The sequence below is a fragment of the Tabrizicola flagellatus genome (assembly GCF_008271465.1).
Taxonomy (GTDB): Bacteria; Pseudomonadota; Alphaproteobacteria; order Rhodobacterales; family Rhodobacteraceae; genus Tabrizicola; species Tabrizicola flagellata.
In genome coordinates, this window is sequence record NZ_VMDU01000008.1 from 55,296 (window position 1) to 109,087 (window position 53,792).

Here is a 53,792-nt window from a genome sequence, read left to right on the forward strand (position 1 = left end):
CGCCGGTTTCAGCGGAGCATCCGCCCGGCCCATGTCGCGGGCATCACGTTCCTTCACCTCGGCCAGGACGCGCGCCTCGTCGCCCCCGACCTCGAGCCAGCGGCGATGCGCGCGGACCTCCGGGCTGGCGGTGACGTAGAGTTTCACCTCGGCCTCGGGGCAGATCACCGTGCCGATGTCACGGCCGTCGAGGACCGCCCCGCCCTCGGCCCTTGCGAAGCGGCGCTGGAAGTCGAGCAGCGCCGCGCGCACCTCGGGAATTGCAGCGACCCGGCTGGCGGCCTGCCCGGCCTGAAGCGTGCGCAGGTCGTCGCGGGCAAGGTCCTCGGGACGCAGCGCGCGCGCGGCGGCGACGGGATCGCCGCCGATGACGCCGACCGCGCGATAGAGGAGGCCCGTGTCGAGGTGCCGGAATCCGAAGCGGTCCGCCACGGCACGGCCGATCGTGCCCTTGCCGGCCGCCGCCGGCCCGTCGATTGCCACCGTGAAGATCATCTTTCCCGTCCCTGCGCCCCTGTCCGGCGGCGGATGCCTCCGGCGGGAGTATTTCGAAAAGGGCAAGCCGAAAAGAGGTTTCGCACGCAGCAGGCGGCAAGACAGGCCCGACGGTTTTCAAGCCGTTGATATCATTATCCGGAATCGGACGCCCGGCGGGGTTATCCGCAGTTTGCCGCTTGGAATCGAAGGCGGTTTCGCCTATGTTCGGCCTGCGACGTTATCTTTTCGACCACTGTCTCCGACCATCGGCCACAGCAATCGACTACAGCTGACGGGGCCAAGCCGCCGCACTTCCGCGGGCGGGCATACTAGACAGGAGACTTCACGATGGCCAAGGGCACCGTGAAATGGTTCAATGAAACCAAAGGCTACGGCTTCATTGCCCCGGAAGGCGGCAAGAAGGACGTGTTCGTGCACATCACCGCGCTGGAACGCGCCGGGCTGCGCAGCCTGAAGGACGGCCAGCCGGTCACCTTCGATATCGAAGCCGGCCGCGACGGGCGCGAATCCGCGACCAACCTGGCTCTCGCCTGAGCCGATCGTTCGGGGGCGGTCCGCCGCCCCCGGCACCCCGTCAGTTCATGGTGACGGCCGCCCGGTCCCGCAGGACATGGTCGAAGCCGATGCGGAAACTCGCATCCGAGACGTCGTCGGGCAGGCAGACCGCGGTGCGGCGCCCCAAGGGATAGACCGGCACGTCGAAATCCCGGCTGACGAGCATCACCCGCATCTTCGCATCGCCCGCGATCAGCGCCGAGATCGCCTGTTCGGCCCCGGCAATCCCGCCGAATCCGTCGCAGTCCATCACGAAGAGATCGTAGCCGAACCGATCGTTCAGGATCCCGGCCACCGCATCCTCCAGCACGTTCGCGACATCGACCTGGCTGCCATAGCCGGCTAGGCGCTGCGCTGTGGGGCTGTCGCTCTGATCCGTCAGCAGCATCACCCTGACACCCAGGGTGTGCGAGGCGATGTTCTGGCGGTTGGTCTGGATGAAAGTCTGCACGCGCACTCCTCCAATATCCCTTGCCAGTGACATCAACAATGCGGAGAGCTTTTGCCGGAATAAAGGAAAGTTGCAGGAAAATCCCCGTTAACCTGCCACATTCAAGCCAGAGTTGCCCTCCGCGGCCCTCTGCTGCACTTCCTGGTTGAGAACCGGGTCCGTCCAGTAGCTGTGATCCGGACACTCAGTCTGTTAACCTATTTCGCGGGGAAAAGCAGCCCTTTGTCTGCTGAAGGTCCGATTCGCGGCGAGGGGACGTCATGAACCGTCACATCAACCTGACACATATCGATCTGCGGCAGGATCTGGCGGCCGCGTTCCGCTGGGCGGTGCGGCTGAACCTGCACGAGGCGGTGGCCAATCATTTCTCGCTGGCGGTGAACCCGGAGGGCACGCGGTTCCTGATCAATCCGAACGGGCGGCATTTCAGTCGGATCACCGCCTCGTCCCTGGTCGAGATCGACGCGAACGACCCCGCGACCATGCGTCGCCCTGACGCCCCCGACCCGACCGCCTGGGGCCTGCACGGCGCGATCCACCGTGCCTGCCCCCACGCGGTCTGCGTGATGCATGTCCATTCCGCCCATGCCACGGTCCTGGCCAGCCTCGCCGATTCGCGCTTGCCGGCGATCGACCAGAACACCGCGATGTTCCACAACCGGCATGTGGTGGATGACCATTACGGCGGCATGGCCTTCGAGGCCGAGGGCGAACGCTGCGCGCGGCTTCTGGCAGACCCGAAGATCACCGCCATGGTGATGGGCAACCACGGCGTCCTGGTGATCGGGCGGACCGTGGCCGAGGCCTTCAACCGGCTCTACTATTTCGAGCGTGCGGCCGAGACCTACATCCGGGCGCTGCAGACGGGGCGCCCCCTGCGCATCCTGCCCGAGGAGATCGCCGAGAAGACCGCCCGGGAATGGGAGGACTATCCGGGCTTCGCCGCGGCGCATCTGCGCGAGCTGCGGGCGATCCTCGACGCCGAGGATCCCGGCTACGCCGACTAGCGGGGCGGGGAAGCCCAAGATTTTTCGCCGAAAAATCTTGGGCCGGGCGACGGCGGAATTTTCGGCTTCGCTTTTGGGTCTCGCTGGCCTAGATCACCGCAAAAGGGAGTGCGCCCATGCTGTCCGATCCGCTGTTCATCTTCGCCGCCGTGGCCTGTTTCGTGGTGCTCGGCATCCTGTTGTTCGGGATCGGCACCTTCGCCCGGGGCGGCGAGTTCAACAAGCGCAACGCCAACCGCATCATGCGCTGGCGGCTGGGGGTGCAGTTCGTGGCGGTGGTGGCCATCGTCGCCTTCGCCTGGCTCCGCGCGAGGGCCTGAGCATGGTCGTCCTGTCGAAGATCTACACCAAGACCGGCGATGCCGGCGAAACCGCCCTGGGCAACGGCGCACGGGTCGCCAAGCATTCGCTGCGCGTCTCGGCCTATGGCACGGTGGACGAGACCAATGCCACGGTGGGCCTCGCGCGGCTGCATGCCAGCGGCGAGATGGCCGAGGCGCTGACGCGGATCTCGAACGATCTTTTCGACCTTGGCGCCGATCTCTGCACGCCCGACCGGCATCTGGACGCGACCCTGTCCTACACGCCCCTGCGGATGATCGAGGGACAGGTCACCCGGCTGGAACGCGAGATCGACGCGATGAACGACCGCCTGACGCCGTTGCGCAGCTTCATCCTGCCGGGCGGATCGGTGCTGGCGGCGCAGCTGCACCTGTGCCGCACCGTCTGCCGCCGGGCCGAGCGCCTGGTGGTCGAACTCGCCACGATGGAGGACGTGAACCCCGAAGCGGTGCGCTATCTCAACCGCCTGTCGGATTGGTTCTTCGTCGCCGGGCGCATCGCCAACGACGACGGCAAGGCCGATGTGCTCTGGGTACCGGGCCTGACCCGCTGATCCGCCGGGCGCGGGCCAAAATTCTTCGGCGAAGAATTTTGGCGGTCGGCGCGGCGCTGATCGCCCCGGACGATCAAAACGCGGCGTCGCGTCGCGCCAACCTGTCGCATTTGCTCTGTTGCGAAGCCCGTCCTTCCGGTAACAGGCGGGCAGCGGCTTGCGCGCCCCAGGGGCGCGCATCGGATAGGGAGTGCGGCCATGAAGGTATTGGTCCCGGTCAAGCGGGTGATCGACTACAACGTCAAGGTGCGGGTCAAGGCGGACGGCTCGGGGGTTGACCTCGCCAACGTCAAGATGAGCATGAACCCCTTCGACGAGATCGCGGTGGAAGAGGCGATCCGCCTGAAGGAGAAGGGCGTGGCGACCGAGGTCGTCGTCGTCTCGATCGGCGTCAAGCAGGCGCAGGAAACGCTGCGCAACGCGCTGGCCATGGGGGCGGACCGCGCCATCCTGATCGAGGCCGCAACGGATGTGCATACCGACATCGAGCCCCTGGCCGTGGCCAAGCTCCTGGCCGCCGTGGTGAAGGAAGAGGCGCCGGGTCTGGTGCTTTGCGGCAAGCAGGCCATCGACAACGACATGAACGCCACCGGCCAGATGCTGGCCGCTCTGCTGGGCTGGAGCCAGGCGACCTTCGCCAGCGAGATCGCCATCGAGGGCGACAGCGCCAAGGTCACCCGGGAAGTGGACGGCGGTCTGCAGACCATCGCGGTGAAGATGCCGACGATCATCACCGTCGACCTGCGCCTGAACGAGCCGCGCTATGCGAGCCTGCCGAACATCATGAAGGCCAAGGCCAAGCCGCTGGCCACCAAGACCCCGGCCGATTACGGCGTGGATGTCTCGCCGCGGCTGTCGGTGGTCAAGACCGTGGAGCCTGCGGGTCGCAAGGCGGGCGTGAAGGTCGGTTCGGTGGCCGAACTGATCCAGAAACTGAAAGACGAAGCGGGGGTGATCTGAGATGGCCGTTCTTCTTCTTGCCGATGTGGTCGATGGCAAACTGGCGACCGATCAGGTGGCCAAGGCACTGACCGCGGTGAAATCGCTGGGCCCGGTGACGGTGCTGGTTGCCGGCCCCGATGCCGGTGCGGCAGCGACCGAGGCCGCGACGCTGGACGGCGTGGCCAAGGTGCTCCTGGCCGAGGACGGGGCCTATGCGCATGGCCTGTCGGAGCCGACCGCAGCGCTGATCGTGTCGCTGGCGGGCGATTACGAGCATATCGTCGCTGCCTCGGGTGCCCTGTCGAAATCGGTGCTGCCGCGCGTGGCGGCGCTCCTCGACGTGATGGTGATCTCGGAAGTGCTGGCCGTGCATGACGCCGCGACCTTCGACCGTCCGATCTATGCCGGCAACGCGATCCAGACGGTCAGGACCTCGGACGCGAAGAAGGTCATGACCATCCGCACTGCGACCTTCGATGCCGCAGGCAAGGGCGGCAACGCACCGGTCGAGAAGGTCTCGGCCAGCGTGGACGGCAGCCTCTCGGCCTGGGTCGAGGACAAGGTGGCCTCGTCGGACCGCCCCGAGCTGACCTCGGCCGGGATCGTGGTCTCGGGCGGGCGCGGCGTGGGGTCGAAGGAAAGCTTCGACCTGATCGAGAAGCTGGCCGACAAGCTGAACGCCGCGGTCGGCGCCTCACGCGCTGCCGTTGACAGCGGCTATGCGCCGAACGACTGGCAGGTCGGCCAGACCGGCAAGGTCGTGGCGCCGGATCTTTACGTCGCGGTCGGCATCTCGGGTGCGATCCAGCACCTTGCCGGGATGAAGGATTCCAAGGTCATCGTCGCGATCAACAAGGACGAAGAGGCGCCGATCTTCCAGGTCGCCGACTACGGCCTGGTCGCCGACCTGTTCACCGCCGTGCCGGAGATGATCGAAAAGCTCTGACGCCGTGCGACGGCTGTCGCCTGGCAAAGGGCCGCCCGCCCGGGCGGCCCTTTCTACATCAGTTCCGCGACCTTTGGCACCAGCCGCGCCGCCACCTCCGCATGGACTGCCGCGCCCGGCAGGCAGGCGGCCTGGGCGGCCTCGGTCTCGGGGTAGATCATGTCCAGCCGGGCCATCGTGCGCGCCTGCGGGCTGGAGACAAGCTCGACGATCCCCGATACCTCGCCGGCCAGCACCTCGACCAGGGCCCGGTCGATCGAAACGGGGGCCCGGTCCGGCCAGCCGGCGCGGGACGGCAGCGCGGGTTCGGTCAGCCAGAGCAGGAGTCGCCGCTCGGGCAACCGGGCCAGCAGCAGGCGCATCCGGTCGACCCAGGTCCGGCGCAGCGCCTCGCTCACCACGGAACAGCGCATAGGGTCGGCGCGGTGCAGTACCGACAGCAGATGGCGGGTGAAATGGATCTCGGCGAAATCCACCTCGGGGAACAGGGCACGAAGCGCAGGCGTCGCGGCCACGAACCGGTCATTGCGCCGGGCATGGACAGTGTAGAAGGGGTTCGACAGCGCCTCGGCCCCCGTCACCTGGACCACCGCCACCCGGGCGCGCGCAGCCACGTCGAGCGCGGCGGGGTCCGACAGGTAGAAATCCGGCCCGGCATTCTGCCCTGCCAGGTTGACGACCGCCCGCCCCAGCCCGGCTTCGACCAGCGCCGGCCAGGGCTGCGCAACATATTTGCCAAAGCTTTCCGATCCGCCCAGCACCGCCACATAGGGCTGCGACAGATCGCGCGCCGGTCCCCGGAACAGCGCACGCGACGCGCCATAGCGGCACGGAGAATAGTCGAGCGCCCGCGCGCCCGCATCGAGATGCAGCATCACACCACCCATTTGCAGTCACCCGGAAGGCACTGTGGCGGAGGCTGGTTGCCGAATGGCTAAAATCGGGCGATTGCGTAAAAGCCGGTGCATTTTCCCCCGGCTTGCGCGGGCCGGACGGGGCGGGCATAAGCGGGACGTCAGACGGAGGTTGCGGCGATGGAGATCAAGCGGGTGGGCGTCGTGGGCGCCGGGCAGATGGGCAACGGGATCGCCCATGTCTTCGCGCTTGCAGGCTACGACGTGCTTCTGACCGACGTCTCCGAGGACAGCCTGACCAAGGCGCTCGCCACCATCGAGAAGAACATCGACCGCCAGGTCGCGCGCGGCAAGGTGCTGCCTGCCGACAAGCGCGCCGCGCTGGAGCGGATCAAGACCACGCTGAAGCTGGCCGACCTTGGCCAGTGCGACCTGATCATCGAGGCCGCGACGGAACGCGAGACGGTGAAGCAGGCAATCTTCGAGGACCTTGTGCCGCATCTGAAGCCCACCACGATCCTGACCTCGAACACCTCGTCCATTTCCATCACGCGGCTGGCCAGCCGCACCGACCGGCCGGAAAGGTTCATGGGCTTCCACTTCATGAACCCCGTGCCGGTGATGCAGCTGGTGGAGCTGATCCGGGGGATCGCCACCGACCAGGAGACCTGGGAGACGCTGCACGAGGTGGTGAGGAAGCTCGGCAAGACCGCTTCCAGTTCCGAGGATTTCCCGGGCTTCATCGTCAACCGCATCCTGATGCCGATGATCAACGAGGCGGTCTATACGCTGTACGAAGGCGTGGGCTCGGTGCAGTCGATCGACCAGTCGCTGAAGCTGGGCGCCAATCACCCGATGGGGCCGCTGGAGCTGGCGGATTTCATCGGGCTGGACACCTGCCTGTCGATCATGAACGTGCTGCACGAGGGGCTGGCGGATACGAAGTACCGGCCTTGCCCGCTGCTGACGAAATACGTCGAGGCCGGGTGGCTGGGCCGGAAGACGCAGCGGGGGTTCTACGACTACCGGGGCGAAGTGCCGGTGCCGACGCGGTGACGGTCCTTGGGTGAAGGCAGCGCCTCGGGAGTCCGGCGGCCTTGCTTAGCAGGCATGGTCATGCGAATGCCCGGCTACATTGCCGTTCTTTGCCTTGCCACGACAGCGTATCTGATCCTGACCAGGGCAACAGTGGTGTATCGTGTCGATGGCTGGTGCCTTTCCTACCAGCGTGATGCCGTCACCCTTGCTACCGAGAACTCAGCGTCCAACCGCCCGATGCCGTTCTTCCTGGTGCCTTCAGACGTTCCGAGATCCAGCATTCTTGATGGGCCGGATGCAACCGGATGGACCGTCCGCTATTGGAAGCGGAACATGTCAGGCTTTCCTAGAAATCGGGATGAGAGCTGTGGAACGCCAGATCCCGGAATCGGTGTTGTTCGATTTCCTCCAAGGACTTCCGGCGAAGACGGCAGACCGGCGATCTGCCCCGGGGTTGACAGCCGCCGAACTCCTGTTGCCCGATGCGTCAGACCCGCTTGCGTCCCGTGTCCGGATCACCTGCTCCGTCAATCCGAGGGTGCCGAACTGCCTGATGGTAGACCTCATGCCGAATGGGTGGCAGGCCAACATCAGCTTGCCAAAGACCCATGTGGCCCGTTGGCGGGATGCAAGCGCGGACGCGCGTGCCTTTCTTGATAGCCACCTGACCGACTGTTCAACGAGCAATTAGCTGTTGCGAGGGCGATCCAGACAGTGTGATCGTCAAGCCCGGTCCTTCAACGCCAGCGTATGCTCCCGCAGCCAGGCCAGGAACCCGCGCGGGTTGCCTTCCCACTTCTTCAGCTCTTCCGCCGGGATCGGCGCGCCGATCACCGGGCGCGTGGGCTTGAAGAGGCAGCGCTTGATCTCGTAGAGCAAAAGCCCCTGCCGCAGGGTGTCCGACAGCTGGTTGGCGATCTGGAACCAGCGGCTGTTCTGGCCGGGGAAGTAGATCGGCAGGATCGTCGCCCCGGTGGACTTGACGATCTTGTGGGTGAAGACGTTCCATTCGCCTTCCACCGCGGGGCCCCACCAGCCTTCGGACATCGCCACCTTTCCGGCCGGGAAGAGGATGATGGCCCCGCCGGCTTTCAGGTGCTTCATCGTCTCGTCCCGCATCTGCAGGCCCAGTTCCCGGGCATTGTCCTCGTGCGGGAAGGGCACGGGGATCATGAATTCCTCGACCTCGGGGATGCCGGTCAGCAGGCTGCGGGTCAGGATCTTGAAGTCGGACCGCACGCGGTTGACCATCTCGGCCAGCACCATTCCATCCACCAGGCCCGAGGGGTGGTTCGATACCACGACCAGAGGGCCGGTCGGCGGTATCAGGGCGATCTCCTCGGGCGGGGTCTCGATGCGGATGCCCATGTGGCGGATCGCCTTGGGCCAGAACGGAGCGCCGAAGGGGGCGCCGGACTTCTCGAAACTGCGGATCAGGCGCAGAAGCTGGACCTTGGCGGTCAGCCATTCGATGGTGCGGATCGTGCCGGCCTTGAACGGGTTCTTGAAGGTGCCCGCATAGGACAGCCGGCGCATGTCGTATTGCCGGGCCACAGGGGACACGGCTGGGAGCGGCGCCTCGACGGCGATGTGGCTATGTTCGGTCACGAAGCGACGTTCCCCGGAACTGCCCGGAACGAGTCAGGGCATCCGCCTCAATAATCCTCTCCGAAGCGCGCCGCAACAAGGGCCTCCAGCGCATCGGCGAGTTTCTCCGCTTCCTCGCCCTGGCAGGTCACCTCGATCGAGGTTCCCCGCGACGCGCCCAGCATCAGGAGCCCCATGATCGAATCGCCCGAAACCTCCATCCCGTCCTTGGCGACGGTGGCGCAAGCGTCATGTGCCTCGACCACCTCGACGAACTTGGCGCTGGCGCGCGCGTGCAGGCCCTTTTCGTTGACGATGCGCAGGGTGCGACGGGTCATTTACGTCCCTCAGGCTCCGCTGCCAAGGTCGAGGCTGTTGATATACTTGCGTCCCGCGTCCAGCGCGGCGGCCACGGCCTCGGGCACGGGCAAGTCGCGCGACTTGGCCAGCTTGATCAGCATTGGCAGGTTCGCGCCATAGAGGATCCGGCGCCCCGAGGCTGCACAGGCGGGCAGCGACAGGTTCGAGGGCGAGCCGCCGAACATGTCGGTCACCAGCACCACGCCCTGACCCTTGTCGACATCGTCGGCGGCTGCGCAGATTTCCGCCTGCTTGGCGCTGCGGTCGTGGTCATCCTCGATCGAAATGGCGCGGACGCCGTCCTGCCGGCCGACGACATGTTCCACCGCCGAAAGATATTCGCGCGCCAGACCGCCATGAGCCACGATCACGATTCCGATCAAGCGCCCGCCACCTTCATTCCGTCCGGCTGCATCGCCGCAGCCTTGCGTTCCAGTTCCCGGTGTCGTTTTGACACCGGCCAGCCCGCCTCTGCAAGCGCGGAACCGACCATTTCGGCCATGGCAACGGACCTGTGTTGCCCTCCGGTGCAGCCGAAGCCGATTGCCAGATGCGCCTTGCCCTCGTCCAGATGGGCCGGAAGGAGAAACAGCAACAGGTCCTTCACCCTCTGGAAGAACTCCGCGAAACGCGGATCGGCGCGCACGAAGGATTCGACCGCCGAATCACGGCCGTCGAGCGGGCGCAGGGCAGGCTGCCAGTGCGGATTGGCCAGGAAGCGGCAGTCGAAGATCATGTCGATGCCCCTCGGCACGCCGCGCTTGTAGCTGAAGGACTGGACCGAGACCGACAGCCGTCCCGTCGCGCCCACGTCGAACCGGCGGGCGATCTCGGCCTTCAGGTCGTGCTGGGTGAGGTCGGTGGTGTCGATCAGGTGATCGGCCCGAACCCGGATCGGCGCCAGAAGGTCGATCTCGCGGTCCACCCCCTGCGCCGGCGTCTCGTCGGGCGCAAGCGGATGGCGGCGGCGGGTTTCGGAGAACCGCTGGATCAGCACGCCCGGCGCACAGTCGAGATACAGCACCTCCAGCCCGACCCTAGGGTCGCGGGTCAGCCGGTCGATAAGTTCGATCAGCGAGGTCGTGTTGAAGTCGCGGTTGCGCACATCGAGGCCCAGCGCGATCGGCCGGCCCAGGGGCGCGCCCTCGACCAGACGCGGAACCAGCGACAGGGGAATGTTGTCGATCCCCTCGTAGCCCAGATCCTCCAGCACCCGGATCGCCGTTGTCCGCCCGGCGCCCGAGGGGCCGGTGACGAATAACAGGTGATGATCCATCGCAGGGTCTGGCGTCATGCGGGGTTCCGTGGCGGTCATGCCTCTCGTCCATGGCGAAGATAGAGCATGATCGCTTCGGGAAAATGGTCGTTTCGCGCGTGCAGCACAAGAGGAAGCGGCTGTCCCGAAATCGTGACGGTGCGACGCGGCGGCAGACGGTCGGCTTCGATCCGGCCAAGATCCACCGCCAGGTCCAGGGCCGCTGCGGCCTGCGCGGGGGCGCGCAGCACTCCGACCCCGCGCGCCTCGATCAGCCCGGCCAGGTCGGGGTTCGGACAGCTTGCCCAGAGCCGGCCATCGCGGGGCTCGACCCGGGTCCGGTCGTCCGACACCAGCAGGGCCCCGAGTGCGACCAGCCGCAGCGCCAGCGCCGACTTTCCCGACCCCGACGGCCCGAGGATCAGAAGGCCCCGGTCGCCCACCGCAACGCAGGTGGCATGCAGGGTCTCGCCGGCTCCGCTCACACCGGCAGGCCGACGACGAAGCGCGCGCCCAGCGGGTCGGATGTCGGGTCGGCGGCGGTGGGACGGATGTTCTCGGCCCAGATCACGCCGCCATGCGCCTCGACGATCTGCTTGGAGATGGCAAGACCAAGGCCGGAATGCTTGCCGAACTCGGATTGCGGGCGTTCGGAATAGAACCGCTTGAACACCTTGGTCAGCGCCTGTTCCGGGATGCCCGGCCCGGTATCCTCGACAACGATCAGCACCCGGTTCTCGCGCCGCCGGGCCCAGACCCGGACCGCATCGCCGTCCTCGCAGAAAGAGATCGCGTTGGTCACGAGGTTGACAAAGACCTGCGCCAGCCGCGCCTCGAGCCCGTGGATGATGATCGGGTCGGGCGGCAGGTCGATGATGAAATCGACGCCCTTCTCGCCCGCCTGCTGCGACAGGTACTGGCAGAGGTTCGACAGGGTCTTGAGAAGGTTGAACTCCTCTTCCTCCTCCTTCACCAGTTCCGAATCCAGCCGCGAGGCGTTCGAGATGTCGCTGACCAGCCGGTCCAGACGCCGCACGTCGTGTTCGATGACATCCAGAAGCTTGTCGCGGTGTTCGTCCTTCTTGACGAAGCGCAAGGAGCCCACTGCTGACCGCAACGAGGCCAGCGGGTTCTTGATCTCGTGCGCCACATCGGCGGCGAACTGTTCGTTGGCGTCGATCCGATCGTACAGCGCCGAGACCATGCCACGCATGGCGACCGACAGCCGGCCAATCTCGTCGGGCCGGGCGGCCAGGTCGGGGATGCGGACGCGGCTGGGCGCAACCCGGCGCGAGTCGCGGTCGCGGCCCACCTCGGCGGCAGCGGCCAGGTCGGACAGCGGGTTCGAGATGGTCGAGGCCAGCATGAGGCTGAGGCTGATCGACAGGACCACGGCCAGAAGGAACATCTGCAATACCTGTTCGCGCTCATAACGCACCAGGCGGTCGATTTCCTGACTGTCCGAGGTAATGGCGACCACACCCACCAGGTCGCCTGCGACCGAGATCGGCGTGGCCACGGTGAAATACATGCTGCCTTCGCCGTTCCGGGTGATGAGGGTCACCACGTCGCCGCCGCGTGCGCCCTCGAAGGCGGCCCGGGCATTGTCGGCCGGGTCGATCGTCTCGGTCACGGGTTGCCGACCCTGACGGAACAGCAGGGTGACGACATCCCAGACGCTTTCAAGGAAGTCGGTCAGAAAGGTGGGTTGACCCGGATTCGGCACCAGCGTCCCGGTCCCCTGCCCGACACGCGAGGCCAGAAGCCGGCCGGTCGGATCGAAGACGAAAACCTCGAGCACCGGGTCAAGCTCGATGTCCTGCAAGGGCACGCGGAAGTCGAAGCCGGTATTGCCCGTGCGCAGATGCGCCTCGTAGACCGAGGCGATCAGCTCGGCCTGCCGCACCATGCCCAGCTGGCGTTGCAGGGCCAGGCTGTCGCGGAACGGGTTCATGAACAGGACGCCCACGGCCAGCAGGACCAGCGCCGTCAGGTTGAACACGATGATCTTGCGCGCCAGCGGTGAGCGGTTCAGCCCGACGATGCTGCGCCCGCTGCGGCCTTCCTTCAGCCGCTCGACAGTGGCATCCGGCGATACCCAGTCCTCGCCCAGAAGAACGTCGCCCGACCGCTTGGGCCGGACGTCATTGGGGTTGAGCCTGGGGGCCGTGGTCATCTCGGGCGGCCGTCACTCTTCGTTGTAGCGGTAGCCGATGCCGTAGAGCGTCTCGATGGCCGAGAATGTTTCATCGACCGACCGCATCTTCTTGCGCAGGCGCTTGATGTGGCTGTCGATGGTGCGGTCGTCGACATAGACCTGGTCGTCATAGGCCACGTCCATCAGCTGGTCCCGCGATTTCACGAATCCGGGCCGCTGGGCCAGAGCCTGCAAGAGCAGGAACTCGGTCACGGTCAGCGCGACCTCCTTGCCCTTCCAGGTCACCGAATGGCGCAGAGGGTCCATGCGAAGGTTACCCCGCTCCATCATCCGGGTCTCTTCGGTGGCCGCGGCCTCGCCGGTGTTGATCGCCTCCTGCCGGCGCAAGAGCGCGCGGATCCGTTCGACCAGCAGGCGCTGGCTGAAGGGCTTCTTGACATAGTCGTCCGCGCCCATGCGCAGACCCAGAACCTCGTCGATCTCGTCGTCCTTCGAAGTCAGGAAGATCACGGGGATCGAGGTCTTCTGCCGCATGCGCTGCAGCAGATCCATGCCGTCCATGCGCGGCATCTTGATGTCGAGGACCGCCATGTCGGGCATCCGGCGGCTGAAAGCCTCGAATGCGGACTGGCCGTCGTTGTAGGTCTCGACCTCGAACCCTTCGGCTTCCAGGGTCATGGCGACCGAGGTCAGGATATTCCGGTCATCGTCGACCAGCGCGATGCGGGACATCTTCGTGCCTCCTGTTTACTGCTGCAGCTGCCTTGTCGTTATTTTGCAAGCATTTTCGGGTTTGCGACCCGGATAATCAACAGAAATCCGAATCACCCCGGAAACAATGCCCGTGGTGGTGGCAATTTCGCCCATGTTCTCGACAATCCTGCCGACAATCGGCCTTTGCAGTCACATGGTGGCGCTAACGCCGGAATGATTGCGCTAACTGTTTGAAAACACGCTATTCCCGTGCAAAAATCCCATGCTATAGGCCCTTCATGGCCGACCCCCACAAGGGTTTGTCACGGCATTCATTGGCCCGGATGCCGACCCATCTGAACAGCCGCAAGCGGCTTGCGGCAACGGGAGCTTGCAGGATGACCCAGGGACGCGTGAACCCCAACCAGACGCTCGAGACGCAAGGCATTACGGGTGTGGCGGTAGCCCACTACAACTATGCCGAGTCAGCGCTGGTCGAGGCCGCAGTCGTCCGGGGCGAGGGCCGCCTCGGTCGCGGCGGGGCCTTCCTCTGCTCCACCGGCCAGTTCACCGGGCGCTCGCCCAAGGACAAGTTCGTCGTCCGCACCGCGACCACGGAAGACACGATCTGGTGGGACAACAACGCCGCAATGGCGCCAGAGGCCTATGACCGACTCAAGGCCGACATGCTGGCGCACATGCAGGGACTCGAGGTCTTCGTGCAGGACCTCTACGCCGGGGCCGATCCGATCCATCGGCTCGACGTGCGCGTCGTGACCGAGCTTGCCTGGCACGGCCTTTTCATCCGCCACCTGCTGCGCCGCCCTGCGCGCGAGGAACTGGACGGTTTCACCCCGGCATGGACGGTCATCAACCTGCCCAGCTTCAAGGCCGATCCGGCCCGGCACGGCACGCGGACGGAAACCGCCATCGTCCTGAACTTCGACGAAAAGACCGTCCTGATCGCCAACACCGCCTACGCGGGCGAGAACAAGAAGGCGGTCTTCACCGTCCTCAACTACCTGTTGCCGGAAAAGGGCGTGATGCCGATGCATTGCAGCGCCAACCACGCCATCGGCAATCCGGTCGATGCGGCCGTCTTCTTCGGCCTGTCGGGCACCGGCAAGACCACCCTTTCGGCCTCACCCGACCGCACGCTGATCGGCGATGACGAACACGGCTGGTCGGATCGCGGCATCTTCAACTTCGAGGGGGGCTGCTACGCCAAGACCATTGACCTCTCGCCCGAGGCCGAGCCCGAGATCTACGCCACCACCCACCGCTTCGGCACCGTGGTGGAAAACATGGTCTATGACCCCGAAACACTGGAATTGGACTTTTCCAACCGCAGCCTGACGGAGAACACCCGCTGCGCCTACCCGCTCGAAGCGATTTCGAATGCCAGCGCCACCGGGCTTGGCGGCCATCCGCGCCATGTGGTGATGCTGACCTGCGATGCCTTCGGCGTGTTGCCCCCCATCGCGCGGCTGTCGCCCGCGCAGGCGATGTATCACTTCCTCTCCGGCTTCACCTCCAAGGCCGCCGGAACCGAACGTGGCATCACCGAGCCGCAGCCCACCTTCTCTACCTGCTTCGGCGCGCCCTTCATGCCGCGTCGGCCCGAGGTGTACGGCAAGCTCCTGCAACAGAAGATCGCCAAGCACGGCGCCTCGTGCTGGCTGGTGAACACCGGCTGGACCGGCGGCGCCTACGGCACGGGGCGGCGGATGCCGATCCGGGCCACCCGCGCGCTTCTGGCCGCCGCACTGGACGGCTCGCTGGCCAAGGGCGAATTCCGCCGCGATCCGAACTTCGGCTTCGACGTGCCGGTCTCGGTCCCCGGTGTGGCCGAGGGCCTCTTGAACCCGCGCGAAACCTGGACCAGTGCGAATGATTACGACGCACAGGCGGCAAAGCTGGTGGCCATGTTCCAGAAGAACTTCGCCCAGTATGTGCCCTTCATCGACGCCGACGTGAAGGCCGCCGCCATCGGCTGACCAACGCTCATCGTTCGACTTCGTCTCCTCTTCGCTGGCCGCCAGCGAGGAGTGACGAAGTCATCGACGAGCGGTCACATCAGCGCCAGCCTGACCATGTTCAGCCCGGTCAGCACCAGGAGTCCCTGGGTCCAGCGCCGGAACCGCGCCTGGTCCAGCCGGTCCTGCACCCGGTAGCCCGCGTAAAGCCCCGCCAGCGCCGGGATCGCAAGCGCCGCCGAGAAGGCGAGGCTCTGCAGGTTGGCCACCCCGGTCCCCAGATGCGAGACCAGCAAGGCCAACGCCCCGATCAGGAACACCACCCCTTGCGCGCGGATCATCGTCAGCTTGTCCGCCCCGGTGGACAGGAGGAGCACCAGAAGCGGCGGCCCCCAGATGCCCGATACTCCGCCGTAAAGCCCGCCGATCGCCCCCAGCGCCCATTCGGCCCCCCTGCGGTTGCGCAGCGGAATCGCCAAGCTCCTTCCCGCGAGTTGCAGCGCGGCAAAGACGGAAATCGGGATGCCCAGCATCAGGAGATAGACTGCCCGCGGGATCACATCGGCAAAGGGCGCCGAGACGGCGATGCATCCCACCGTCGCCACAAGGAAGCGCCGGTAGGCCCGCACCGTGTCCACCGCCGGACCCGCGCCCTGCCGGAACGCCTGGCTGAGGTTCGTTACCAGCGTCGGCAGGATCAGACCGGCCAGGGCCAGGTCCTGCGGCAGGAAGACCGCAAAGGCCGAAACCAGGATCATCGGCATGGCAAAGCCCACCGCGCCCTTGACGAAGCCCGCAAACAGGGTCACCGCCAGCGCCGCCGCGAACGCCTGCCCCGATAGCCCGCCAGAGACCAGATCGAACATGACTTGCCCTTTCCGGCCCCTTGTGGCGCAGTCGGGCGGCGGGGGAAAGGCCCGGGAGTCCCGAATGAGACCATTTGCGCTGACACTCTTCCTTGCCCTCTCCGCGCCGCTTGGCGCCGAGCCCGCCGCACCCCAGACCGGACCCGAGGTCGCCAGCCTGCAAGCGGGCGTCTTCTGCGCCTTGCAAGCCATGGATCAGCGACCAGCCCCCGGCACGCTGTCGGGCTGGATTCACGTCCCTGATGGTGAAATCGACTTCCACTGGCCCGACGTCCGCGTCGTCCCCGCACGGATCGGCATCGCCTTCGGAGTCAAGTCGCGACTGACCCCGGGCCTGTCCCTGTCGGGCGAAATGCGCGTTTACCGTCCCGGTGCCACCACCCCCGAAACCTGGCAGTCAAGCTTCACCGACATGGGCGACCAGTTCGGCTTCTTCCGTTTTGACCGCGAGGACGAACTTCTCCCCGGCATCTGGCGCTTTGAAGCCTGGGCCTGGGAAAAGCGCCTCTATAGCGTTGAATTCGAGGTCGTCCCTGCTGCTGCCCTCCCCGGGATTGCGCAAGCCTGCGGCGCGATCTCCTGAAAACGTCTGCGACATTTTCGATCCTTACTGGAAGCATGATTGAAATCTTGTTGCTCTGCCGTTGCGAAGGCGCTACCCCTTCGCAGGTGCAGAATCTCGCTGGAGCCGACCCATGCCCGATGGACAGCCGATGACCCAGAGCCCGATCCTTTCCGACCTGAAGACGCTGACCAAGGCCGCGCTACCCGAGATCGAGGCGCTTCTCGCGGCCGCCCGCGAGGGGCTGAGGGCGAAGGTCTCTGCCGGGGGCAAGGTGTCGAACCTGGCGCTCGAAGCCCGGCAATACCAGGCCCATGCGCTCGCCTGGCTGGCAACCTATGTCGAGGCCCTGCGCCAGCTGAACGCCTGGGCCGACCGGCTGGCGGAGGCCGGGAAACTGGGCGAGATGGAGACCCTGATCCTGCAGATCGGCTTCGGGGAATACCTGGCCCAGATTTCGGGCGGCATCCCGATGAGCCAGACCGAATTCGCCCGCCTCTCCGACCTCGGGATGACCTGGAGCCCCGGCACCGCCGCAGCCAGACTGATGGCTCAGGGCAACACGCCGGAGGCCCGCCACGCCCTCGTGGCCCTGATGCGCGACAACCATGGGCGGGCGACCTTCGGGGCCACCGGGCTGGACGAGGAACTGGAGATGATCCGCGACCAGTTCCGCCGCTATGCCGACGAGAAGGTCATCCCCCGTGCCCACGACTGGCACCTGAAAGACGAGCTGATCCCGATGGAGGTGATCGAGGAACTGGCCGGGATGGGCGTCTTCGGTCTGACCATTCCCGAGGCTTACGGCGGCTTCGGCCTGTCGAAGGCGTCGATGGTCGTCGTCTCCGAAGAACTCAGCCGCGGCTATATCGGCGTTGGCTCCCTCGGCACCCGGTCCGAAATCGCCGCCGAGCTGATCCTTTGCGGGGGCACCGAGGAGCAGAAGGCGAAATGGCTGCCCGGCCTGGCCTCCGGGGAAATCCTGCCCACGGCGGTCTTTACCGAACCGAACACCGGCTCGGACCTTGGCAGCTTGCGCACCCGGGCGCGGAAGGCGGGGGACGACTGGATCATCACCGGCAACAAGACCTGGATCACCCACGCGGCCCGGACCCATGTCATGACCGTCCTCGCGCGGTCGGTCGAGGGCACCACCGACTACCGCGGCCTGTCGCTGTTCCTCGCCGAAAAGACTCCCGGCACCGACGAGACGCCCTTTGTGGATCCCGGCCTGTCGGGCGGCGAGATCGAGGTGCTCGGCTACCGCGGCATGAAGGAATACACCGTCAACTTCGACGACTTCCGGGTGAAGGGCGAGAACCTTCTGGGCCAGGTCGAAGGCCAGGGCTTCAAGCAGCTGATGCAGACCTTCGAGAGCGCCCGCATCCAGACCGGGGCGCGGGCGATCGGCGTCGCGCAATCGGCGCTGGAGACGGGGATGCAGTATGCCGAGGACCGCAAGCAGTTCGGCAAGAGCCTGATCGAGTTCCCGCGCATCGAGTCGAAACTGGCCATGATGGCGGTCGAGATCATGATTGCCCGCCAGCTGACCTATTTCTCAGCCTGGCAGAAGGACCACGACAAGCGCTGCGACCTCGAAGCCGGGATGGCCAAGCTTCTGGGCGCCCGCGTGGCCTGGGCCAGCGCCGACAACGCGCTCCAGATCCACGGCGGCAACGGGTTCGCGCTGGAATACCGGATCAGCCGGATCCTGTGCGATGCCCGCATCCTGAACATCTTCGAGGGCGCCGCCGAGATCCAGGCTCAGGTGATCGCGCGCCGCCTTCTCGAGTAGCCTGTTGCCACCGGCTTGTCGCCTTGTCAGACTGACCCATATCGGGTGCAGGTTGACAGCGCAAAGACAAGGGCGACCGGATGGCAGGGACCGTTCTTCTGACGGGAAGCTCCGGCTTCATCGCCAAGCAGGTCGCGCTGAAGCTCCTGAACGCCGGCTACGCGGTCCGGGGAACGCTGCGCCGTATGGACCGCGCCGACGAGGTTCGGGCTGCGCTTGCCCCCTATCTCACCGAAACGGCCGGCGCGCTTGGCTTCGTCCAGGCCGATCTCGAATCCGATGCCGGCTGGGCCGAGGCCATGCAGGGCGTGACGGCCCTGGTCCACACCGCCTCTCCCTTCCCCATCGCCCAGCCCAATGATCCCGCCACGGTGATCCGCCCGGCGGTCGAGGGCACCGAGCGCGTCCTGAAGGCGGCGGCGGCGGCCGGGGTGACGCGGGTGGTGCTGACCTCATCGACAGCGGCGGTCCTGAACGAATCCAAGCCGGATACGCTTCAGGACGAGGCCGACTGGTGCGATGTGCACCTGCCCACGACCACGCCCTATGCCAAGTCCAAGACGCTCGCCGAACGTGCCGCCTGGGAGATCGCCAGGGCCCGCGGTCTGCGCCTGACCACGATCAACCCCGGCCTCGTCCTCGGGCCGCCGCTGGACGGACACTACGGTTCGTCCCTGGCGCTGATCGAACGGTTCCTCAAGGGCAAGGATCCGATGCTGCCTCCGTTGGGCCTGCCCGTCGTCGATGTCCGCGACGTGGCCGAGATGCATCTGCGCGCGCTGCAACGCCCCGAGACCGAGGGGCGGCGCTATATTGCGGCGTCCGGCTCTATGGCCTTCGTGGACATGGGCCGCACGCTGAAGGCCGCCTACCCGGCCCGCCGCATCCCCACGCGCGAGGCGCCGAAGGCCCTGGTCCGGTTCCTGGCGCTGTTCGACCCTGACATCCGCTCGATCCTGCCCAAGCTCGGCCATCTGGAGCGGGTGTCGAACGCGCGTGCGGTCAAGGAAATGGAGATGGAGTTCATAGCGCCCAAGGCGGCGCTGCTGGCGGCGGCCGATTGGCTGGTCAGGAACGGCAAGGTCTGGGCCTGACCAGCAGCCGCTCGTCGTTCGACTGCGTCTCCTCCTCGCCCCGTGCACCCCGTGACGAGAGGTTGAAGTCGCGAAGGATCGCCTCACGCCCCCCCGCGCGAGGGTCGCACCACCCCCAGCCGGGGATGCAGCTGCCCCGCCACCGCCCAGGACGCCAGAAGTCCCAGCCCGGCCGCGACGAAGATCCCCGGCAGGGGCGCGACCCACAGCACCAGCCAGGCGAGGCCCGGCGTCAGGATCGAGGACACGTCGCGGAAGCTGGAATAGACCGCCGACATCTCGGTGCGCTCGGATGGCTTGACCGACATCAGGAAGGGCAGGCCCCCGACCACGTCCAGCGTGACGAGGAAGATCGAGGCCGCCATGACCAGCGCGACCGTCACCCAGGGCAGGAAGGCCAGCAGCCCCGCTGCCAGGAACAGCGTCCCGCAGGCGCCGAAGGCCAGCCGGACGGACCGGCGCACCGACAGCCGGCGCGCCAGCCGGTTCAGCGCGGGGGCCGCGAACAGGGTTGCGTTGGTGATCGACAGCGCGATGCCCCCCACCTTGTCGCCCAGGCCCGCCTCGATGCAGAAGATCGGCAGATAGACGACATAGACCCACCAGCCGCAGCTGCGCATCACCGCGAACATCCAGCCCGCGATCAGCCGCGGCTGGCTGAAGAACCGGCCGAGATAGCCCAGGGGGTTCACCGCCGGCCGCTTCGCCCGCGCGATCTGCTTGCCGTTGCCCAGCCGCAGCACCCAGAAGCTGACGAGGAGGATGGCCGCAAAGGCTCCAGAGGCCAGGAAGGGCAGCGCATGGCCGTGATGATACAGCCAGACCCCCGTCATCGGCCCGATGGCCCAGGGGGCGGCGGCATAGACCATCTGGGTGGACTGGCTGCGACCGAGGTTTTCGCGGTCCACATAGTCCAGCACATAGGCGTTCAGGCAGACGAAGATCGTGACCGTGGCCATCGCGTTGCAGATCAGCGCCAGCGGCACCGACCAGACCGTGCCGATGGCCCCCAGCGTGTTGCCCACCAGATACAGGCAGACCCCCCCGGTATAGGCCCAGCGCCTCGGGATCCAGCGCGTGGCCCAGGGCACCATCAGCCCCCAGACCAGCGCCACGATCCCCGCGACGAAGAACACCACCGAGGTCGCCTGCGCATCGCCCAGCGCGTCATAGACCACCAGCGGCATGGTCGAGATCAGCATGCCGCGGATCGAGGCATCGAGGCCCGACAGCAGCGCGAAATGCTCGATCCTCGGGGTCGGGCTGTGGCGCAGCGCCAGCGGAATGTAACGGTAGGCCATGGCGCCAGTTGGACGGGCGGGTCCGGGTTCCGTCTGTCACAAAGGCGACATGTCCGGTCGGTTCAGGCCTGCCGGGCGATCAGGTCGACCAGCCGCGAGCGCGCCTCGGGAAGCGGCCGGTCCTGCAGGATCGGTCGCAGCCCTCGGTCAAGGAAATGGCCGGTCAATCGCAGCCCCTGCGCAAGGTCCCCGGCGTCCATCGGCCCGGTCCCGGCCAGCGTCGGCGGCAGGGGCAACAGCCGGTCGGCCCAGTCCCCCGCGCCCGTGCGCGTCACCGCCCGCCCGGTCCTGGGGCTGACGAAGGCCAGCCCTTCCCGCGCGCCCGTCACCGCGCAGGCGGTCAGGTCGAGGCCGAAGCCCAGCTCTTCCAGCAGTCGCAGTTCCCAGCGCAGGTAGGTGGCGGTCCAGCCCTCGGCCCCGAGCGCGTCGAGAAGGGTCAGCGTTTCGGACCAGAGCCCGGGATGCGGCTCGCGTTCCGGCAGGGCGGCGCGCAGCAGGGCGCAGGCCGACAGGAGCCCCGCCAGCGCCAGCCGGTCTTCCAGAAGATGCGCCCGGCTCTGCACCGGCTCGACCGTGAAGACCCCCAGATGCTCGTCCAGCCGCGCCCGCCAGTCCAGCCGCACGCCCGTGCCCGGCTGCAAAACGGGCGCCATCCGGCGCGAGGCGCCACCGCGCACCACGCCCGCATGCCGGCCATGCCCGGCCGTCAGCACCTCGATGATCGCGGCGGTCTCGCCATGCGGGCGCATGGCCAGGATCACGCCCTCGTCGCGCCAGTCCATGCGCCGGACTATCGGCGCGGGGCGCGGCCGGCGCAAGCGGGACGCGCTCAGTCCGACAGACCCTCTTCGTCCAGCAGCGTCCGTCCCTGGCGGTCCTCCAGTTCGATCACCCAGAGGTCGGGGTCGCGGGCCCGGGTGCGGGCGACCAGCGCATCCACCTCGGCCTCCGGCCCCTCGGCCAGCAGGAACCAGGCCCGCGCGCCGCTCAGGATGTCGGACCGCCGCTCCCAGGCCCGCGCCGTGCCATCCAGGAGCGCGACCTTCACCACCACCGCGCCCGCCTCTGCATCGCCCTTCGCCGTCACATAGGCCGGGATGTCCGCCAGCGCGAGCCGCTTCAGATAGGCCGCGACCCAGAGTCCCGCTGCCAGACGCGGCTGCATTCAGCCCCGTCCGGCCCAGGAATTTTCGCCGGCAATTCTTGCGCTCCTACGCATCGCCGTCCTTGAAATCCAGACCCATCTCGGAATAGCGCTCGGGTTCGTCCAGCCAGTTCGGGCGCACCCGGACCTGGAGGAACAGATGGACGGGCCGGCCAAGGAAGTCCGCAATCTCGGCCCGTGCCGCCTGGCCGATGGCCTTGATCGTCTCGCCCTTGTGGCCCAGGACGATCCCCTTGTGGCCCTCGCGCGCGACATAGATCACCTGGTCGATCCGGGTCGAGCCGTCGGGCTTGTCCTCCCACTTCTCGGTCTCGACCGTCAGCTGGTAGGGCAGTTCCTCATGCAGGCGCAGGGTCAGCTTCTCGCGCGTCATCTCGGCCGCGATCATCCGCATCGGCAGGTCGGCGATCTGGTCCTCGGGGTAGAACCAGGGGCCCTCCGGCAGGACCGAACCCAGCCAGTCGCGCAGGTCCTCGACACCGTGGCCACGCTCGGCGCTGATCATGAAGGTCTTCGCGAAGGGAAAGGCCTTGTTCGCCTCTTCGGCCAGCGCCAGCAGGGTCTCGGCCTTGACCCGGTCGATCTTGTTGATGGCGAGGGCAACGGGCTTGCCCTGCGGCATCTCGTCCTTCAGCCGGTCGATGATGGCAAGCGCGCCTTCGGTCAGGCCCCGGTGCGCCTCGATCAGAAGGACGACGACATCGGCATCCGAGGCCCCGCCCCAGGCCGCCTTGACCATGCTGCGGTCCAGCCGGCGACGGGGGCGGAAGATGCCGGGGGTATCCACGAAGACGATCTGCGCCTCGCCCGCCATCGCGATCCCGCGGATGCGCGCGCGGGTCGTCTGAACCTTGTGGGTGACGATGCTGACCTTCGCCCCCACCATCCGGTTCAGAAGCGTCGATTTCCCGGCATTGGGTTCGCCGATCAGGGCGACAAAGCCTGCGCGTGTGGTCATGTGGTGAGACTAGCCCTTCATTGATGGCAGGGCCATAGAGAAAAGCCGCCGGAATTGCCAGTTGCATAACGGCCCAGGCGCGTCATCCTGCAAACATAATGCCTTGGATTCGTTTGCCATGGGTCTTCTTCGTCTCCTTCTGCGTGCCTTTTCCCGATCCAGTCGTCCGAAGCTGGTCGTCGTCGAGCGTGAGACATCGGTCATCGAGGAGCGCATCCCGCGCCGGCCGCCTGCCGTCACGGTCAGGCAGACGACACATGTCCAGATCGTCGAGGTGCAAGAGCTGCGCGGACGCGCCTGGGTAATCGACGGTGACACCATCGACATCGGCGGCACGCGCATCCGCCTGGCGGGCATCGACGCCCCTGAAATGGACCATCCCTACGGAAAGAACGCCAAGTGGACCCTGGTCAATCTCTGCAAGGGGCAGGAGATCCGTGCGGTCTTCGATGGAGACCTGTCGCATGATAGGACCGTTGCAACCTGCTACCTGCCTGACGGCCGCGACCTGTCGGCCGAGATGGTACGGGCCGGCATGGCCATCGACTGGCGCAAATTCTCGGGCGGGAAGTACGCCGGGCTGGAGCAACCAGGCATCCGCCGCAAGCTCTGGCGCTGCGATGCCCGTCAGAAGGGGCGGATGCCACCTGCGGGCTTGCCCGATTAGTCGGCTTCCCCGCCCGCAAGCCGGTCCAGAAGCGCCTTGGCCGCCGCCTGTTCGGCCACCTTCTTCGACCCGGCGCTGGCCGCCTCGGTCGCGCCGTTGGCCAGCGTCACCCGCACGGTAAAGACCGGCGCGTGGTCGGGGCCGGACCGCCCGGCCTCCTCATAGACCGGCGGCGGCATCCCGCGCGCCTGGGCCCATTCCTGCAAACTGGTCTTGGCGTCCCGCGCGTCGGGTTCCACCGCCGCGATCCGCTCGCCCCAAAGCCGCAGCACCAGCGCCCGCGCGGCCTCGAAGCCTGCGTCCTGGTAGACCGCCGCGATCACCGCCTCCAGCGCGTCGCCGAGGAGAGCCTCCTTCCGGCGACCGCCGGTCAGCATCTCGGACCGCCCCAGTTTCAGCACCTCGCCCAGACCCACCTCGCGCGCGACATCGGCGCAGGTCTCCTTGCGCACCAGCGCATTGAAGCGCGGGGCAAGCTGCCCCTCTCGCGCCTCGGGGTCGGCGGCCAGCAGCGCCTCGGCCATGACGAGGCCCAGCACCCGGTCGCCCAGGAACTCGAGCCGTTGGTTGTCGGGCCGGGTGGCGCTGCCGATCGAGGCATGTGTCACCGCGCGCACCAGAAGCTCGGGCTTGCGGAACTGATGCCCCAACCGGGCCTGGAAGGCCAGGAGGTCGGCCGCAAGCCTCACTCGATCGCCTTGAAGAAGCGGTCGCCCCGCCAGGTCCAGACATAGAACAGGCTGCGCCCGGCCGAGGAGAAAATGATCCGGTCCGCCCGGCCGATCAGGTACTTCGCCGGCAGGTAGCCCACCCCGCCCACCGATTGCGAGAACCGGCTGTCGGTGGAATTGTCGCGGTTGTCGCCCATCACGAAGTAATGGCCTTCGGGCACGGTGAAGACATCCGTGTTGTCGCCGGGCCCGTTGGCGTCGATGTTCAGCACATGGTGCTGGCGACCCTCGGGCAGGGTCTCGATGAAGCGGGACTTCTTGCAGATGCCGCCTTCGCCCACCGCGCCGTTCTCGCAGCGCGGGCGGTTGCGCATCGGGCCCTGGGGTTCGTAGACCTCCTCGAACACGCCATCCGGCGTCTGCGGTGCCTCGACCCCGTTGATGTAGAGGATCCCCTCCTTCATCTGGATCCTGTCGCCCGGCAGGCCGATCAGCCGCTTGATGTAGTCGGTGCCCGCCGTGGGATGCCGGAACACCACCACGTCGCCACGCTTGGGCTCGGAGCCGAGGAAGCGGTCCTCGAAGGGGCAGAGGCTGATCGTGGTGAAGGGTATCTCGCAGGAATAGCGCGAATAGCCGTAGGCCATCTTGTTGACGAACAGGAAGTCGCCGATCAACAGAGTGTCCTTCATCGACTCGGACGGGATCCAGAACGGCTGGAAGAACACCGACCGGAACCCGATCGCGATGACCAGGGCCCAGAACACCGTCTTGATGGTCTCGACGATGCCGCCATCGCCCTTGTCCCTGCTCGCCATTGCCTGTCCTGCCTCATGTGCTTTGCCGCTTCTTGCGCGCAAGCGCGGGGCGAAGTCAAGGCAAGCGCGCCCGGCGGGGAATGGCGCTGTCGGGGACGTGAAGCTCGGCGCGGAAATCCGGGCCGCGCACCGGGGCGGTCACGGTCAGGGTCCAGACCCGATCGACCGGGGGCACATTGGTCAGGATCGTCTGCCTTGCGCCGGGCGGCGCGGGCGCGACCCGGGCGGCCTTCGCACGGCGCCGGCCCTCCGGCACCGGATCGGGACCTACCCGGCGCGGCACATCGAAGCGGAAGGCCAGGCCCTGCTGCGTGTCCGAGGCGGCGGGCAGCTCGATCTCGTGGCTCCAGACCGGAAACGAGCGCAGGCGCGGGCCGTCCTCGTTGTCCTCGAACATGTGCACGTCATGGCAGGTCAGCAGCAACCGGAAGGGGCCGGTCGCGGCGACGGGTCGGGCGCTGCGCAGCCGACCGGACAGCGGGCTTCCGGGGCGCAGATGGCCTGGGCCGTCAATCTCCAGCACGACCGCCCCGAAGGCGCGCTGGCGCAGGGCGGACAACGCCGCCGCGGCCCCGTGCCACAGGCCGACCGTGGCCAGAAGCACGATCAGGAACAGCATCGGATTGAAGGCCGGATCGTTGATGTCCAGCACCCAGGGCCGCCCCCAGACCCAGAGCGCCCCCGCCCCCGCAAGGCAACCAAGGGCGATCAGTCCCGCCCGCGCCGCCTTGCCTGCGGAAGATCCGATCATGCCCCTCCTCCCCGCCGGCCCGACGGCATCCCCGACGGCGTCCAAGCGCGGCATGGTGCCACAGCCTTTCAGCCGCGCAAGTCCCCCTGACCGCGCAGCGGCCGGGCCTCGATCACCACGAACGCCTGCGCCCAGGGGTGGTCGTCGGTCAAGGTGACATGGATCACCGCCTCGTGGCCCTCGGGCGTCATCGCCCGCAGCCGGTCGGCCGCCCAGCCCGTGACATGCATCACCGGCTGGCCCGAGCGCAGGTTGGTCACCGCCATGTCCTTCCAGGCGATCCCCATGCGCAGGCCGGTGCCCAGCGCCTTGGAACAGGCCTCCTTCGCAGCCCAGCGTTTCGCATAGGTCGCCGCCACCGCCCGCGCCCGGCCTTCCGCCTTGCGCTGCTCGACCGCGGTGAAGACGCGGTTCCTGAACCGCTCGCCATGGCGGGCGAGCACGGCCTCGATCCGCTCGATGTTGGCCAGGTCGGTGCCGATGCCCAGGATCATTGCACCACCGCCGTCACCACGCCGGTTGCCTGGTTGATCGTCACCGACAGCCAGCCCTCGTCGAAGCCTGCCCCCATCGGATCGGCCTGCGAGACCGGCAGGCTCACCGTCAAGCCGCGCGCCGGGTCATAGATGGCCTTTGCCGGTCCAAGCCCCATGTCGGCAAAGCCCAGGCCCTCTGCCGAGGTGACCACCGAACACATCGGACTGCCCAGCTCGTCGCGCGGCGGATGCAGGATCAGAAGGTAGAGCGCCGCCGCCGCCGGCTCGACCGTGTCGATCACCACCAGCCGGATTTCGCCCCTGGCGAAGGTTCGGGTGTTGGCTTCCCAGGGTTCGGCCACATTGCGGACATCGGATCGGTAGTCGCCGCACGGCGTGACCGTCACGGGGTCCGCAACGGCCGCAACCCCGGCCAGTCCGGCCAGCGCCATGCCCGCCAGAGCCGCCCGCAGGGCCGGGGCCAGGCGCTCAGACCAGCCCACGCGCCAGATCCATGCGGCGGCGCATCTCCTCGATCGCCGGGCCGAGGCCGCGGAAGATCGCCTCGCCGATCAGGAAATGACCGATGTTCAGCTCCATCAGTTCGGGGATCGCGGCGATGGGTTCGACATTCTCGTAGGTCAGCCCGTGCCCGGCATGGACCTCAAGCCCCAGGTTTGCCGCCAATTCCGCGCCCGCGCGCAGCGCGGCAAGCTCGCGGTCGGCCAGGGCGAACTCGCCTTCGGCATGCAGATCGGAATAAAGCCCGGTGTGCAGTTCCACCACCGCCGCGCCGATCCGGGCCGAGGCCTCGATCTGCCGCGGGTCGTGGCTGATGAACATGCTGACCCGGCACCCCGCCTCGCGCAGGGGCGCGATGAAGTCGCGCAGCCGCGCCTCGTCGCCGGCCACGTCGAGGCCGCCTTCGGTCGTCCGCTCCTCGCGGCGTTCGGGAACGAGGCAGACGGCATGCGGTCGGTGGCGCAGGAGGATCGCCTGCATCTCCTCTGTCGCGGCACATTCGAAGTTCAGCGGCACCGTCAGCGCCGCCATCAGGGCCTCGATGTCGGCATCTCGGATGTGGCGGCGATCCTCGCGCAGATGCGCGGTGATCCCGTCCGCGCCCGCCGTTTCCGCCAGAAGTGCGGCGCGCAGCGGGTCGGGCCAGGCCGAACCGCGCGCGTTCCGCACAGTGGCCACATGGTCGATGTTGACCCCAAGCCGCAGCTTTCCGCTGTCCCGTAGTGTCATAGCCCTTACCGCCCTTCGCTGGATCCGCCGTCAGTCTAGGGACTTCCCGGCGCGTCGTCATCGGCCTCGTCGCCGCCCCTCTCGCCGCGCAGCTTCAGCTTGGCCGCGGCTTCGGCCAGCTTGGCGCGCATCTTCCGCCGCCGCTCGGCCCGTTCATGCGCGGTGGCCGCGCGCGCCTTCTGGTAGGCTTCGACCAGCGGGATGGTGATGTAGTAGGCGGCGACCGACAGGATGATCGCCGGGCCCAGCGCGCCGATGAAATAGGGCACATAGATTTCGTGCCAGAACTGGATCAGCCCGTCCCATTGCGTCTTCTGCGGGCCGAACAGCGCCATGAAGTTGAACCACAGGTCATGCCCGGCCTCGGCGAAGGCCCTGCCGATGTAGTGGGCGTTCAGCGGCGCCTCGATCCCCATGATCCAGTGGCCCAGCGTCATCGCCAGCACCGCGAAGAAGGGGGTCGTGACCGGGTTGGTGTTGAAGGTGCCCAGAAGTGCGGCCAGCACATTGCCGCGCAGCAGCCGGGCGGCAACCCAGGCTGCCAGGAACTGCAACCCCGGCAGCGGCAGGAACCCGATGAAGAACCCCGCAAAGACTCCGCGCGCCACCCGGTGCGGTCGATCCGGCAGCCGCCGCATCCGGTAGACGACATAGCGGGTGGCGCGCTTGAAGCCGGACCGCGGATAGACCTGCTCGCGCAGCCATTCGCCCCAAGTCAACGGATCCCTGCGCTTGAAAACCAACTTCGTGCCTCTTGCCCCCGACTGCGCCCGTTCTGCTGGCCTAGGGCCGCCGTGTCAAATCCCGATGACGAGAGATCTGGGCCACGTCGGTTTCGGCTTCCAGCGCCGTCATCACCATGTGCAGGTGCTCTACATCGCGCAGGTCCACGTCAACAATGAGGCGATAAAAGTCCGGTTTTCTGTCGGTGAAGCGCAGGTCGGAGATGTTGGCCTTCTGCTCGCCGATCAGGGTGCAGATGCGACCCAGGACTCCCGCATCGTTCGAGATCGTGAGGTCCAGGCTCACCGTGAACACCGGCTTGTGCCGGCCCGAATGCCAGTGCAGGTCCACCCAGCGCGAGGTCTGGTCCTCGAACTCTTCCAGCGCGGGGCAGTCGATGGCATGCACGACCACGCCCTGCCCGCGATAGGTGATGCCGACGATGCGTTCCCCCGGCACCGGCTGGCAGCACTGGGCGCGGCGGAACTCCTGGTCGGCGGTCAGCCCGGCCACCGGGCGACCCGAGTCCACTTCCTCGGCCACCGCCTGCGCCAGTTCGGGATAAAGCGTCTCGACCACCCGCCGCGCCGGCAGTTCGGCGCTGCCGAGCCTGGCCAGCAGGTCGTTCTCGTCCGCCAGCCCCAGCATCTTGGCCGCCGTCCGCAGCGCCTTGTCGGTGGCCTTCTTGCCCACATGCTCGAAGGCCGCCCGGGCCAGTTCCTGCCCCAGCTTGACGAACCGCCCCCGGTCCTCCTCGCGCAAGCTGCGCCGGATCGCCGCCTTGGCGCGGCCCGTGGTCACGATGTCGATCCAGCTGGCCTGCGGTCGCTGGCCTTCCGCCGTGATGATCTCGACCGACTGGCCGTTCTTCAGCCGCGTCCAGAGCGGCACCCGGATCCCGTCGATCTTGGCCGAGACGCAGGAATTGCCGATCCGGGTGTGGATCGCATAGGCGAAGTCCAGCGGCGTCGCCCCGCGCGGCAGCTGCACCACGTCGCCCTTGGGCGTGAAGCAGAAGACCTGGTCGGAATACATCTCGAGCTTGACGTGTTCCAGGAACTCGTCGGTGTCGCCCTCGTCCAGCCGTTCGGTGAGGCTCGCGATCCATTTCGCCGGGTCCACCGCGAAGGGGTTCACCGCCCGCACGCCCTCGCGGTAGGACCAGTGCGCCGCGACCCCGGCTTCGGCCACCTCGTGCATCTCTCGGGTGCGGATCTGCACCTCGACCCGCTTGCCGTCGCGCCCCGAGACGGTTGTGTGGATCGAGCGGTAGCCGTTGTTCTTCGGCTGGCTGATGTAGTCCTTGAACCGCCCCGGCACCGCGCGCCAGCGCTGGTGGATGACGCCAAGGATGCGGTAGCAGTCCGCCACGCTGCCGCAGATCACCCGGAAGCCGTAGATGTCGGACAGGCGGCTGAAGGCCAGGTCCTTCTCCTGCATCTTGCGCCAGATGCTGTAGGGCTTCTTCGCCCGGCCGAACACGTCCGCCTCGATCCGCGCCTTCTCCAGCTCGTGCCGGATGTCGCCGCTGATCTGGTGCACCACATCCCCCGTCTCGCGCTGGAGCGTCAGGAAGCGGCGCATGATCGAGTTGCGCGCCTCGGGGTTCAGGACCTTGAAGGCCAGGTCCTCCAGTTCCTCGCGCATCCACTGCATGCCCATCCGGCCGGCCAGCGGCGCGAAGATCTCCATCGTCTCGCGCGCCTTCTGCGCCTGCTTTTCCGGGCTCATCGACCGGATCGTGCGCATGTTGTGCAGCCGGTCGGCCAGCTTGACCAGGATCACCCGCAGGTCGCGGGACATCGCCATGAACAGCTTGCGGAAGTTCTCGGCCTGCTGGCTTTCGGTCGAGCTGAGTTGCAGGTTGGTCAGCTTGGTGACGCCGTCCACCAGCTCGGCCACCTCCTCGCCGAACTGCGCCGCGACGTCGGCATAGGTGGACCGGGTGTCCTCGATCGTGTCGTGCAGCAGGGCGGTGACGATCGTCGCGTCATCCAGCCGTTGCTCGGTCAGGATCGCGGCCACGGCGACGGGATGGGTGAAATAGGGCTCGCCCGACTTGCGGAACTGGCCCTCGTGCATCTTCAGCCCATAGGCATAGGCCCGACGGATCAGGTCGGCGTTGCAGCGCGGGTTGTAGTTGCGAACCAGGGCGATGAGGTCTTCGACGTCGATCATCACCGCCCCTCTGCGGGTCTCGCGCCCGTCAGAACTCGCCCTGGGCTTCCATCAGGGCGCGGAGCAGTTTCTCCTCCGACATGTCGTCGACCATCGGACGATCCATCTCGCCGCCCATGAGCAGAGCCATCTGGTCCTCTTCCGGCTCGTCCACCTCGATCTGGGTCTGGTGGCTTTCGATCAGACGCTCGCGCAGAACCTCGGCCGACAGCGCCTCCTCGGCGATCTCGCGCAGGGCGACGACCGGGTTCTTGTCGTTGTCGCGGTCCACCAGCACCGGAGATCCTGCCGCAATCTCGCGCGCCCGGTGGGCGGCCAGCATCACCAGCTCGAACCGGTTCGGAACCTTGTCAACGCAATCTTCGACCGTCACGCGGGCCATGGGACACTCCAATCGGAAGCTTCGCTGGAAGTCGCCTGTTTATGCCGCCCGCGCGGGCTTGACAAGCGGCAAAACAGGCAAGTTCACTTGTGTATGTCACAACGGTCGCACATCCGCGCGATCGGCTTCGGGCAGGTCCGCCAGCATCTCGGCCACCGTGCGCCCGTCGCGCGGATGGCGCCAGTCGGGCGCGACATCGGCAAGCGGCACCAGGACGAAGGCGCGGTCCTGCAACCGGGGGTGCGGCAGGATCAGCCGATCCGGCGCGATACGGGCCTGCGCCTCTGGGGCAAGACCGCGCCAGGCATCCTGGGTTTCGGCGTCGGGCAGCACCGAATCGCCCAGCGCTAGAAGGTCAAGATCCAGCGTCCGCATTCCCCAGCGTGAATTGCGCTGACGACCGAATTGCATCTCGATCCGGTGCAGGGTCGCCAGAATTGACGCTGGGTCAATTCCGGAATCCACCGCAAGGACGATCGCCGCATTCACATAGTCCGGCCCCGCGCCGGGGGGAAAGCATGGCGTCGCGAAGAACCGGCTAACTGCCCGCACCGAAAGACCTTCTGCCGCAATCGCACGGATTGCCCGTCGCAGCGTCTCTGCCGGAGCGTCACCTTCGAATGGCAGGTTTGCGCCGATTGCAACCAGTGCGTGCATGAATTTCACCTTCCTGACGGATTATTTCCTACACTTCACTTGTCGGAAACCGGCCCGGGCTGCTATTCACGGCCTGTCAGCCGCGCGACATTTATTTTCGTCGTGCAGACTATGGGGAGCACAGCATCCGCGCGGCGACATTGAGGGGACCTTTGAATGTTTTACAAGGACGAACGGCTTGCGCTGTTCATTGATGGTTCGAACCTTTACGCGGCCGCCAAAGCCCTGGGTTTCGACATCGACTACAAGCTGTTGCGGATGGAGTTCTTGCGTCGGGGAAAGCTTCTCCGCGCCTTCTACTACACCGCGCTGCTTGAAAACGACGACTACTCGCCGATTCGGCCGCTGGTGGACTGGCTCCACTACAACGGCTTCACCATGCGCACCAAGCCCGCGAAGGAATACACCGACAGCCAGGGACGGCGGAAGGTGAAGGGCAACATGGACATCGAGCTTTGCGTCGATGCCATGGAACTGGCCTCGCGGGTGGACCATGTGGTGCTGTTCTCGGGCGACGGCGACTTCCGGCCGCTGGTCGAAAGCCTGCAACGTCAGGGGGTCCGGGTGTCCGTCGTCTCGACGATCCGCAGCCAGCCGCCGATGATCGCGGACGAGTTGCGCCGTCAGGCCGACAACTTCATCGAGCTGGACGAGCTGCGCGAAGTCATCGGCCGTCCGCCGCGCGAACCGCGTCCCGCGGTCGGCGAAGAGGTCGCGGTCGAAGCGAAGTGAGCCTTGCGGTGATCGCATCGGGGTCTGGGGCCCCCGATCCGATCGCCTCATGATCGCACTGTCCGGCCTGTTCGTGGCGGCATTTCTTGCCGCCACTCCGGTTCCTTTCCAGTCCGAGGTCGTATTCCTCGCGATGCAGGCCGCAGGTTGGCCCCCTGCCCTGTTGATCCTTGTCGCCTCGATCGGCAACACGCTCGGCTCCTGCGTGACCTATGGCCTTGGCCGCTGGCTCTCCGACCAGCGTGATCATCGCTGGTTCCCGCTGAAGCCCGCACAGATGGCCCGCGCCGAAGGCTGGTGGGCCCGCTGGGGCCTCTGGCTCCTCCTCCTGTCCTGGGCGCCGTTCGGCGATGCGATCGTCGCGCTTTCCGGCGTGCTTCGGGTGCCGCTGCCGCTGTTCCTGATCCTGGTCGCCATCGCCAAGACCGGCCGCTACATCGCGCTTGGCTGGATGGGCGAGACGGCCTTCGGCACCTAGTCGAACCGCTCGTCGATGCCCTTTGGGCACTCCTCGCTGGCGCCCTCGCGACGAGAAGCCGAAGGCGCACGAGGAGCATCGTGGTCATCAGATCCTGAACTCCCACAGCCAAGCCATTGAAATCCCTGATGGCCCGAGACCAGTTCCGCGTGGACACTGGACGCCCGCGCCGCCAGCCCGTAAACCTGTTGCGACTGCCCTCCCAAAGGTCACCCGATGCCCGATCTGCCCCCCCTCACCCTCTACCTTGCCGCCCCCCGCGGCTTCTGCGCCGGGGTGGACCGGGCGATCAAGATCGTCGAGATGGCTCTGCAGAAATGGGGGGCCCCGGTCTATGTCCGGCACGAAATCGTCCACAACAGGTTCGTAGTGGACGCCCTGAAGGCGCAGGGGGCCGTCTTCGTCGAGGAACTCGACGAGGTTCCGTCCGACCGCCCCGTCGTCTTTTCCGCCCACGGCGTCCCGAAATCCGTCCCGGCCGAGGCCGCCCGCCGCAATATGATCGCAGTGGACGCCACCTGCCCGCTGGTGACGAAGGTCCACAACGAGGCCGCCCGCCACCATGAGGCCGGCATTCAGATGATCTACATCGGCCACGCAGGCCATGCCGAAACCGTCGGCACCATGGGCCAGCTTCCCCCCGGCGAGGTGCTGCTGGTCGAAACCGTCGCGGACGTGGCGAAGCTTCAGGTCCGCGACCCCGCCAGGCTCGCCTTCATCACCCAGACCACGCTGTCCGTGGACGACACCGCCGAGATCGCCGCCGCGCTCAAGGCCCGCTTCCCCCTGATCCGGGCCCCCGCGCATGACGACATCTGCTACGCCACCACCAACCGCCAGGCCGCCGTCAAGGCCATCGCGCCGAAGATCGACGCCCTTCTCGTGATCGGCGCCCCCAACTCCTCGAACTCCCGGCGCCTGGTCGAGGTCGGCAGCGCCGCCGGCTGCCCCTATTCCATGCTGATCCAGCGCGCCGCCGACATCGACTGGCGCGCGCTGGACGGCATCCGCGCCGTCGGCCTCACCGCCGGGGCCTCTGCGCCCGAGGTGCTGGTGAACGAGGTCATCGATGCCTTCCGCGCCCGTTTCACGGTGACGGTTGACCTCGTCGAAACCGCCGTCGAGGACGTCGAATTCAAGGTTCCCCGCATCCTGAGAGAACCCGCCTGATGCTGAAGCCGCTTGCTGTCCTGATTGTCCTTGCGCTGCCGGTGCAAGCCGACGAACCGGCCCCGGTGCTGGCCGACTACTGGACCAATTCGGGCAGCCTGCCGCCCGAATACGCCTGGGAAACCAGCGTCCTGATCCGCGAGGACGGACAACTGGAACTGAAGCACTGCCGGGGCTACGAGACCGAGGGCCCCGCCTGCAAGCAGCGCAAGGCGAAAGTCCCTGCGACCGCGCTGGAGGCAATCCGCACTGCGGCGACGGACAGCGGACTGCTTGAGGAACCCGCCCGCGAGACCGATGCGCCGGTGGTCGGCGGCGGGATGACCTGGGGTCATGTCTACCTGCCCGGCGGGACGGTCGAGCTGCTTCCGCAACCCGCAGAAGCCGATGTGCAGCGGGTCGGCAAGGTTCTTGCCGCCATTGCCGCCGCCATCCCGCCGCGATTTGAGCGCTTCACCGATCCGGACTGACTGGCCTTGCGCGGCGGGGCAGGCTAGATCATCGCAATGACCGACGACACCCGCATCCCCCGCCCTGCCCTTCTGCTCGGCCTTGCCGGGCTGATCCCGTTCCTGTGGTCGGCGGCCACGCATCTGTCGCCCACCCTTGCGGCCGCGGCCGGGAAATGGCTTTCGCCGATGTTCCTCGGCGCCTATGTCGGGCTGACCTACGGCACCGTCATACTGTCGTTCATGTCCGGCGTCCTCTGGGGGTTCGCGACCCGGGCCGAGGGCCGAGAGGCCGCCATCGCCTACACCCTCTCGGTCATCCCGGCGCTCTGGGCCTTCTTCATGGTGCCCGACGCATCGGACACCTCGGCCATCTTCCTTGCGGCCGGCTTCGTCGGCCTCCTGCTCCTCGACGCCACGTTCCAGGCCTGGGGCCTCGCCCCGCGCTGGTGGCTGCGGCTGCGCGTCATGCTGACCGTGGTTGTCCTCGGCTGCCTCGCCATCCCGCTACAGGCCTGATCATGGCGGACCTCTTCGCCTATACCGACGGCGCCTGTTCCGGAAACCCCGGGCCCGGGGGCTGGGGCGTGCTGATGATCGCGCGCGAGAACGGCGCGGTCGTCAAGGAGCGCGAGCTTCAAGGGGGGGAAGCCATGACCACGAACAACCGCATGGAGCTTCTGGCCGCGATCTCGGCGCTCGAGGCGCTGACAAGGCCCTCCGAGGTGACCATCGTCACCGACAGCGCCTATGTGAAGAACGGCGTCACCGAATGGATCCATGCCTGGAAGGCCCGGAACTGGCGCACCGCCGGGGGAGCCCCGGTCAAGAACGTCGAGCTGTGGCAAAGGCTTGAGGCGGCTGCCGCCCGCCACAAGGTCACCTGGCGCTGGATCAAGGGCCATGCCGGCCATCCCGAGAACGAACGCGCCGATGCGCTGGCCCGTGCCGGGATGGCCCCTTTCAAGGCGCCGCAGGAGTCGCGGGCATGATGCCGGAGTTCACGCTTCAGGACGGCCTGGACTATGCCTCGGTGCTGGTCTTCGCCCTGACCGGGGCACTGGCCGCCAGCCGGTCGCAGCTGGACATCGTCGGCTTCATCTTCATCGCCTGCCTGACCGCCGTCGGCGGCGGCACCTTGCGGGACGCGATCCTGAACCGCGAGGTCTTCTGGGTCGCCGATCCGACGGTGCTGGCCGTTGCCACTGCTGCCGCCGTCCTGGTCTTCTTTACCGCGCATCTTCTGGAAAGCCGATACCGCGCGCTCCTGTGGTTCGACGCCGCCGCGCTGGCCATCGCCGTTCCCGCCGGCGTTGCCGTGGCGCTGACGGAAGGCCAGAACTGGCCCATCGTCCTGGTCATGGGGATGATTACCGGCTGCATGGGCGGGCTTCTGCGCGACGTGGTCTGCAACGAGGTGCCGCTGGTCCTGAAACAGGGCGAGCTTTACGCGACCTGCGCGCTGGCGGGCTCGCTCGGCGCGGTGCTTGCGGGCCTCGCCGGTCTGGGAGAGGGCCTTGCGCTGGTGATCTGCGGTGCCATCGTCCTTGTGCTGCGTGCGGGCAGCATCGCGCTCGGCTGGCGCCTGCCGGTCTACAAGTCGCAGCCCCCCCGGCCCGGAGCACCCAAACGGTAGCACGCTTGATCCGTGAACGAACATTCGTTTAGGTTCAGGGCATGCCTCGCAAGCGCATCATTCCGGACGCCCAGGTCTTTGCCATCATCCAGCGGCTGCTCGATGACGGAGGCGACAAGGCGGTGTCATTCGGATCCGTCGCCACCGCGACCGGCCTTGCCCCGCCAACTCTTGTGCAACGCTATGGCAGTCGCGATGCCATGGTGCGTGCGGCGCGTCTGGCGTTCTGGGACGACCTCGACAGCCGGACAGGCGAGGCCATCGCCGCGACCGTCGGCAAGGGACCACAGGGCCTGTTGAAGGCGATCGGCCCGGTAAAGGCTGCGGATATTGCCGCCGATCTGCGGGACCCCGACCTGGCGCAGCGCGCGGCCAGCTGGCGCGCAACTGTCGAGGCCGCGCTTGCCGAACGGCTCGGCTCTGGCGGAAAGGCCCGGGAAAGTGCCGGGCTCCTGTTCGCCGCCTGGCAGGGGCTGGCGTTCTGGTCGGCGGCCGGCCCCTCGGACCTTCGGCTCAAGGATGCGGTGAAGCGGCTTACCTGACCCAGGTCTTCCAGGCCCAGATCAGCAGCAGCGCCCCCAGGAGGGCGCCGACGAACCCCGCCCCGATCCCGGCCAGCATCACCAGTCCGCGCAGGACCACGGTGCCGATCAGGGCACCCAGCACGCCGAGGGCAATAGTGGTCGGCGTGTCCATGTTCACCTTCAGGATGCGCGAGGCCAGAAAGCCCGCGGCAACCCCGACGACCAAGAGAGCAACAAGCGGCATGGCTTCCCTCCTCCCAATTCCGTGAATATGGGGGGCGCCGGGCCCCTGCGCTACAGCCTGTGCGGCAAAATCAGCCCGCGCAGCACTTCGGCCGCCGGCATCGGCCGCTTGCCTTCGCGCTGCGCCTCGGTGATCTCGACCGCGCCGTCACCGCACGCGACCGTGAATCCGCCCAGCACCTGGCCCGGCACGCCGCCGCCCGGCGCAAGCCGCGAGCGCAAGAGCTTCACCCGCTCGCCGTTGATCTCCACCCAGGCGCCGGGAAAGGGCGACAGCCCGCGGATCAGACGGTCCACCTCGACGGCCGGGCGGGTCCAGTCCACCCGCGCTTCGGCCTTGTCGATCTTGGCGGCATAGGTCACGCCGGCCTCGGGCTGCGGCTCGGGCGCGAGGTCCGGCAAACGATCCAGCGCCTGCACGATCAGCCGTGCACCCAGCGCGCTCAGCCGGTCGTGCAGTTCGGCGGTCGTCTCCTCGGCCCCGATCGGAATGGCCTCGCGCAGCAGCACCGGCCCTGTGTCCAATCCCGCCTCCATATGCATGATGCAGACGCCGGTTTCACGGTCCCCCGCCATGATCGCCCGCTGGATCGGCGCTGCGCCCCGCCAGCGCGGCAAGAGGCTCGCGTGGATGTTCAGGCATCCCAGCCGCGGCGCGTCCAGCACCGCCTGCGGCAGGATAAGCCCGTAGGCCACGACCACCGCCACATCCGCCCCCAGCGCCGCAAACTCGCGCTGGGCCTCCTCGCTGCGCAGCGAAACCGGATGGCGCACCGGCAGGCCCAGCGCCTCGGCGCGTGCCTGCACCGGGCTTGGCCGTTCGGCCTTGCCGCGCCCGGCGGGGCGCGGCGGCTGGCAATAGACGGCAAGGATCTCGTGCCGGGCATGCAGCGCCTCCAGCACCGGGACGCTGAACTCCGGCGTTCCCATGAAAACTATTTTCATCTGCGCCGCCCCAGCTTTTCCGCCTTGGCAATCAGCATCTTGCGCTTCAGGGCCGAGAGGTGGTCGAAATACATCTTCCCCGCCAGATGGTCGATCTGGTGCTGCACGCTCGTTGCCCAGAGCCCGACGAAATCCCGTTCCTCGACCGCCCCCTGCGCGTTCAAGAACCGCACCGTCACCGCCCGGGGCCGCGCAATCACCGCCGAAACGCCGGGCAGATTGGGGCTGGCCTCCTCGTGCTCGCGCAGCTGGACGCTGGCGTGCAGCACCTCGGGGTTCGCCATCCGCACCGCCTGCCCCCGCGTCTCGGAACAGTCCACCACGGCCAGCCGCAAGGGCACGCCGATCTGTACCGCGGCCAGCCCGTATCCCGGCATTGCCTCCATCGTGTCGATCATGTCCGCCCAGAGCGCCCGCACCTCGTCGGTGATCTCCGGCACATCCGCTGCCGGCGTCCGCAGCACCGCCGAAGGCCAGGGAACACAGCGCCGGACCGTCACGCCCGCGCCCGTTCCCGCTTCAGCTTTTCCATCTTGCGGGTGATCATCTGGCGCTTGAGCGGGCCGAGGTAGTCGATGAACAGCTTGCCGTCCAGATGGTCGATCTCGTGCTGCACGCAGGTCGCCCAGAGGCCGGAGAACTGCCGTTCCTGCTCGGTCCCGTCCAGCGCCAGCCAGCGCACACGCACCTCGGCGGGCCGCTTGATCTCGGCATACTGGTCGGGGATTGACAGGCAGCCTTCCTCGTAGGTCGAAAGATCCTCGGACGACCAGACGATCTCGGGGTTCACCAGGGCCATCGGCTCCGGGTCGCCCTCCTTGATGCAGTCCATCACGATCAGGCGCCTGGTCACGCCGACCTGCGGCGCAGCAAGGCCGATGCCCGGCGCGTCATACATCGTCTCCAGCATGTCGGCGGCAAGGGCCCTGACCTCGGGCGTGATTTCCGCCACGGGGTCGCAGACCTTCTTGAGGCGCGGGTCAGGATGGATCAGGATGGGTCGGATCATGCAAGCGATCTACGAAAGCGGGCCACGGATGGCAAGAGGAACGCCGGACATCGGCCTCGGGCCACCTCAAGTCATCATGTTCCGCCATTCTGGCCCAAATAGGAACATTGTGGTGCTTTTTGATATCTTTTTGGGATGGCTTCCCGGCCATGATGGAATAATCGGATGAACATCCCAGGCAACGGACCAATCGACATGACCTTCGACACCCCCATCACCCGCGCCGGATCCCATTGCGTCAAATGGGACATGCTGGAACCGCTCTACGGCTTCAAGGCGGACGAGGGCCTGGCCATGTGGGTCGCGGACATGGAGTTCCGGCCGCCGCAGGTCGTCCAGGACGCATTGCAGAAGATGCTCGACCACGGGATCTACGGCTATTTCGGCGACGATCGCGCCTATCTGGAGGCGATCCGCTGGTGGATGGCCAACCGCCACGGCTGGGAGGTGCAGCCGGACTGGATCTTCACCACCCATGGCCTCGTCAACGGCACCGCGCTCTGCGTCCACAGCTACACGCAGCCCGGGGATGCGGTCGTGCTGATGACTCCAGTCTACCACGCCTTCGCCCGCGTCATCAAAGCCGCCGGGCGCGAGGTGACCGAATGTCCGCTGACCCTGAAGGACGGGCTGGCGCAGGTCGATACCGCCGACTGGGAGACGCACCTGACGGGGCGCGAGAAGATGCTGATCCTTTGCTCGCCGCACAATCCGGGCGGCCGGGTCTGGACGCCGGACGAACTGCGCCGCATCGCCGAATTCTGCGTGAAGCACGACCTGATCCTCGTCTCGGACGAGATCCACCACGACCTCGTCTATCCCGGCCACAAACATACCGTCATGGCCCTCGCCGCGCCCGAGATCGCCGACCGGCTGGTCATGATGACGGCGACGACCAAGACCTTCAACATCGCCGGCGCCCATATCGGCAACGTCATCATCGCCGACCCGGCCCTGCGCAAGACCTTCGCGGGAACGATGAACGCCATGGGCATCTCGCCCAATTCCTTCGGGATGCACATGGCCACCGCCGCCTATTCGCCCGAAGGCGCGGCCTGGGTCGATGCGCTGATGCGCTACCTCGACGGCAACCGGCGGCTCTTCGACGAAGGCATCGCCAGGATTCCCGGCCTGCGCTCCACCCCACTTGAGGCCACCTATCTCGCCTGGGTCGATTTCTCGGGCACCGGCATGGCCCCGGTTGAGTTCATCGACCGCGTAGAGAAGCAGGCCAAGATCGCCACCAACCACGGCTCAGCCTTCGGCACCGGGGGCGAGAATTTCCTGCGCTTCAACCTCGCCTGCCCGCGCGCGCAGGTGGCCGAGGCGATCTCGCGGCTGCAAAGGGTGTTCGCCGACCTGCAATGATCCGCTATCTGCGCCTGCTGCTCTATCTCTTCCTGCTCGTGGGCCTGGGGTTCATCGCCGCTTCGCTCTACAGCCCGCCGGTGCCGATGCCATCACCGCAGCCGCCGCCGCTGACCGGCACGGTGGACCGGATCGTGATCGAGAAGGCCGCGCGGCGGATGCAGCTGATCCAGGACGGGCAGGTCGTGCGGACCTACCGCATAGCACTGGGTTTCGCGCCGGAAGGGGCCAAGGAGCGGCAGGGCGACGGCAAGACGCCGGAGGGCGAGTTCACCATCGATCGCCGCAATTCCGAAAGCGCCTTTCACCTTTCGGTCGGTCTTGACTACCTGCGCCCCGCTGATCGCGCCCGCGCGGCCAAGGGCGGCTATTCTCCGGGCGGCGACATCTTCATTCACGGCCAGCCGAATGCGCTGCCGGAAGGGTTCAAGCTGCGGGGCGACTGGACGGCGGGCTGCATTGCCCTGACCAATGCCGAAATGCGCGAGGTCTGGGCGGTCACGCCGATCGGGACAAAGGTGGAAATCCGGCCATGAGGCTCGTCGATGACTTCGTCACTCCTCGCCAGCCTCCCGACGAGAAGCCGGAGGCGCACGAGGAGGTTCCGGATCACTGTTTCGCCAGATAGCCCACCGGCGCATTCTCGTCGCGCCAGAAGTCCAAGGGCGCCCGTTCCGTCACCGCAGTCGCGCGCTTGAAGTCGCAGACCAGTTCGCCATCGTCGATGCTGGAGGCCACGATCAGGCACTGGAAGGCATGGCGCGAGCCGTCATAGACATCCACCAGCCCGCGCAGTTTGCCGGGCGAGAAATCGGCATCCAGCGCAAAGCCGTTGTCCCAGAACCGCAGCACCGGGAAGACCGCGTCGCCGACCTTCACCCGCAGGCGCGACCTGCGCTTCTGGTCGCGCTTGCGCGCGGCTTCCAGCCCCTCGCGCACCTCGATCGGCAGAAACTCAAGCATGGCAACCTCACCCTCTCCCCAGTTTCAATTCTCGGGGCCGATCCGCAGAAAATCAAGCTGCCACAAGGGTATTGCCGGAATGTAAAGCCTGTATCGCGGCCGCAGCATCGTTCCTGATCTTTCCTGGCAACCCATGGTTGTGGCCGCCCGGTCCGGCCATGCTGCGCGGCGAAACCGCAGCATATCGACGGACCGGCTTGCGAATCGGTGCGAGCGGCTGAATAGCCCTGCGCATGATCCTGATCGCAGCCCTTCTCCTCGACGCCGCCTTTGGCGAGCCGCGCTGGCTCTGGGACCGCTGGCCGCATCCGGCCGTCCTGATGGGCCGCCTCGTCGGCTGGTGCGACGCCCGGTTCAACCGGGGCGAAGCGCGGAAGCTCAAGGGCACGCTGGTTGCCATCGGCCTCACCCTGACCGGGGTTGCGACAGGCTGGCTGGTCCATCTGATCCCCGATCACGGGCTGATCGAGGCGGTCGCCGTCGCCATCCTGATCGCGCAGAAATCGCTGGTCGAGCATGTGCGCGCGGTGGCCCACGGCCTGCGCCGCTCGCTGGCCGAGGGCCGCCAGGCCGTCGCGATGATCGTCGGCCGCGACACCGAAGCGATGACCGGACCCGACATCGCCCGCGCCGCGATCGAAAGCGCGGCCGAGAACCTGTCGGACGGCGTCGTCGCGCCGGTCTTCTGGTATCTGGTCCTGGGCCTGCCGGGGATCGTCGCCTACAAGCTGGTCAACACCGCCGACAGCATGATCGGCCATCTCACCCCGCGCCACCGCGACTTCGGCTGGGCCTCGGCGCGGCTGGACGATGTGCTGAACCTGATCCCGGCGCGGCTGACCGCGCTCCTGATCGCGCTGACCCACGGCTGGGTCGATCCCGCCCCGATCCTGCGCGACGCGCCCAAGCACCGCAGCCCCAACGCCGGCTGGCCCGAGGCCGCGCTGGCCCCGGTGTTGAACGTCGCGCTCTCCGGTCCGCGCAGCTACAACGGGGTGCGCAAGGATTATCCCTGGGTCTGGCCCGAGGGGCGCCGCGACCCCGGCCCCGACGACATCGACGCGGCCGCCGATGCACTCTGGCGGGTCTGGGCCGCGCTCCTTGCGGTTGCCGTTCTGCTGGCGCTCACCTAACCTCCCGGAAAGTCCGGGAGACCTGATGCGCGCCGCCCTTCTTGCCCTGATCCTCGCCAGCCCGGCGACCGCCGCCCCCTGCGGCGGCGACTTCGCCGCGTTCCTCGCCGCGATGGAGGCCGAAGCCGTCGCCGCCGGCGTCCCCGCCGACACCGCCTCCGCCTTCTTCGCCGGCGCGCGGCAGGATCCGAAGGTGCTCAAGGCCGACCGCGCGCAGGGCGTGTTCCGCAAGACCTTCCTCGACTTCTCGCAATCGCTGATCTCGAAGAGCCGCCTTTCCACCGCGCGGTCGAAGGCGGACGCGCTGGACCCGATCTTCACCCGGGCGGAAACCGAATACGGCGTCTCGCGCGGGATCCTCCTGGCCTTCTGGGCCTTCGAGACCGATTTCGGCCAGGTGCAGGGCGACTTCAACACACGGAACGCCCTCCTCACCCTGGCCCATGACTGCCGGAGGCCAGAGCTTTTCCAGCCCCAGGTCATCGCCGCCGCCAAGCTGCACGCGATGAACGACTTCCCGCTCGACACCACCGGCGCCTGGGCAGGCGAGATCGGCATGGTGCAGATGCTGCCGAAGGACATCCTTGAACGCGGCGTCGATGGCGACGGCGACGGGCTGATCCTGCTCAAGACCTCCGAGGCCGACGCGATCCTGTCGGGCGCGCGGCTGCTGCAACATCACGGCTGGCGCGCGGGCGAACCCTGGCTGGCCGAGGTCAGCCTGCCGCCGGAGTTCGACTGGTCGCTGACCGGCCTCGACACCGAACGGACGACCGAGGACTGGCAGGCCCTTGGCGTCACTCCCCGCAACGGCCCGCTGGCGCCGGGGCTCTCCGCTTCGATCCTGTTGCCGCAGGGGCGCAAGGGGCCGGCCTTCCTGGCCTATCCGAACTACCGCGTGCTCTTCGAATGGAACAAGAGCTTCGTCTATGTGACGACCGCCGCCTATTTCGCCACCCGGATCGAGGGCGCGGTGCCCTATGCGGCGGGCAACCCGGACCCGGCGCTGGACCTGGACGCGATGAAGGCCTTGCAGGAACGGCTTGCCGCTCTGGGCCATGACGTGGGCCGGATCGACGGCATCCTCGGCGCCGGCACCCGGACGGCGGTGCAGAAGGAGCAGGTCCGCCTCGGCCTGCCCGCCGACGGCTGGCCCACGCGGGCGCTGCTGGACGCGCTCTGATGGCCAGCTGGGCCGTCGTCTCCACCATGAAGGCGCCGGAAGAGAAGGTCCTGGCCTTCGCCGCGCATCACCTGTCGCTGGGCGCCGACCATCTCTGGCTATATTTCGACGACCCCGAACAGCCGGTCCCCGCCCCGCTGGCCCGCCATCCCCGGGTCACCGTCACCGCTTGCAACGAGGCGCACTGGGCCGAAGTCGGCAAGAAGCGCCCGCCGCAGCACCAGAACCGGCAGACCCAGAACGCCCGCCTGACCTACCGGGCGCGCGTGACCTCGGACTGGATCGTCCATATCGACGTGGACGAATTCCTGTCGGCCCCGCGTCCCATCGCCGCGATCCTCGACGACACCCCGCCCGAGACCATCGCGCTGAAACTCGAACCCTTCGAGGCGATGCACGACCCGCTCCTGCCCGACGACATCTACACCTCGCGCGAATTCCGCGGTGCCCTGCGCCACGAACACTGGCCGCGCCACCGCGCCGCGCTCGGTCCCTATCGCAAGGTGATCCGCGACGGGATGCTGTCGCACTCGGTCGGCAAGATGATATACCGCACCCGCGTCCCCGGCCTGCTGGCGCGCCTGCATGCGGTCATGGTCGATGGCGAATTCGTGCGCACCCCCGACTGGCAGCCGGAGGTGAAACTCCTGCACTTCCATGCCCAGGACAAGGCCGCCTGGCTCGCCGCGCTGCCCTTCCGGATGACGAAGGGCGCCTACCAGTTCCGGCCCGAGTTGCAGGCCTTCCTGGCCGAGGCCCCGCCGGAGGAGATCGACCGTTTCTACCGCCGCACCCAGATCCTGCCGCTCGACCTGCGCGAGGAACTGGTGGCGGTGGGCCGGGTTCTCATCGCCGACCTCGGCCTGCGCGCCAAGGTCGAGGCCCTGCGCGAGGGGCGCATCTGAAGCGCCTCCCCTCCCCCGCCGTGGGGAGGGGATGGGGATGGGGGGCTGCGCCCCGCGCCCGGTCCGGCCTCAGTCGGTGTTGACCAGCATCAGCGCGGCGCGGCGGAAGGTGGCCGTGATCTCGGCCCGCTCGCGGTCGGCCACGCCGGTCTCGACCATGGCGCGGTCCATCACCGCCAGCCAGTCCTCGGCATCCTGCCGGCGGATCTCCACATGCGCGTGGATCTCGCGCAGGTTCATGTGGCCGTGGCGTTCGGCATAGTAACGCCGCCCGCCGAAGAAGCCGCAGAGGAACTCGAACTGCGCGGGCCGGACATGGCTCAGCCCATGGCCGCGCTGGTGCATGGCCATGATCGCCGCGCCCTGCGGCAGGGTCTCGATCAGGTCGTAGAAATGGTTCACCAGAAGATGAACCTGCCGCTCTCCGCCGATCCTGTCGATCATCGGGTCCATGGCAGTCAGCTCTGCGGGCGCGTCTTCTTGGGGTCGTAATGCGACAGAGGCACGATCACCGCCGGCAGCCGCTTCTGCTGTCCGTCCAGCTTGCCGACCTCAAGCGCCGTCCCCAGCTCGGCATGGGCCACATCGACCCGGGCCAGCGCGATGTTCTTGCCCAGAATGGGCGAGCGGACCGAGGATGTCACCTCCCCCACCTGCGCCCGGCCGAAATGCAGGCAGTCGCCATGGCCCACATCGACATTGGCGTCGATCTCGAGGCCCACGAACTTGCGCGACGGATGCTCCTTCCGCCGGATCAGCGCCTCGCGGCCGATGAAATCGTCGGTCTTGGTCTTCAAGGGCACGGTGAAGCCGATCCCTGCCTCGAAGGGGTCGGTCTGGTCGCTGAAATCGTAGCCCGCGAAGATCAGCCCCGCCTCGATCCGCACCATGTCCAGCGCGGCCAGCCCCATCGGTTTCAGCCCAAGGTCCGCGCCATGCTCCCAGACCGCGTCATAGACCGCCGCGCCGTCCTTCGGATGGCAGAAAACCTCGAAGCCCAGCTCCCCCGTATATCCCGTCCGCGACACCACGACCGGAGCCCCCGAAGGCCCGCCGATCCGGCCCACGGTAAAGCGGAACCAGCCCAGCTCCTCGATCGTCGGCTGGTGCGGTGCGGTCCAGATCATCCGCTTCATGATCTCGCGGCTGTTCGGCCCCTGGACCGCCAGGTTGTGCAACTGGTCGGTGGAGGACCGCACCATCACCTTGAGCCCCAGCTTTTCCGCCTGCTCGCGGATCCAGATGCCGCCGTAATCGTCGCCGCCGATCCAGCGGAACTGGTCGCGGCCCAGGCGGAACAGCGTGCCGTCGTCGATCATCCCGCCGTGCTCGTAGCACATAGCGGAATAGACCACCTGGCCCTGGCTCAGTTTCTTCACGTCGCGCGTCAGCACCCATTGCATCAGGGCTTCCGCGTCCGGCCCCGTGACCTCCCACTTGCGCAGGGGAGACAGGTCCAAGACCACCGCCGCCTGCCGGCAGGCCCAGTATTCCTCGAGCGCGCCGTTCGACGAATAGACCTGCGGCAGCCAATAGCCCTTGTATTCGACGTGATGCCGCGTCTTCTCGACGATCCGCGAGTGGAAGGCGGTTTCCTTGGTCATCTTCGGCTCCGCATCGGGCGTGGGGCGCCAGGCGATGGCCCGGCTGAACTTCTCCGCCCCCGAATAGGTGCGGACGTGAATGTCGCTGAGATACCAGCCATTCGCCGGCGAGGTGTCGTCCGGGCAGGCCGAGTTGACGCAGACGATGTCGGACAGCGCCCGGAACAGCACATAATCGCCGGGGCGGCTCCAGGGTTCGTCGCTGATCAGGACGCCATGTGAATCGATGTTCGTATTGAAGAACAGGTTCACCGCCATCCAGCCGGGGCGAGGGTCAACCCCACGCCCCGCAAGGGCCTTGTTGAAGTTGTCCGAGCAGTTGACATGCCCCGGATAGCCGATGTCGTCATAGTATTTCGACGCGCAGGCCATGGCGAAGGCATCGTGCCGCCCCACCGTGTCCTGCACCACCTCGACCAGCGGCACCCAGTCCTGATCGTAATACTTGGAGTGCAGCCCCGGCATCGAATAGGCGTGGCCCATCAGCGTGCGCGAGGTCGTCACGTCCAGCGCATGCTGGATGCCTTTGTCCAGCTTGCGGGCATCGAAGCACTGGAAATCGGTGCATTGCCGCCCGTCCACGTCGAGAATCTGGATGTAATCCCCGGCCTTGACGAAATAGCTCTCCGCCGTCGCGGATTTCACCCGCAGGTCCAGGATCGGGTCGGCCAGCGGATCGGGCAGGTCGAAATGCCCCACCATCCGGGGCTTCGCGCGCTGCACGAGCAACGTCACCGGCGTCGCGGTATCCTGCGCCTCGGGCGCCATGGGAAGCCCCGGCGCACAGACCACGAGCCACCCTTCATCCAGCGCCGTCAGCTCGGCCCGCGTCCCCGCCGGCGTCTCGGCCCCGAACAGCCGCAAGGCCCCCGCGGTCGCCAGGTCGATCTTCCGCGCCTCCAGCCCCTTGCGCAGCCGCGCAAGGCTCTCCTCGCCCGAGGCCAGCATCGCCTTCAACCCGTCGGCCGTGGAATTCGCCGCCTGCCCCAGGATCGCCGCGTCGATGCGCCCGTCCTTGCCGGCCGCCACCAGCTCCACCGGCTGGCCGCCCTCGTCGTTCACCAGCGTCAGCCGGTCGCCCGTCATCAGCTGCAACAGCACCGCCCCGCCGCCCGGCACCACATGCCGTTCCTGCCCGTGGTGGCGCGAAAACCCCTGGGGCGTCAGGATTCGCGACGGTCGCGGTGGACCGGGAACGACGGAAGGATAGATCGCGTCCAGCATGACATCTCCCCGCGGCGATTCGGCGTGGCCGACCGGATCATTTTAATGAGGATAAAACTTGTTCATCCAGAAGAATAGCGACAGGGTAAGCCTGACACAAGCGCGCGCGAGGGGGAAGGCGACAGAATGCTTGCACTAAGCTTCGGCCTCGGGGCGGCCCTGCTCTGGGCGGTTCACGATCTTCTGGCGCGCAAGCTCAGCCAGGGGGCGGCGCTGTTGCCGATCCTGACGGTGGTGCTTGCGGCGGGGACCCTGGGGCTGGTTCCGGTCGCCATGGCGACGGGCGGGTGGGAGCGGATGACGGGCCAGGCGCTGGCCGTCGCGACCGTCTCGGGCCTTGCCTTCGCGGTGGCGATCGGCGGGCTCTACCGTGCCTTCAGCCTCGCGCCCGTCCGCGTCGTCTCGCCGGTGGTCGGGGCCTATCCGATGCTGATCCTGCTGATCGCCGTGGCGCAGGGGCGTCCCGTGTCGGGCGCGGACTGGCTCGCGGTCCTCGCCATCGTCGCCGGCATATCCATCGTCGCCCTCGCCGCCCGCAACGACGCGCCCGAAGGCTATGCGGCCTCGCCAGGGGTGGCCATCGCCTGGGGGGCGCTTTCCGCCATCGGCTTCGCCGCGACCTTCGCGCTGGCGCAAGAGGCTGCGCGGATGGGGGCCGAACTGCCGGTGATGCTGGTCGGCCGGATCGTCGCGCTGGCGGCGATCCTGGCGCTCCTGCTCTGGCGGGGCGGGTCGCTTGCGCCGCAGAAGGGGCACTTCGGCGTGCTGGGTCTCATGGGGCTTCTCGATGCCCTGGCCCTCGGGCTCGTCACCGCCTCGGGGGCCCTGCCGCGCGCCGAATATGCCTCGGTCGCCTCGTCGCTCTTCGGGGTGCTGACGGTGCTTCTGGCGGCCTTCTTCCTGCGCGAGACGGTGCGCCCCGTCCAGTGGGCAGGCATCGCCTGCGTCTTCGGAGGGATTGCGGCCCTCGGGCTGGCAGGGGCGTGACGGCGGCCGCTACCGCCCGCCCGAAGCCTATTCCGCCGCTTCCACCCTCGCCGGCAGCCTGCGCATCGTCTGGGTCAGGCGGCGTTCGTCCTTGGGCGAGACCCCGAAGAACTCGGTATAGTGCCGGATCATCGGGCTGGAGGTCATGTAGCCGACCGAGGCCGCGATCTCGCGGAGGGAGTCGTTGGAATAAAGCACCCGCTGGCGCGCCTTCATCAGGCGCAGGTGGTGGTAATAGCGCAGGGGGCTCTGCCCCGTCTCGCGCTTGAACAGGCGCTCGAAATGCCGGCCCGACAGGCCCACGGCCTGCGCCACATCGGGAATGCGGAGGGGGTCCTCGACATGGGTCTCGAAGAGCCGGATCGCCTCGCGGATGGCGGCGGGGAGGCTGTCGGTGGTGCCGCCGGCGCGGGCGACGGGAACCTTCTGGCTGGCGTCGGCATCGCGGACGAAGGGGTGCTGGAACCAGCAGGCGACCTCGGTCATGCAGTCGCGGCCGAGGCGCTCCTCGATCAGGCGCAGCATGAGGTCGAAGACGGCGCCGGCGCCCGAGGCCGTGGTGCGGCGACCTTCGCGCAGGATCGTGACCTCGCGCGCCTCGACGGTGGGGAAGTCGGCCTTGAAGGCGGCCTCGTAGCACCAGTGGACGGAACAGGGGCGGCCGTCGAGAAGGCCCGCCCTGGCCAGCGGGAAGATGCCGCCCGAAAATGCGCCGAGCATCATCCCGGTCCGGTCCAGCCAGCGCAGTTTCGCCGGGCTACGGCGCGGGTCGGCGAATTCGGCGGTGGGGGGCGAGATCAGGTAGAGTTGGTCGATCCCGTCGAGGTCCTGCAGCGTCACGTCCGGGTCGAAGCCGATCTCGGCCGAGGACCGGACCGGCGCGGCGGTTTCGGCGACCAGCGTCCAGACGAACTCGCGCCGGCCGGTGATCTCGTTCGCCGCGCGCAGGGGCTCGATGGCCGAGGTCAGGCAGGCCATCGGAAAGCCGGGGAACATGAGGAACCCCAGCCGCAGGGGGCCGCGTTCAGTCATCTGGGAACCAGCCGGGGCTTGTGGGGGCGCCGTCGTCGTATTTCGACAGCCATTCCACCATCGCATCGCGGTTGCGGATGAAGCCCTTGTAGGTCGCCAGTTCCACCGGCAGGTCGCGGATCACCCGGTGCAGGCGGCGCGCCCATTTCGGGACCTCGGCGATCTGCTCGAAGCTGCAGAGGTAGCAGCGGATGTCGAAGGCAATGGCGTTCGACCGGGGCAGGCGGTAGAGGCTCTGCAGCTCGACCCGCAGGTGCATCTTCTGCCCCATGTTCTCCTGCGTCAGGGTGGTGCGCATCGGCCCCCATTTCGGATAGGTCTCGGGCGCGGTGTCCAGAAGCGGATTGACCGTCATCGTCCAGTTGAACCGCCGCACCGGCGCGCCGTGCTGCAGCTTCAGAAGGAACTTCAGTGCCCGGTCGAAGACGCCCTTCTCATGCGCCAAGGGCACCGGAGCGTGCCATTCGTGGAAATTCATGCCGACGTCGAAATCCACCGACCAGTCGGCCTGGCTGGTGGCGATGCCCGCATCCATCCACAGCGTGCCGTCGCGTTCGTCCTGAAGCGTCCAGTCGCCCTGGGTCTGGCGCATGATGTATTCGAAGGGCGGATAGGGTAGCGTGCTTTCGTCCAGGAATGTGAACGACTGTTCGATACCCAGCGGCCGGTTCACCCAGTGCCAGCGATTGCCATCCCTGGTCAGCGAAAACCACTGCGGATAGTCGCGGGCCTTGGCCTCCATGATCAGTTCCAGCACATCCCAACCCGCCAGGGTCATGTGCGGCAGCGACTGGCAGCGCAGCGGGTCCTCGGCCAGCACCTTGGCGCGGTCGATCATCTCGGCGATGTAGTGTTCGTCCACGTCCAGCATGTGCTCGAAGGCCGTGCCCTTCCGGCCCGGGACATGCGGTTCCATGTTCACGGAATACATGTAGTCGTCCCGGTCGAAGGGGAACGGGAACCGGCGCGGGTCGCTGTTGCGGTAGGTGAAGGTGTCGCGGAAGGTCTCGTCCCGGAAGAAGCCACCGAAATCGTCGGGAGCGAACTTGAAATCAAGGCTCATGACCGTCTCCTATCGATCGATGACGAGGGTCTTGCCCTCGAAGCGGCTGACGCAGGGCATGATCTTGGTGTTCGCCGCCTGCTCTTCCGGCGAAAGCCAGTGGTCGCGGTGCAGGATCGTGCCGTCACATTTCAGAACATTCGTTTCGCATTGCCCGCAGGCCCCGCCCCGGCAGAGGTAGGGGGCGTCCACCCCGGCGGCCTCCATCGCCTCCAGCAGGCTTTGCGTGGTGCCCACGTTGATGGTCTTGCCGCTGGCCGCAAGCTCCACCTGGAAGGGCAGGCCGGTGCCCGGGGCAAGGAATTCCTCGTGGTGCAGCGCCTGTTTCGGCCAGCCCATGCCTTCGGCGGTGGACAGGACCCAGTTGATCATCCCCTTCGGCCCGCAGACATAGAGATGCGTGCCAATCGGTTGGTTTTCCAGAACCTTTTGCAGATCGATCATCTGCTTCCGGTCGTCGAAGTAGCAATGCACCCGGTCGGGATGCGCAGCCGTCAGCCGGTCCATGTAGGCCCCCAGAGCCTGCGACCGCGCGGCATAATGCAGCTCGAACTTGCCGCCGAAATGCGTCAGCTGCGCGATCTGCGCCAGGAAAGGCGTGATCCCGATGCCGCCCGCGATCATCAGGTGCTTCTTCGCCCGGTTGTCCAGCGGGAACAGGTTGACGGGGTAAGAGAGCGTCATCTCCATCCCCGGCTTCACATGCCGGTGCATGTAAAGCGACCCGCCGCGCCCCGCGTCGTCACGCCGAACGCTGATCTCGTATCCCGACCGATCCTCGGGGTCGGACATGAGCGAATAGGGATTCAGTCTGCGGACCCCATGGTCGTCCATCTCGACCACGGTATGCGCCCCGCCGGAGAACGCAGGCAGCGGCGCGCCGTCGCGCGACACGAAGCGGAAGCGCTTGATCAGCTCGTTGACCTCGACCACCTCGGCCACGCGGACCTGAAGTTTGGCACCGCCGCTCATTTGAACCTCACCACGCTTTCCGGCACCTGGCCGGGGTCCTCGGCGTCGATGTTGACGCCCTGGAAGGCGGCCATGCGCCGGGAATAATGGTCGCGGACAAAGAGGTTGAGCCCGCAATGGCTGCACTTGAACGGGTCGGTGGCCACGTTTTCGGTGATCCCCTTGCAATGCACGCATTGCACCCGGCGCAGGGTGGACCCGCGATGTTCCTTCTGGATCGAGGCGAAGGGGAAGCCCGTCGCCATGATCTCGCGTTCTGCCTGGCCGATCAGGCCTTCGGTGCCGGCGAGGTAGAACTGCGTCCCCATATGCGCATCCGCCAGCACCCGCACCAGACGCGGCAACAGCGCCGGAATGGTCGGCGCACGGAAGAACTGGGCGGCCCCCAACCCCTCCAGATTCCCCGAAAGGTCCGTGCCCGTCGGCCCCGGGCAATACATGACATGCGCGCCGGCCAGGATTTCCGAACGGTTGTTCGCCTTGGCCAGCATGTCGGTCACGGCCTCCGCGCCCTCATCGTCGGCGACGATCACATGCAGCTTGCCGGGCCGCGGCTCGAGCGGCGCATAGACGGGGCGCGAGCGCATCGAGGGGGCATTTACCGGGGTCAGTTCCACTTTCACGGGGTCAGTTCCCTTGGGTAGAAAGGGGCCCACCCCAAGGCGGGCCCCCGGAAGATCAGTCCTTGGCAGTGCGCCGCTTCTTTTCCACGTCGTAGAACGGCAGCGGCGCCGACACCGCCTTCAGCGGCCCATGCGTCCCGCAGCGCACCTCGACCTCGGTGCCGTTGTTGGCGCAATCCACATCGAGACGGGCGATCGCCACGACCCAGTCGTTCAGCGGCGAATACATCGGCTGCGTCACCACGCCGACCTTCTTGCCGTCCTTGAAGATCGGCGCGTTGCCCGGCACCTTCGTCTTGTCCGCAAATTTCAGACCCGAGATCTTGAAGCGTTCCTTGCCCTGCAGGCGGTAATGCTCCTCGGCCCCGCGGAAGCCGGTCTTGCCCTTGGTCACCGTCCAGTCGAGGCCCAGCTCCCACAGCGTGTCGCCGGGGCCTTCGTTCTCGAACGGATACATCTCGGAATTGTCGAAGGGGTAGAACAGCAGGTAGCTTTCCGCCCGCAGCATGTCGAGCGTGGTGAAGCGGCAGGGGATGATGCCCATGCTCGCGCCTTCCTCCAGGATTCGGTCCCAGATTTCCACCGCGTCCTGCCCGCGGCAGAAGATCTCATATCCCCGCTCGCCGGTATAGCCGGTGCGCGAGAGCGTGATCGGCTTGCCGAACAGCATCGCGGGCATGTGGCCCATGTAGGGCAGTTGGCGCACGCCGGGGATGTGCTTTTCCAGATAGTCCACCGCGAGGGGGCCTTGCAGCGACAGGTCGTGCAGGTTGTCGTCGAAGCGGATCGAGACATCGCGGCCGGTCGCAGCCATGGTCAGCTGCTCATGCCCCTGGCCCGAGCCATGCACCACGGTGTAGCTGTTCGGGCCGAAGCGGTAGATGATGCAGTCGTCGATGAACTTGCCCGCATCGTTCAGCATGCAGGCGTAAAGCGACTTGCCGGGCGCGATCTTCTCCGGGTCGCGGGTCGTGGCGCGGTCGATCACATGGGACGCCGCATGGCCGGTGATGTGGACCTTCTTCAGGCCCGAGACATCCATCAGCCCCGCCTTGGTGCGGATCGCCATGTATTCGGCGTTGGGGTCGCCCTTTTCATAGGACCAGGCGGTGCCCATCCCGCTCCAGTCCTCCAGGTTCGAGCCGAGGGCCCGGTGCCGGTCCATCAGTGCCGAGAAACGCCAGGAATTCGTCATGCGCAGTCCCTCCCAGTGGGCTTTGATTTTCGCCGAGTGTCGGGCGATTCCCGCCAGAAAGCAATAATGAAGTGCAACAATATTTCTTCTCAGAAAACATCCGCCCAGAAAAAAGGCCGCCTCGCGCGGCGGCCTTTTCCGTTGCGATTCAGCGGGTTCAGGCCGGCAGGACGAAGAACCAGTTCGCCCACAGCACCACGGCCGCACCGGCGATCAGCGCCAGGTAGGGCAGGAAACCCGCCTTCCTTTCGCCCATCTCGCCATAGGGCAGGCCCAGATCCTCATAGGCTTCCTTGGGGAACTTGCCCTTGTCCACGACGTAATGGCGATACCAGAACACCGGGAAGATCAGCGCCGCGAAGACAAGGCCGGACCACAGCGCGTTCTCGTAGCCCCAGACCTTGGCGCCCGCGCCCAGGAACAGGGCGTTGACGAAGGCGAGGATCGTGTTCAGCCCGATCAGCGCGGCTGGCGCCTTCCACGGCCGCTCCATGTGGGCGTTGTCGATCCGATGGATCCAGCCGGCGTTGAGGTTCAGGAAGTTGAACAGGATGTAGCCCACGTTCGAGATCGCGAGGACGTAGAAATACCCCGCCGCGTCCGAGGCCAGCGCCAGAAGGAAGATGTTGAAGGCCACATCCGTCCACATCGCCCGGCGCGGCACGCCGTGCTCGTTCAGCTTCGACAGGTAACGCGGCAGCCAGCCATCGCGCGAGCCCTGGTAGAGCGTGCGCGACGATCCGGCCATAGCGGTCATGATCGCCAGGAACAGCGCCATGATCATCAGGATGACAAAGATCTGGGTGATGACAGGGCCGCCACCG

65 protein-coding genes (2 of these 65 cut by a window edge) are annotated in these 53,792 nt (G+C 67.0%); 27 read left to right on the forward strand and 38 right to left on the reverse strand.

All coding sequences use genetic code 11. The annotated features are described in order from the left end of the window. Positions 1-495, reverse strand: partial view of a (d)CMP kinase gene (locus FL625_RS12090; protein WP_149588932.1) — the 5' portion only. Its footprint begins 96 nt before the window's first position; 495 of the gene's 591 nt are visible here — the first part of the coding sequence; it begins with the start codon at positions 493-495; its stop codon lies beyond the left edge, outside the window. Positions 496-825: 330 nt separating this feature from the next. On the opposite strand from FL625_RS12090, the gene FL625_RS12095 reads away from it, so the two are divergent. Then, positions 826-1,032, forward strand: coding sequence for a cold-shock protein (locus FL625_RS12095; protein ID WP_103258321.1), 207 nt, complete (start codon positions 826-828; stop codon positions 1,030-1,032). Positions 1,033-1,072: 40 nt separating this feature from the next. Here the strand turns inward: FL625_RS12095 and FL625_RS12100 are convergent, their stop codons facing one another. Next, positions 1,073-1,504, reverse strand: coding sequence for a hypothetical protein (locus FL625_RS12100; protein WP_149588933.1), 432 nt, complete (start codon positions 1,502-1,504; stop codon positions 1,073-1,075). Positions 1,505-1,764: 260 nt separating this feature from the next. On the opposite strand from FL625_RS12100, the gene FL625_RS12105 reads away from it, so the two are divergent. The 5 genes from FL625_RS12105 to FL625_RS12125 all read left to right on the forward strand — a co-directional run bounded on the left by FL625_RS12105 (position 1,765) and on the right by FL625_RS12125 (position 5,294). Beyond that, entirely contained in the window at positions 1,765-2,511 is a 747-nt protein-coding gene (locus FL625_RS12105; RefSeq protein ID WP_149588934.1) for a class II aldolase and adducin N-terminal domain-containing protein, read from the forward strand. 116 nt (positions 2,512-2,627) lie between these two features. Beyond that, positions 2,628-2,831: a twin transmembrane helix small protein gene (locus FL625_RS12110; protein WP_149588935.1), complete on the forward strand. Its 204-nt coding sequence runs from the start codon at positions 2,628-2,630 to the stop codon at positions 2,829-2,831. A gap of 2 nt (positions 2,832-2,833) precedes the next feature. Further along, positions 2,834-3,406 (forward strand): cob(I)yrinic acid a,c-diamide adenosyltransferase, encoded by a 573-nt coding sequence (locus FL625_RS12115; RefSeq protein WP_149588936.1) that lies wholly within the window; start codon positions 2,834-2,836, stop codon positions 3,404-3,406. A gap of 198 nt (positions 3,407-3,604) precedes the next feature. Further along, positions 3,605-4,366 (forward strand): electron transfer flavoprotein subunit beta/FixA family protein, encoded by a 762-nt coding sequence (locus FL625_RS12120; protein ID WP_149588937.1) that lies wholly within the window; start codon positions 3,605-3,607, stop codon positions 4,364-4,366. A gap of 1 nt (position 4,367) precedes the next feature. After that, positions 4,368-5,294 (forward strand): electron transfer flavoprotein subunit alpha/FixB family protein, encoded by a 927-nt coding sequence (locus tag FL625_RS12125; RefSeq protein ID WP_149588938.1) that lies wholly within the window; start codon positions 4,368-4,370, stop codon positions 5,292-5,294. 53 nt (positions 5,295-5,347) lie between these two features. On the opposite strand, the gene FL625_RS12130 is transcribed toward FL625_RS12125, so the two are convergent. After that, on the reverse strand, positions 5,348-6,169 hold the full coding sequence (locus FL625_RS12130) for a DUF6473 family protein (RefSeq protein WP_149588939.1): 822 nt from the start codon (positions 6,167-6,169) through the stop codon (positions 5,348-5,350). 159 nt (positions 6,170-6,328) lie between these two features. Between FL625_RS12130 and FL625_RS12135 the strand changes: the two genes are divergently transcribed. Beyond that, a complete protein-coding gene (locus tag FL625_RS12135) occupies positions 6,329-7,204 on the forward strand; it encodes a 3-hydroxybutyryl-CoA dehydrogenase (RefSeq protein WP_149588940.1) in 876 nt (291 codons plus the stop codon). Positions 7,205-7,553: 349 nt separating this feature from the next. Next, the gene (locus FL625_RS12140) at positions 7,554-7,877 is read left to right on the forward strand and encodes a hypothetical protein (protein WP_149588941.1); all 324 of its coding nucleotides are present in this window, start codon (positions 7,554-7,556) and stop codon (positions 7,875-7,877) included. 32 nt (positions 7,878-7,909) lie between these two features. On the opposite strand, the gene FL625_RS12145 is transcribed toward FL625_RS12140, so the two are convergent. From FL625_RS12145 to FL625_RS12175, 7 genes are read right to left on the reverse strand one after another with little or no spacing between them, the layout of a single operon-like run. Next, a complete protein-coding gene (locus FL625_RS12145) occupies positions 7,910-8,794 on the reverse strand; it encodes a lysophospholipid acyltransferase family protein (protein ID WP_235019396.1) in 885 nt (294 codons plus the stop codon). Between the two features lie 47 nt (positions 8,795-8,841). Beyond that, positions 8,842-9,111, reverse strand: coding sequence for an HPr family phosphocarrier protein (locus FL625_RS12150; RefSeq protein ID WP_149588942.1), 270 nt, complete (start codon positions 9,109-9,111; stop codon positions 8,842-8,844). A gap of 9 nt (positions 9,112-9,120) precedes the next feature. Then, positions 9,121-9,516, reverse strand: coding sequence for a PTS sugar transporter subunit IIA (locus tag FL625_RS12155; RefSeq protein ID WP_149588943.1), 396 nt, complete (start codon positions 9,514-9,516; stop codon positions 9,121-9,123). After that, complete coding sequence (rapZ, locus tag FL625_RS12160; protein WP_235019397.1) at positions 9,513-10,448, reverse strand: RNase adapter RapZ; 936 nt, start codon at positions 10,446-10,448, stop codon at positions 9,513-9,515. The genes FL625_RS12155 and rapZ overlap by 4 nt, the downstream gene beginning before the upstream one ends. Next, the gene (locus FL625_RS12165) at positions 10,445-10,873 is read right to left on the reverse strand and encodes an HPr kinase/phosphorylase (protein WP_149588944.1); all 429 of its coding nucleotides are present in this window, start codon (positions 10,871-10,873) and stop codon (positions 10,445-10,447) included. Before FL625_RS12165 ends, rapZ begins: the two co-directional genes overlap by 4 nt. Further along, a complete protein-coding gene (locus tag FL625_RS12170; protein WP_149588945.1) occupies positions 10,870-12,564 on the reverse strand; it encodes a sensor histidine kinase in 1,695 nt (564 codons plus the stop codon). Before FL625_RS12170 ends, FL625_RS12165 begins: the two co-directional genes overlap by 4 nt. Before the next feature lie 12 nt (positions 12,565-12,576). After that, a complete protein-coding gene (locus tag FL625_RS12175) occupies positions 12,577-13,278 on the reverse strand; it encodes a response regulator transcription factor (RefSeq protein ID WP_149588946.1) in 702 nt (233 codons plus the stop codon). Positions 13,279-13,637: 359 nt separating this feature from the next. Here FL625_RS12175 and FL625_RS12180 point away from each other — a divergent pair, with 359 nt between their 5' ends. Then, positions 13,638-15,236, forward strand: a complete 1,599-nt coding sequence (locus FL625_RS12180; protein WP_149588947.1) for a phosphoenolpyruvate carboxykinase — start codon at positions 13,638-13,640, stop codon at positions 15,234-15,236. A gap of 74 nt (positions 15,237-15,310) precedes the next feature. Here the strand turns inward: FL625_RS12180 and FL625_RS12185 are convergent, their stop codons facing one another. Continuing rightward, the gene (locus FL625_RS12185; protein ID WP_149588948.1) at positions 15,311-16,081 is read right to left on the reverse strand and encodes a sulfite exporter TauE/SafE family protein; all 771 of its coding nucleotides are present in this window, start codon (positions 16,079-16,081) and stop codon (positions 15,311-15,313) included. A 64-nt stretch (positions 16,082-16,145) separates the two neighbouring features. Between FL625_RS12185 and FL625_RS12190 the strand changes: the two genes are divergently transcribed. The 3 genes from FL625_RS12190 to FL625_RS12200 all read left to right on the forward strand — a co-directional run bounded on the left by FL625_RS12190 (position 16,146) and on the right by FL625_RS12200 (position 19,532). Beyond that, positions 16,146-16,664: a DUF3859 domain-containing protein gene (locus tag FL625_RS12190; RefSeq protein WP_160147776.1), complete on the forward strand. Its 519-nt coding sequence runs from the start codon at positions 16,146-16,148 to the stop codon at positions 16,662-16,664. A 112-nt stretch (positions 16,665-16,776) separates the two neighbouring features. Further along, complete coding sequence (locus FL625_RS12195; protein ID WP_149588950.1) at positions 16,777-18,438, forward strand: acyl-CoA dehydrogenase family protein; 1,662 nt, start codon at positions 16,777-16,779, stop codon at positions 18,436-18,438. Positions 18,439-18,518: 80 nt separating this feature from the next. Beyond that, positions 18,519-19,532, forward strand: a complete 1,014-nt coding sequence (locus tag FL625_RS12200; protein ID WP_149588951.1) for an SDR family oxidoreductase — start codon at positions 18,519-18,521, stop codon at positions 19,530-19,532. A gap of 83 nt (positions 19,533-19,615) precedes the next feature. Here the strand turns inward: FL625_RS12200 and FL625_RS12205 are convergent, their stop codons facing one another. The 4 genes from FL625_RS12205 to era all read right to left on the reverse strand — a co-directional run bounded on the left by FL625_RS12205 (position 19,616) and on the right by era (position 22,956). After that, entirely contained in the window at positions 19,616-20,833 is a 1,218-nt protein-coding gene (locus FL625_RS12205; protein ID WP_149588952.1) for an MFS transporter, read from the reverse strand. Positions 20,834-20,895: 62 nt separating this feature from the next. Continuing rightward, on the reverse strand, positions 20,896-21,615 hold the full coding sequence (gene recO / locus FL625_RS12210; RefSeq protein ID WP_149588953.1) for a DNA repair protein RecO: 720 nt from the start codon (positions 21,613-21,615) through the stop codon (positions 20,896-20,898). Between the two features lie 47 nt (positions 21,616-21,662). Further along, positions 21,663-21,998, reverse strand: a complete 336-nt coding sequence (locus FL625_RS12215) for a DUF1491 family protein (protein ID WP_149588954.1) — start codon at positions 21,996-21,998, stop codon at positions 21,663-21,665. Between the two features lie 46 nt (positions 21,999-22,044). After that, complete coding sequence (gene era / locus FL625_RS12220; RefSeq protein WP_149588955.1) at positions 22,045-22,956, reverse strand: GTPase Era; 912 nt, start codon at positions 22,954-22,956, stop codon at positions 22,045-22,047. 103 nt (positions 22,957-23,059) lie between these two features. Between era and FL625_RS12225 the strand changes: the two genes are divergently transcribed. Beyond that, a complete protein-coding gene (locus FL625_RS12225; protein ID WP_235019398.1) occupies positions 23,060-23,623 on the forward strand; it encodes a thermonuclease family protein in 564 nt (187 codons plus the stop codon). Here FL625_RS12225 and rnc read toward each other — a convergent pair. From rnc to folK, 10 genes are all read right to left on the reverse strand, one after another. After that, positions 23,620-24,312: a ribonuclease III gene (gene rnc, locus FL625_RS12230; protein ID WP_149588956.1), complete on the reverse strand. Its 693-nt coding sequence runs from the start codon at positions 24,310-24,312 to the stop codon at positions 23,620-23,622. The genes FL625_RS12225 and rnc overlap by 4 nt on opposite strands. Then, a complete protein-coding gene (gene lepB, locus FL625_RS12235) occupies positions 24,309-25,112 on the reverse strand; it encodes a signal peptidase I (protein ID WP_149588957.1) in 804 nt (267 codons plus the stop codon). Before lepB ends, rnc begins: the two co-directional genes overlap by 4 nt. A gap of 55 nt (positions 25,113-25,167) precedes the next feature. Next, entirely contained in the window at positions 25,168-25,863 is a 696-nt protein-coding gene (locus FL625_RS12240) for a hypothetical protein (RefSeq protein ID WP_149588958.1), read from the reverse strand. 68 nt (positions 25,864-25,931) lie between these two features. Further along, entirely contained in the window at positions 25,932-26,357 is a 426-nt protein-coding gene (acpS, locus tag FL625_RS12245; protein ID WP_149588959.1) for a holo-ACP synthase, read from the reverse strand. Then, positions 26,354-26,842 (reverse strand): hypothetical protein, encoded by a 489-nt coding sequence (locus FL625_RS12250; protein WP_149588960.1) that lies wholly within the window; start codon positions 26,840-26,842, stop codon positions 26,354-26,356. The genes acpS and FL625_RS12250 overlap by 4 nt, the downstream gene beginning before the upstream one ends. Continuing rightward, positions 26,829-27,590: a pyridoxine 5'-phosphate synthase gene (locus FL625_RS12255; protein ID WP_149588961.1), complete on the reverse strand. Its 762-nt coding sequence runs from the start codon at positions 27,588-27,590 to the stop codon at positions 26,829-26,831. The genes FL625_RS12250 and FL625_RS12255 overlap by 14 nt, the downstream gene beginning before the upstream one ends. Positions 27,591-27,625: 35 nt before the next feature. Then, the gene (locus FL625_RS12260) at positions 27,626-28,333 is read right to left on the reverse strand and encodes a DUF2062 domain-containing protein (protein WP_149588962.1); all 708 of its coding nucleotides are present in this window, start codon (positions 28,331-28,333) and stop codon (positions 27,626-27,628) included. A 40-nt stretch (positions 28,334-28,373) separates the two neighbouring features. Beyond that, positions 28,374-30,491: a RelA/SpoT family protein gene (locus FL625_RS12265; RefSeq protein ID WP_149588963.1), complete on the reverse strand. Its 2,118-nt coding sequence runs from the start codon at positions 30,489-30,491 to the stop codon at positions 28,374-28,376. Between the two features lie 28 nt (positions 30,492-30,519). Next, the gene (gene rpoZ, locus FL625_RS12270; RefSeq protein WP_149588964.1) at positions 30,520-30,873 is read right to left on the reverse strand and encodes a DNA-directed RNA polymerase subunit omega; all 354 of its coding nucleotides are present in this window, start codon (positions 30,871-30,873) and stop codon (positions 30,520-30,522) included. Positions 30,874-30,969: 96 nt separating this feature from the next. Further along, positions 30,970-31,530, reverse strand: a complete 561-nt coding sequence (gene folK, locus FL625_RS12275) for a 2-amino-4-hydroxy-6-hydroxymethyldihydropteridine diphosphokinase (protein WP_149588965.1) — start codon at positions 31,528-31,530, stop codon at positions 30,970-30,972. A gap of 156 nt (positions 31,531-31,686) precedes the next feature. On the opposite strand from folK, the gene FL625_RS12280 reads away from it, so the two are divergent. From FL625_RS12280 to FL625_RS12315, 8 genes are all read left to right on the forward strand, one after another. After that, on the forward strand, positions 31,687-32,262 hold the full coding sequence (locus tag FL625_RS12280; RefSeq protein WP_149588966.1) for a LabA-like NYN domain-containing protein: 576 nt from the start codon (positions 31,687-31,689) through the stop codon (positions 32,260-32,262). Between the two features lie 49 nt (positions 32,263-32,311). After that, a complete protein-coding gene (locus FL625_RS12285; protein ID WP_149588967.1) occupies positions 32,312-32,740 on the forward strand; it encodes a YqaA family protein in 429 nt (142 codons plus the stop codon). A gap of 216 nt (positions 32,741-32,956) precedes the next feature. Beyond that, the gene (ispH, locus tag FL625_RS12290; RefSeq protein ID WP_149588968.1) at positions 32,957-33,910 is read left to right on the forward strand and encodes a 4-hydroxy-3-methylbut-2-enyl diphosphate reductase; all 954 of its coding nucleotides are present in this window, start codon (positions 32,957-32,959) and stop codon (positions 33,908-33,910) included. Next, a complete protein-coding gene (locus FL625_RS12295; protein ID WP_149588969.1) occupies positions 33,910-34,380 on the forward strand; it encodes a hypothetical protein in 471 nt (156 codons plus the stop codon). Before ispH ends, FL625_RS12295 begins: the two co-directional genes overlap by 1 nt. A gap of 36 nt (positions 34,381-34,416) precedes the next feature. Beyond that, positions 34,417-34,878 carry a DUF3429 domain-containing protein gene (locus FL625_RS12300; protein ID WP_149588970.1) on the forward strand — a complete coding sequence of 154 codons (462 nt, stop codon included), beginning with the start codon at positions 34,417-34,419 and terminating at the stop codon, positions 34,876-34,878. A 2-nt stretch (positions 34,879-34,880) separates the two neighbouring features. Further along, the gene (gene rnhA, locus FL625_RS12305; RefSeq protein ID WP_149588971.1) at positions 34,881-35,351 is read left to right on the forward strand and encodes a ribonuclease HI; all 471 of its coding nucleotides are present in this window, start codon (positions 34,881-34,883) and stop codon (positions 35,349-35,351) included. After that, positions 35,348-35,995: a trimeric intracellular cation channel family protein gene (locus tag FL625_RS12310; RefSeq protein ID WP_235019399.1), complete on the forward strand. Its 648-nt coding sequence runs from the start codon at positions 35,348-35,350 to the stop codon at positions 35,993-35,995. Before rnhA ends, FL625_RS12310 begins: the two co-directional genes overlap by 4 nt. A 41-nt stretch (positions 35,996-36,036) precedes the next feature. Beyond that, a complete protein-coding gene (locus FL625_RS12315) occupies positions 36,037-36,537 on the forward strand; it encodes a transcriptional regulator (RefSeq protein WP_149588972.1) in 501 nt (166 codons plus the stop codon). Here FL625_RS12315 and FL625_RS12320 read toward each other — a convergent pair. Genes FL625_RS12320 through def (FL625_RS12335) form a run of 4 tightly spaced genes read right to left on the reverse strand, consistent with a single transcriptional unit; the run spans position 36,530 to position 38,716 of the window. Continuing rightward, positions 36,530-36,763: a GlsB/YeaQ/YmgE family stress response membrane protein gene (locus tag FL625_RS12320; RefSeq protein ID WP_149588973.1), complete on the reverse strand. Its 234-nt coding sequence runs from the start codon at positions 36,761-36,763 to the stop codon at positions 36,530-36,532. The genes FL625_RS12315 and FL625_RS12320 overlap by 8 nt on opposite strands. Before the next feature lie 50 nt (positions 36,764-36,813). Continuing rightward, positions 36,814-37,707 (reverse strand): methionyl-tRNA formyltransferase, encoded by an 894-nt coding sequence (gene fmt / locus FL625_RS12325; protein WP_149588974.1) that lies wholly within the window; start codon positions 37,705-37,707, stop codon positions 36,814-36,816. Next, positions 37,704-38,207: a peptide deformylase gene (gene def, locus FL625_RS12330; protein WP_149588975.1), complete on the reverse strand. Its 504-nt coding sequence runs from the start codon at positions 38,205-38,207 to the stop codon at positions 37,704-37,706. The genes fmt and def (FL625_RS12330) overlap by 4 nt, the downstream gene beginning before the upstream one ends. Beyond that, positions 38,204-38,716 (reverse strand): peptide deformylase, encoded by a 513-nt coding sequence (gene def, locus FL625_RS12335; RefSeq protein WP_149588976.1) that lies wholly within the window; start codon positions 38,714-38,716, stop codon positions 38,204-38,206. The genes def (FL625_RS12330) and def (FL625_RS12335) overlap by 4 nt, the downstream gene beginning before the upstream one ends. Before the next feature lie 195 nt (positions 38,717-38,911). Between def (FL625_RS12335) and FL625_RS12340 the strand changes: the two genes are divergently transcribed. Together FL625_RS12340 and FL625_RS12345 are read left to right on the forward strand one after the other, a co-directional pair. After that, complete coding sequence (locus tag FL625_RS12340) at positions 38,912-40,084, forward strand: MalY/PatB family protein (protein WP_149588977.1); 1,173 nt, start codon at positions 38,912-38,914, stop codon at positions 40,082-40,084. Further along, entirely contained in the window at positions 40,081-40,620 is a 540-nt protein-coding gene (locus FL625_RS12345) for a L,D-transpeptidase family protein (protein WP_149588978.1), read from the forward strand. The genes FL625_RS12340 and FL625_RS12345 overlap by 4 nt, the downstream gene beginning before the upstream one ends. A gap of 73 nt (positions 40,621-40,693) precedes the next feature. Here FL625_RS12345 and FL625_RS12350 read toward each other — a convergent pair whose 3' ends face one another. Continuing rightward, positions 40,694-41,047, reverse strand: a complete 354-nt coding sequence (locus tag FL625_RS12350; RefSeq protein ID WP_149588979.1) for a hypothetical protein — start codon at positions 41,045-41,047, stop codon at positions 40,694-40,696. A 233-nt stretch (positions 41,048-41,280) separates the two neighbouring features. Here FL625_RS12350 and cbiB point away from each other — a divergent pair, with 233 nt between their 5' ends. Genes cbiB through FL625_RS12365 form a run of 3 tightly spaced genes read left to right on the forward strand, consistent with a single transcriptional unit; the run spans position 41,281 to position 44,268 of the window. Then, the gene (cbiB, locus tag FL625_RS12355) at positions 41,281-42,180 is read left to right on the forward strand and encodes an adenosylcobinamide-phosphate synthase CbiB (protein WP_149588980.1); all 900 of its coding nucleotides are present in this window, start codon (positions 41,281-41,283) and stop codon (positions 42,178-42,180) included. A gap of 25 nt (positions 42,181-42,205) precedes the next feature. Further along, positions 42,206-43,363, forward strand: a complete 1,158-nt coding sequence (locus FL625_RS12360) for a lytic murein transglycosylase (RefSeq protein ID WP_149588981.1) — start codon at positions 42,206-42,208, stop codon at positions 43,361-43,363. Next, a complete protein-coding gene (locus tag FL625_RS12365) occupies positions 43,363-44,268 on the forward strand; it encodes a glycosyltransferase family 2 protein (RefSeq protein WP_149588982.1) in 906 nt (301 codons plus the stop codon). The genes FL625_RS12360 and FL625_RS12365 overlap by 1 nt, the downstream gene beginning before the upstream one ends. Before the next feature lie 69 nt (positions 44,269-44,337). Here FL625_RS12365 and FL625_RS12370 read toward each other — a convergent pair whose 3' ends face one another. Next, on the reverse strand, positions 44,338-44,721 hold the full coding sequence (locus FL625_RS12370; RefSeq protein WP_149588983.1) for a group II truncated hemoglobin: 384 nt from the start codon (positions 44,719-44,721) through the stop codon (positions 44,338-44,340). Between the two features lie 5 nt (positions 44,722-44,726). Further along, the gene (locus FL625_RS12375) at positions 44,727-47,096 is read right to left on the reverse strand and encodes a trimethylamine N-oxide demethylase (RefSeq protein ID WP_149588984.1); all 2,370 of its coding nucleotides are present in this window, start codon (positions 47,094-47,096) and stop codon (positions 44,727-44,729) included. Positions 47,097-47,222: 126 nt separating this feature from the next. On the opposite strand from FL625_RS12375, the gene FL625_RS12380 reads away from it, so the two are divergent. After that, a complete protein-coding gene (locus FL625_RS12380; RefSeq protein WP_149588985.1) occupies positions 47,223-48,083 on the forward strand; it encodes an EamA family transporter in 861 nt (286 codons plus the stop codon). A gap of 27 nt (positions 48,084-48,110) precedes the next feature. Here FL625_RS12380 and FL625_RS12385 read toward each other — a convergent pair whose 3' ends face one another. The 6 genes from FL625_RS12385 to FL625_RS12410 all read right to left on the reverse strand — a co-directional run. Then, positions 48,111-49,115 carry a GlxA family transcriptional regulator gene (locus FL625_RS12385; protein ID WP_149588986.1) on the reverse strand — a complete coding sequence of 335 codons (1,005 nt, stop codon included), beginning with the start codon at positions 49,113-49,115 and terminating at the stop codon, positions 48,111-48,113. Then, entirely contained in the window at positions 49,108-50,178 is a 1,071-nt protein-coding gene (locus tag FL625_RS12390; RefSeq protein WP_149588987.1) for a heme-dependent oxidative N-demethylase family protein, read from the reverse strand. Before FL625_RS12390 ends, FL625_RS12385 begins: the two co-directional genes overlap by 8 nt. A gap of 9 nt (positions 50,179-50,187) precedes the next feature. Next, on the reverse strand, positions 50,188-51,150 hold the full coding sequence (locus FL625_RS12395; RefSeq protein WP_149588988.1) for a PDR/VanB family oxidoreductase: 963 nt from the start codon (positions 51,148-51,150) through the stop codon (positions 50,188-50,190). After that, on the reverse strand, positions 51,147-51,737 hold the full coding sequence (locus FL625_RS12400; protein ID WP_149589005.1) for a dimethylamine monooxygenase subunit DmmA family protein: 591 nt from the start codon (positions 51,735-51,737) through the stop codon (positions 51,147-51,149). The genes FL625_RS12395 and FL625_RS12400 overlap by 4 nt, the downstream gene beginning before the upstream one ends. A gap of 91 nt (positions 51,738-51,828) precedes the next feature. Further along, entirely contained in the window at positions 51,829-52,968 is a 1,140-nt protein-coding gene (locus FL625_RS12405) for an aminomethyl transferase family protein (protein ID WP_149588989.1), read from the reverse strand. 157 nt (positions 52,969-53,125) lie between these two features. Beyond that, positions 53,126-53,792 carry the 3' portion of a trimethylamine N-oxide permease gene (locus FL625_RS12410; protein ID WP_149588990.1) on the reverse strand. 1,097 nt of this gene lie beyond the right edge of the window, so 667 of the gene's 1,764 nt are visible here — the last part of the coding sequence; its start codon lies beyond the right edge, outside the window; its stop codon occupies positions 53,126-53,128.

Bases quoted from the DNA above. Each gene is read 5' to 3' on its own strand.
- FL625_RS12190 (WP_160147776.1), top strand. From the start codon at position 16,146: ATGAGACCATTTGCGCTGACACTCTTCCTTGCCCTCTCCGCGCCGCTT.
- ispH (WP_149588968.1), top strand. From the start codon at position 32,957: ATGCCCGATCTGCCCCCCCTCACCCTCTACCTTGCCGCCCCCCGCGGC.
- FL625_RS12345 (WP_149588978.1), top strand. From the start codon at position 40,081: ATGATCCGCTATCTGCGCCTGCTGCTCTATCTCTTCCTGCTCGTGGGC.
- rnhA (WP_149588971.1), top strand. From the start codon at position 34,881: ATGGCGGACCTCTTCGCCTATACCGACGGCGCCTGTTCCGGAAACCCC.
- FL625_RS12300 (WP_149588970.1), top strand. From the start codon at position 34,417: ATGACCGACGACACCCGCATCCCCCGCCCTGCCCTTCTGCTCGGCCTT.
- acpS (WP_149588959.1), bottom strand. From the start codon at position 26,357: ATGATCCTGGGCATCGGCACCGACCTGGCCAACATCGAGCGGATCGAG.
- rapZ (WP_235019397.1), bottom strand. From the start codon at position 10,448: ATGACCGCCACGGAACCCCGCATGACGCCAGACCCTGCGATGGATCAT.
- FL625_RS12285 (WP_149588967.1), top strand. From the start codon at position 32,312: ATGATCGCACTGTCCGGCCTGTTCGTGGCGGCATTTCTTGCCGCCACT.
- FL625_RS12110 (WP_149588935.1), top strand. From the start codon at position 2,628: ATGCTGTCCGATCCGCTGTTCATCTTCGCCGCCGTGGCCTGTTTCGTG.
- FL625_RS12185 (WP_149588948.1), bottom strand. From the start codon at position 16,081: ATGTTCGATCTGGTCTCTGGCGGGCTATCGGGGCAGGCGTTCGCGGCG.
- recO (WP_149588953.1), bottom strand. From the start codon at position 21,615: ATGGACTGGCGCGACGAGGGCGTGATCCTGGCCATGCGCCCGCATGGC.
- FL625_RS12105 (WP_149588934.1), top strand. From the start codon at position 1,765: ATGAACCGTCACATCAACCTGACACATATCGATCTGCGGCAGGATCTG.
- FL625_RS12280 (WP_149588966.1), top strand. From the start codon at position 31,687: ATGTTTTACAAGGACGAACGGCTTGCGCTGTTCATTGATGGTTCGAAC.
- FL625_RS12295 (WP_149588969.1), top strand. From the start codon at position 33,910: ATGCTGAAGCCGCTTGCTGTCCTGATTGTCCTTGCGCTGCCGGTGCAA.
- FL625_RS12180 (WP_149588947.1), top strand. From the start codon at position 13,638: ATGACCCAGGGACGCGTGAACCCCAACCAGACGCTCGAGACGCAAGGC.
- FL625_RS12350 (WP_149588979.1), bottom strand. From the start codon at position 41,047: ATGCTTGAGTTTCTGCCGATCGAGGTGCGCGAGGGGCTGGAAGCCGCG.
- cbiB (WP_149588980.1), top strand. From the start codon at position 41,281: ATGATCCTGATCGCAGCCCTTCTCCTCGACGCCGCCTTTGGCGAGCCG.
- FL625_RS12405 (WP_149588989.1), bottom strand. From the start codon at position 52,968: ATGACGAATTCCTGGCGTTTCTCGGCACTGATGGACCGGCACCGGGCC.
- FL625_RS12365 (WP_149588982.1), top strand. From the start codon at position 43,363: ATGGCCAGCTGGGCCGTCGTCTCCACCATGAAGGCGCCGGAAGAGAAG.
- def (WP_149588976.1), bottom strand. From the start codon at position 38,716: ATGATCCGACCCATCCTGATCCATCCTGACCCGCGCCTCAAGAAGGTC.
- FL625_RS12215 (WP_149588954.1), bottom strand. From the start codon at position 21,998: ATGCAGCCGCGTCTGGCAGCGGGACTCTGGGTCGCGGCCTATCTGAAG.
- FL625_RS12130 (WP_149588939.1), bottom strand. From the start codon at position 6,169: ATGCTGCATCTCGATGCGGGCGCGCGGGCGCTCGACTATTCTCCGTGC.
- FL625_RS12170 (WP_149588945.1), bottom strand. From the start codon at position 12,564: ATGACCACGGCCCCCAGGCTCAACCCCAATGACGTCCGGCCCAAGCGG.
- FL625_RS12310 (WP_235019399.1), top strand. From the start codon at position 35,348: ATGATGCCGGAGTTCACGCTTCAGGACGGCCTGGACTATGCCTCGGTG.
- fmt (WP_149588974.1), bottom strand. From the start codon at position 37,707: ATGAAAATAGTTTTCATGGGAACGCCGGAGTTCAGCGTCCCGGTGCTG.
- FL625_RS12265 (WP_149588963.1), bottom strand. From the start codon at position 30,491: ATGATCGACGTCGAAGACCTCATCGCCCTGGTTCGCAACTACAACCCG.
- FL625_RS12120 (WP_149588937.1), top strand. From the start codon at position 3,605: ATGAAGGTATTGGTCCCGGTCAAGCGGGTGATCGACTACAACGTCAAG.
- rpoZ (WP_149588964.1), bottom strand. From the start codon at position 30,873: ATGGCCCGCGTGACGGTCGAAGATTGCGTTGACAAGGTTCCGAACCGG.
- FL625_RS12315 (WP_149588972.1), top strand. From the start codon at position 36,037: ATGCCTCGCAAGCGCATCATTCCGGACGCCCAGGTCTTTGCCATCATC.
- FL625_RS12400 (WP_149589005.1), bottom strand. From the start codon at position 51,737: ATGCGCTCGCGCCCCGTCTATGCGCCGCTCGAGCCGCGGCCCGGCAAG.
- FL625_RS12195 (WP_149588950.1), top strand. From the start codon at position 16,777: ATGCCCGATGGACAGCCGATGACCCAGAGCCCGATCCTTTCCGACCTG.
- FL625_RS12115 (WP_149588936.1), top strand. From the start codon at position 2,834: ATGGTCGTCCTGTCGAAGATCTACACCAAGACCGGCGATGCCGGCGAA.
- FL625_RS12095 (WP_103258321.1), top strand. From the start codon at position 826: ATGGCCAAGGGCACCGTGAAATGGTTCAATGAAACCAAAGGCTACGGC.
- lepB (WP_149588957.1), bottom strand. From the start codon at position 25,112: ATGGCGAGCAGGGACAAGGGCGATGGCGGCATCGTCGAGACCATCAAG.
- FL625_RS12175 (WP_149588946.1), bottom strand. From the start codon at position 13,278: ATGTCCCGCATCGCGCTGGTCGACGATGACCGGAATATCCTGACCTCG.
- era (WP_149588955.1), bottom strand. From the start codon at position 22,956: ATGACCACACGCGCAGGCTTTGTCGCCCTGATCGGCGAACCCAATGCC.
- FL625_RS12240 (WP_149588958.1), bottom strand. From the start codon at position 25,863: ATGATCGGATCTTCCGCAGGCAAGGCGGCGCGGGCGGGACTGATCGCC.
- FL625_RS12135 (WP_149588940.1), top strand. From the start codon at position 6,329: ATGGAGATCAAGCGGGTGGGCGTCGTGGGCGCCGGGCAGATGGGCAAC.
- FL625_RS12340 (WP_149588977.1), top strand. From the start codon at position 38,912: ATGACCTTCGACACCCCCATCACCCGCGCCGGATCCCATTGCGTCAAA.
- FL625_RS12255 (WP_149588961.1), bottom strand. From the start codon at position 27,590: ATGACACTACGGGACAGCGGAAAGCTGCGGCTTGGGGTCAACATCGAC.
- FL625_RS12360 (WP_149588981.1), top strand. From the start codon at position 42,206: ATGCGCGCCGCCCTTCTTGCCCTGATCCTCGCCAGCCCGGCGACCGCC.
- FL625_RS12390 (WP_149588987.1), bottom strand. From the start codon at position 50,178: ATGAGCCTTGATTTCAAGTTCGCTCCCGACGATTTCGGTGGCTTCTTC.
- FL625_RS12370 (WP_149588983.1), bottom strand. From the start codon at position 44,721: ATGGACCCGATGATCGACAGGATCGGCGGAGAGCGGCAGGTTCATCTT.
- FL625_RS12125 (WP_149588938.1), top strand. From the start codon at position 4,368: ATGGCCGTTCTTCTTCTTGCCGATGTGGTCGATGGCAAACTGGCGACC.
- FL625_RS12385 (WP_149588986.1), bottom strand. From the start codon at position 49,115: ATGACTGAACGCGGCCCCCTGCGGCTGGGGTTCCTCATGTTCCCCGGC.
- folK (WP_149588965.1), bottom strand. From the start codon at position 31,530: ATGCACGCACTGGTTGCAATCGGCGCAAACCTGCCATTCGAAGGTGAC.
- FL625_RS12150 (WP_149588942.1), bottom strand. From the start codon at position 9,111: ATGACCCGTCGCACCCTGCGCATCGTCAACGAAAAGGGCCTGCACGCG.
- FL625_RS12205 (WP_149588952.1), bottom strand. From the start codon at position 20,833: ATGGCCTACCGTTACATTCCGCTGGCGCTGCGCCACAGCCCGACCCCG.
- FL625_RS12395 (WP_149588988.1), bottom strand. From the start codon at position 51,150: ATGAGCGGCGGTGCCAAACTTCAGGTCCGCGTGGCCGAGGTGGTCGAG.
- FL625_RS12380 (WP_149588985.1), top strand. From the start codon at position 47,223: ATGCTTGCACTAAGCTTCGGCCTCGGGGCGGCCCTGCTCTGGGCGGTT.
- FL625_RS12375 (WP_149588984.1), bottom strand. From the start codon at position 47,096: ATGCTGGACGCGATCTATCCTTCCGTCGTTCCCGGTCCACCGCGACCG.
- FL625_RS12320 (WP_149588973.1), bottom strand. From the start codon at position 36,763: ATGCCGCTTGTTGCTCTCTTGGTCGTCGGGGTTGCCGCGGGCTTTCTG.
- FL625_RS12200 (WP_149588951.1), top strand. From the start codon at position 18,519: ATGGCAGGGACCGTTCTTCTGACGGGAAGCTCCGGCTTCATCGCCAAG.